This window comes from Streptomyces minutiscleroticus, from assembly GCF_014650875.1.
Taxonomy (GTDB): Bacteria; Actinomycetota; Actinomycetes; order Streptomycetales; family Streptomycetaceae; genus Streptomyces; species Streptomyces minutiscleroticus.
Genome location: NZ_BMVU01000004.1, coordinates 171,004 through 226,998, shown reverse-complemented (window position 1 = coordinate 226,998; position 55,995 = coordinate 171,004). Strand labels below are relative to the sequence as shown.

Here is a 55,995-nt window from a genome sequence, read left to right as displayed (position 1 = left end):
TGTCGGCGGTCCGGGTGTGCTGCGGGGCCCAGGTCATGACGGTGACGGGGCCGTCCCCGGAGCCACCCGGCACACCGGGGACGACCCCGCACCCGGCGGTCAGGGACGCGCACACCGCCATCGCCCCCGCGGCGAGCACGCCCGCTCCGGCGGAGCGCGCGGGGCCGGGGAGGACGGAACGGACGGAACGGGTACGTCGCCTGCCGGTCATGGAACCGCACGATTCCGCCGCGTCGCCAACCGCGGTGTGACCGGGTTCCGACGCTCGGTGACGGGAGGGTGAATCGCGGGGTCCGGTGCGGGGCCTTCGCGGGGGAAACGTACGATCGTGGACCGTGCAAGGTTCGGAGAACTCTTCCCGTCGCGGCCGTCGCTCCTCCACCATGGGCGGCATGCCGCTCAACGACATGCCGTGGTGGCGCTGGCGCAGCAACGTGCGCTCCGCGCTGCACATGCTCTCCGACCCGGTCTTCCAGCGGGAGGTCTGGCTCGCGGGCGTCGACGGCTACGGTGACGTCACCGACGCCGTGTACCGCCTCGTCGAGGACACCTGGCTCGACAACTGGTCCGCCGAGAAGTACGTGGGGACGATCTTCCGCGACTCGCAGGAGGCCGCCCTCGTCGACACCGCGGTGCTGCGGGTGCTGCGGATCATGCACCAGGTGGGCCCGGACGCCCCCGTCTCCGCCTACCTGGACCACCACGGCTGGCCGGAGGCGGTGCGGGCCGCGCGCGACGCGCACCTGCGGATGGCGGCGAGCGACGGCGAGGACCCGGAGGCCCCGCCGCGGACCCTCGGCGAACTGCAGCTGCTGACCCGCCCGGCCTAGGCGGGGTCGCGCCGCCGGACGGGTCCGTCCCGGCGTCCCGGCCGGTCCGCCGATCGGGACGGCCGCCCGCACCGCGGCCGCGTATGCGATTCTGGCGGGATGAACGAGCAGTCCGTCCGCGGGGCAGCGCCCGCCGCCGAGCAGTACGTCCTCACCCTCTCCTGCCCCGACAAGCAGGGCATCGTGCACGCCGTGTCGAGCTACCTCTTCATGACCGGCTGCAACATCGAGGACAGTCAGCAGTTCGGCGACCACGACACGGGACTGTTCTTCATGCGGGTGCACTTCTCCGCGGAGTCCCCGGTGGACGTCGACAAGCTGCGCGCGAGCTTCGCGGCCGTCGGCGACTCCTTCCGGATGGACTGGCAGATCCACCGCGCCGACGAGCGGATGCGGGTCGTGCTCATGGTCAGCAAATTCGGGCACTGCCTGAACGACCTGCTGTTCCGGGCCGGCACCGGCGCGCTGCCGGTGGAGATCGTGGCCGTGGTGTCCAACCACACCGACTTCGCGGAGCTCGTCGCCTCCTACGACATCCCCTTCCACCACATCCCGGTCACCAAGGACAACAAGCCGGAGGCCGAGGCCCGGCTCCTGGAGCTGGTGCGCGGCGAGAACGTGGAGCTGGTCGTGCTCGCCCGCTACATGCAGGTGCTCTCGGACGACCTGTGCAAGCAGCTCAGCGGCCGGATCATCAACATCCACCACTCCTTCCTGCCGAGCTTCAAGGGCGCCAAGCCCTACCACCAGGCGCACGCCCGCGGGGTGAAGCTGATCGGCGCCACCGCCCACTACGTGACGGCGGACCTCGACGAGGGCCCGATCATCGAGCAGGAGGTCGAGCGCGTCGGCCACCAGGTCACGCCGGAGCAGCTGGTCGCCGTCGGCCGGGACGTGGAGTGCCAGGCGCTGGCCCGCGCGGTCAAGTGGCACGCGGAGCGCCGCATCCTGCTCAACGGGCGGCGCACGGTCGTCTTCGACTGAGGAGCGCCCGGCCCGACCGGGGCGCGCCCGGCTCCGTACGGCGCCCCGGGAGTGCCGCCCCGCGCCCGTCCCGTACGGAGGCCGGGGAGCCCGTCGCCCCGTACCCGTCCCGTACGGAGGCCGGGGAGCCGTCGTCCCGCGCCCGGGCGGCCTACATCCTGCTGAGCGACGCCGTCGCCAGCAGGACGTCCCTGATCGCCTGCCGGTCGCCGTCCAGGCCCGCGGGCGCCTCCTCGGGGGCGAGGTGGCCGGCGGCGAGCCGGCAGAACTCCACCCCGTCCAGGGCGATGTGGGCGACCTCGCGCGTCGCGGCGGCGGGCGCGTCCGGCGCGTCCAGCGGCACGAGCCACTCGCCGCCGCCCGAGCCCTCGATCTCCAGCCGCACGCTGCGGCCCGGCGCCGCTGTGCCGGCCGGCGCCCCGAGCCCCGCCCGCCGCCGGGCGGCCAGCGCGCCCGGCAGCATCCGGGCCGCGAGGTCGATCATGCGGTGCAGATGCCGGGGGGCGGGCGGCTCGTACGGGTAGTCGACGGCGGACGCGATGTCCTCGGCGTGCACCCAGCACTCGAAGGCCCGGTCCAGCATCGCGTCGCGCAGCGGCAGCTCGAAGGCGCCGTAGGACACCGGCAGCAGCCCGGCGCCGCCGCCCGCGAAGGACACCGTGCGCACGAGGTCGTGGCTCTGCTCGCGCCAGGGGCCGCGCACGGAGCGGGTCGGCGGCAGCCGCGAGGCGCGCCAGTACGCCTCGGTGCGCTCGGCCGGGCCCGCGTCGGGGGGCGGCTCGCCGGGCGGCACCGCGAGACCGAGGGCCTGCGCGACCAGCCCGTCGACCGCCAGCAGATGGGCGATGACCCCGGCCACGGTGGTGCGGCGGTCCGTGGGTGCCGTGCCGTCGAACCAGCGCAGCCGTACCGGCGCGTGCCACTCGCCGTCGCCGATGTCCTGCAGCAGCGCGTCGAGCCGGGCGGTCTCCGCGTCGTACGCGGTGGCCCACTCGGGCACGGGGATGCGCGGCGGGCGCCGGTCGAGGCAGTTCTCCAGGACCCGGGTGCGCAGGACGGGGTCCAGGTCCAGGCTCTCCGGCGGGTGCAGCAGGCCGACCGCCTCGCGCAGCCGCCGCGCCTCGTCCGCGCACGCGCCGCAGAAGCCGAGGTGCTCCTCGACGGCCGCCGTCTCCTCCGGCGGGCAGGCCGCCAGCGCCCACGCGCCGAGCAGCGTCTTGAGCACCCGGTGCGCCATGACGGGCGGGGCGGGCGGCGGCTCGGGCAGCGGCAGGCCCGTGTCCTCCACGGAGGAGCGCGGCATCGGTATGCGGGGCGGCTCGTGGTGCGGCGGGCCGCCGTTCTCCGGCCCCGGGCCGTTCTCCGGTCCCGGGGGGCCGCCGGACCGGTCGGGGCCCCGCCCCCCGTCCTTCCCGAACCGCCCGCCGCGCGCCCCGTCCCCGCCGCCCTCGTCGTCGTGGCCGTCGTACGCCCCGAAGCGTCCGGCGTCGCTCACCGCGCACCTCCTCCGTGTTCGGGAGGCGTACCGGAGGGACCGACGTCGTGCGCGGTGGACAGCAGCTGGAGGCCCAGGCGCAGCCGGCGGCGGGCCTCGTCCTCGGTGACGCCGAGGTCGGCGGCGGTCTGCCGGTAGTCGCGGCGCTCGAAGTAGGCCAGCTCCAGGGCCGCGCGCAGCGGGGCGGGCATGGAGGTCACGATGTAGTCGGCGCGGGCCGCGACCGAGGCGTGCCGCACCTTGCGCTCCAGTTCCTCCGTCGAACCCGGTCCGCCCTCGGCGAGCGCCGCGGTCTCGGTGCGGCGCAGGCGCTGCACGGCCAGCCGGTGGGTCAGCGTGGCCACCCAGGAGCGCAGCGGCCCCTGTCTCGGGTCGTAGGCCTCGGGGTTCTCCCAGACGCGGGCGAAGACCTCACGGGTGACGGCGTCGGCGGCCCGCTCGTCGTCGAGCACGCGGTGGGCGAGACCGTGCACGAGCGAAGCGAACCGGTCGTAGAACTCACCCAGAGCGGCCGCCTCCCCGCGCGCCAGCCGCTGCTGCATCTTGCGGTCCCAGCGGGGCGGTGCGTCGTGCCTCTCCATACGGCCCCCTCGCCCCTGTCCGTACCCGGCGCCCATCGCCTGTGCACCGGATTCTCGTCCCCGGCTTCCTCCCGAATGTAGTCGGCACCACTGACGGCGCACGCCCCTTTGTGGCAATGCACGCCCCAGGAGGCGGTGCGGATGGTAGTGACCACCGCGCGCTGCGTCCGCCTCTACCCGGTCCGGTCCCGATCAGGCGTGACCGGAACGCACCGCGTCGGACGGAACGAGCCCGTCAGACGTGTGTTCCCGTTCGGGATCCGGTGTTTCATGAGGGAAGCGATCGGGCAGCGGCGCAGAAAGGATGCGTAGGGGGAGCTTCCGTTTCCTGGTCCTCATCGTCGACGAGAGGGATGGTGCGTGGCGTTCACAGTGACCGACGACGAACGGGCGGGGTGGGCCGTCCTGCGGGTCTCCGGCGAGATGGACCTGATGACGTCACCGCTGCTGCGCCAGCGGGTGCACGACGCCGTGGCCGACGGGCGCCGCAGTCTCGTCCTGGACCTGTCGGGCGTCCTCTTCTGCGACTCCAGCGGCGTCGGGGTCCTCGTCGCCACCCGCAGGCTGATCCGTTCCTGCCGGGGGGAACTGCGGCTGATCCTGCCCGCGCAGGGCGCCGTCGACGGCTCGCACGTCAACCGCGTCCTCGCCGCCCTCGGTGTGCGCCGCCTCTTCGAGGTCTACCCGGACGTCGGATCGGCCCTCGACGACGACGTCCGCCCGCTGTCCGCCTGACGTCCGCGCTTCCTCGGGCGAGATCTCTCCGGCCCTCCCGCACGACTCGTCCGCCCGCTCCTCCCGCACGGCTCCGTCTGCCCCGGCCGCCGCCCCCGCATGCCCCGGCGGCGCACGTGATCCGCGTCACGCCGGACGGGCCGATCCCTTGGCCTGCGGCCGTGTCGCCGTCACGGTGTTCCGACGTCCCCGGCACAAGCACTGTTTTGCGCCTCCGGGCGCTCCCCGGCGTCGTACGCTCCGTGCCAAATGCACCCACGTGAAGTAAGGCGGTCCGAAGAAGACATGGTCAGCACCGAGAACGAGCGCAGGATCGCCGCCCGGTTCGCCACCTTCGACCAGGACGGCAACGGCTACATCGACCGCGAGGACTTCAACGCGGCGTCGAAGGCGGTGCTCGCCGAGTTCGGCACCGCGGCCCGCTCCGACAAGGGGCAGGCCCTGTACGCCGGCGCGGAGGCCTTCTGGCAGGGCATGGCGGGCATAGCGGACCGGGACGGCGACCAGCGCATCAGCCGGGGCGAGTTCGTGAACGGGGCGGTCGAGCGGCTGCGGGACAACCCCGGGCGGTTCGCCGAGATCGCCCGCCCCTTCCTGCACGCGGCGCTCGACGTGGCGGACGGCGACGGGGACGGCGCCGCGACCGTCGAGGAGACCGCGCGCGTCCTGAAGGCCCTGGGACTCGACAAGGACGCGGCCGCGGCCGCGGCGGGCACGCTCGACGCGGACGCCGACGGCCGCGTGCGCGAGGAGGAGGCCGTGACCGCCTTCGCCCGTTACTTCACGGTGCCGGAGTAGGCGCAGGGGCGGCGGCTTCCGGCACATGGCCCGAAAAACGTTCCTGCATGCGTGTCCGGGTCCGTTCGCGCACCCTTGCGCGTGCCTCCGGCGTGATCCGCGGGGGAGCGGCCGCGCAACACGCCCGGGCGCGCATGGAGTTCGGGCGGGCCGCCGCGGCCTTCCGGGCGGCCCGGTCCGCCCGTCCCCGCCCGCCGCCGCGCGGGCCGGGGCGTGCCTCCGCGGCCGCTGTGGGCGCCGTGACTCCTGGTACGGCGGTTGCGCGAGTTCCGAACGGACCGAATGTCACGGAACGTGGCATACAGGAATCGCCGAGCGTGATCGCCGGGTGGTGTGCAGGGACGGTTCGTCACGGCATGGAGTCGGTGTCCCGCTCGGGTACCTTGTGGGGAATGCGAGTGGTTGCGAGTGCGAGCCGTCCTGGTGCGGCGCCCGGAGCGGCGCCGGATCGGGCGATGCCCGCCGCTCGCGGGGCAGGAAGCAGCGACGCTCCTGCCTGTTCGACTCCCCGCGGCGAGCGTCGCACAGTATCCCTCATGCGTACTCCTTCGCGCTGGAATATGCCCGAAGCGCTTGTTGAGGTGACTGTACGTCAACCATGCTGTGTCGCAGGGAAATCACGTTCCGTGACCCCTCTTCCGGCCACGAGCGTGGCCCTTGTGAGGCGCGAGGCGATGTGTCCGCCGGTTCGGATGGTGTGAGCGGTGCAGGTGCTTCAAGTGCAGCTGGAGATCCGGCCCGACCCCGCGGAGGTGGGGCGCGCCCGCAAGTGGGCCCGGTCGCGACTCGCCGGCTCGGGGATAGAGGCCGACGAGCCGGTCGCCGAGACCCTCATCCTCCTCGTCTCCGAACTCGTCACCAACGCCGTGGTGCACACCGGCTGCCCGGCCGTGCTGCGGCTGGTGCTGCCGGGCGCCGCAGAGGAGGCGGGCGGGGCGTCGGCCACCGTCCGCCTGGAGGTTGCCGACGCCAGCACGCGCCCGCCGAGCCGGCGCTGTGCCGAGGGCGACGAGACCAGCGGCCGCGGTCTGGCGCTCGTCGACGGCCTCGCCGACCGCTGGGGCTGGAGCACCGAGGGCGCGGGCAAGCGCATCTGGTGCGAGGTGGACCGATGTCCCACCGGGAGCGCGGCGGCGGCGCTGTGCGACCGGCCCCCGGTCTCCTGCGACGCGGCGCCGGCGGCCCGTGAGGGCGCCGTGGCGGTGTACCGCGGCGGCGTGCCCGTCTGCGAAGGGTTCGCGTACGAGGCCGTCTGAGACGGTCCGGACGCGCACGGCCTCCCGGGCGGAGGTGCGGTGGGCCGAGGGTGGCACGGCGAGGGACGGGGCGGTCCCGGGATTCCGGCGGAGAGCGGAACGGCGCGGTCCGGTCCGGGTCCCGGCGGGCGCGATGACGGGCGCGCGGAAAGCGCGGATTTTCTCCCGATGGGGCGGGCGCGGGCCGAATGCGCCGGTCCGTGCTTCCACTGCACGCCCTGACAAAGGGTACCTAAAGGGTGAATGCCCCAACGGGTGTTGACGAAGCGTGTCCGTTTGATCACGCTTGTGTTCAGCGATTCGCCGTGAGGGGACGACGAGGGTTTCGGTGACGGGAGCCCTCGGCGAGTGCGGATCGCGTTCGGCGTCGGCCTCCTCAGGGCCAGGAGGGACGGGGCGGGTACGCCGGAGTCGGATGGCGGCGCGCGGTGCCGTGCTCGGGGCGAGCAGCGGCGCGCCGCCAACCGACCCTCTTCCTCCCCGGAGTCGGCCCCCTTCTTCCGGCCCTCCTCCGGGCCGGTCCTTCTTCGGGTCGCTTTCTCCGTCCGCGGGACGCCTTCGTCCACAGGCTGTGGACGGCGGTGGAGGATCTCCGGGCCGTGTCGGTGCCGTCGCCCGACGCCGTCCCCACGAGCCGCCGCGACGCCTTCTCGGGGCGAGTGCCGTGCTGGGCGGCCGCGGCCGTCGGCGCGCACGCCGAGACCGGCGTGACCCTGACCGCCCTCGGCGCGTGGGACGAGCGACGCCTCACGCGAGCTGACGGCGCGTCAGGCGAAGGTGCCGGCAGCGGCGTTGGCGGAGGGGCCGGCGGAGACGTTGGCCGTGCGGAAGGTGCGGCGGTAGGCGGTGGGGGTGACGCCCAGGGTGGCCTGCAGGTGCTGGCGCATCGACTGGGCGGTGCCGAAACCGCAGTCGCGGGCCACCTGGTCGATCGACAGGCCGGTGGACTCCAGGAGGTGGCGGGCGCGTTCCACGCGCTGCAGCGTGAGCCACTGGCCGGGGCTGACGCCCACCTCCTGGCGGAAGCGGCGGGTGAAGGTGCGGACCGACATGGACTCCTGCGCGGCCATGTCGCGCAGCTGGATCGGCTCGTGCAGCCGGCCGAGCGCCCAGGCGCGGGCGGCGGTCGTGGTGGCGAGCTGCGGCTCGGGCACCGGCCGCTCGATGAACTGCGCCTGGCCGCCGTCGCGGTGCGGGGGCACGACCGTGCGGCGGGCGACCTCGTTGGCGACGGCGGTGCCGTGGTCGCGGCGGACGATGTGGAGGCACAGGTCGATGCCGGCGGCGACGCCGGCGGAGGTCAGCACGTCGCCGTCGTCGACGAAGAGCACGTCCGCGTCGACCCTGACCTTCGGGAAGAGCCGCTGGAAGTGCCCGGCCGAGGCCCAGTGCGTGGTCGCCGGGCGGCCGTCCAGGTGGCCGGCGGCGGCCAGGACGTAGCTGCCGGTGCAGATGGAGACGAGACGGGTGCCGGGGCGGACGCGGGCGAGGGCGGCCGCCAGCTCCTCGGTCAGCACGCCCTCCTCGTGGACCGGCCCGAGCTCGTACGAGGCGGGGACGACGACCGTGTCCGCCTCGGCCAGCGCCTCCGGGCCGTGCGCGACGAGGACGGCGAAGTCGGCGTCCGTGTCCACCGGGCCCGGCGGCCGCACCGAGCAGGTCACGACCTCGTACAGGGGGTGGCCGTCCGGGGTCCTGGCGCGACCGAAGATGCGCTGCGGGATGCCGAGTTCGAAGGGGAGCAGGCCGTCGAGGGCGAGGACGACCACCCGGTGCGGACGCGGCGCGGAGCCCTCGGGGTCCGCAGGGTGCGCGGACTCCGCGGACTCCGCGGGGCGGTCGGGGCTCGTGGGGCGTGCGGCGCTGGAAGCCATGGCCCGATCCTAGCGAAGGCTGTCCTTCGGGCCACTCGTTCGCGGTGATCCCGTGAAAGAAGCTCTATGACGTGACGCAGACAACCGATACCGCCGCCACCACCGTCCAGGGGCCCGGGCCGCGCCGGGTCCGCGGGCCGCGCGTGCACCGCGCGTGGTTCGTCGCCGCCGTCACCTTCGTGACGATCATCGGTGCCGCCGCCTTCCGCTCGCTTCCCGGCCTGCTCATCGACCCGCTGCACGAGGAGTTCGACTGGTCGCGCGGCACGATCGGCGCGGCGGTCTCGGTCAACCTCGCGCTGTACGGCCTGACGGCGCCGTTCGCCGCCGCGCTGATGGACCGCTTCGGCATCCGCCGCGTGGTCGCCGTCGCCCTGGCGGTGATCGCGCTCGGCTCCGGCGCCACGGTGTGGATGACGGCGGCCTGGCAACTGCTGCTGTGCTGGGGGCTGCTGGTGGGCCTCGGCTCCGGCTCGATGGCGCTCGCCTTCGCGGCGACCGTCACCAATCGCTGGTTCACCGAGCGGCGCGGCCTGGTGACGGGCATCCTCACCGCCGCGTCCGCCTCCGGACAGCTGATCTTCCTGCCCCTCCTGTCCTGGATCGTCTCGGAGCACGACTGGCGCCCGGCCGCGGTGACGGTCGCGCTCGCGGCCCTCGCGGTCGTCCCCTTCGTCTGGCTGCTGCTGCGGGACCACCCGGCCGACGTGGGTCTGCGACCGTACGGAGCGAAGGAGTTCGTGCCGAGGCCCGAGCCCGTCCCCGGCGCCGCGAGGCGGGCGGTCACCGTCCTGTTCTCGGCGGCCCGCACCGGCCCCTTCTGGCTGCTGGCCGGCACCTTCGCGATCTGCGGCGCGTCCACGAACGGCCTGGTCCAGACGCACTTCGTGCCCGCCGCGCACGACCACGGGATGCCCGTCACGGCGGCCGCCTCGCTGCTCGCTGTGATCGGCGTCTTCGACGTCGTCGGCACGATCGCCTCGGGCTGGTTCACCGACCGCTTCGAGCCGCGCCGCCTGCTCGCGGTCTACTACGCCCTGCGCGGGGTGTCCCTCCTCTTCCTCCCGCTCCTGCTGGCGCCCTCGGTCCACCTCCCGATGCTCTTCTTCATCGTCTTCTACGGCCTGGACTGGGTCGCCACGGTGCCCCCGACGCTCGCCCTGTGCCGTGAGCGGTACGGCGACGACAGCGCCATCGTCTTCGGCTGGGTCCTGGCCTCCCACCAGGTGGGCGCGGCCCTCGTCGCCTTCCTCGGCGGCGTCGCCCGGGACGCGTTCGGCTCGTACGACGTGGTCTGGTACGCCTCGGGCGCCCTGTGCGCGGCGGCGGCGCTGATGGCACTGGTGATCCGGCGCGGGGCCACGCCGGCCGGGGGAGCGGCGGCGGTCGCCTGAGCGGGGCGCCGCCCCGGCCCCGGGCGCCCGGTCCGTCCGGGCGCCCCACCCGCCATGTCCACGTAAGCCGCGCGTATCTTCACCTCCATGGACCGGGGGAGCGGGGCGCGCGGGCGCGCGGGTACGGGCACGGACAAGGGGGCGCCGTGGCCCGGCCGGGAGACCAACGCGGCCGCGGCCCTGGCCGCGGCGCAGCTCCCGGTGGCGGGCGTTCTCCATTGGGTGACGACTTTCGGCGACGACTCGTACGGCGGTGGTGCCATCGGGTTCGGTGTGGCCTGCATGATCATCGTCGCCCCGCCGCTGCTCATGGCCTGGGGGCTGTTCCAGGCGACCGTGCAGACGGCGCCCGCCGCCCTGCTGGCCCGGTACGCCCTCCGGCGGGCGGGCCGCGGCCCGGAGTGGGCCTGGTACCTGGGGTGCTCCGCGCTGGTCGGGGCGGTCTGGGCGGTTCCGGCCGCGTTCGCGTTCCGCGCCGAGGCGTACCCCTTCCTCGCGCTGATCTTCGCCGGGCTCGGCCTGCTGCCCGCCCTGGGCGCGGCGCGCGCCCGCGTGCGGGCACGGAGGTCGGACCGGGTCCCCGGCGTGTGGGGCGTCTGGTGGTGGACGGCCCTCGGCTCGGGCGGCCTCTGCGTGGCGATCCTCCTCGGTACGGCGGCGGCCTACGGGACCGGGCTCCTGGAGGAGTACGAGCCGCCGGAGCCGTCCACCGAACAGCTCACCGGGGACTGGCGGGGCGAGGAGGGCGCCGTGCTGCGGCTGCGCCCCGGCGGCCGGGCCGAGCTGACCCGCGTGCCCGCCGAGCCGGAGGCCGACGACGACCCGACCGACGCGTGGACCCGGGACTTCACGGTGTGCGAGGGCGCCGGCACGTGGCTCCTGGACACCGAGGGCCGCCACGACCCGTACCTCGACGAGGGACCGGAGGAGCGGGACGGCGTGGTCGTCCGCGTCGCGGGCTGCGGCGAGGAGACGTACTGGACCGTCGGCGGCACCGAGGCCGAGCCCGAGCTGTTCGTCCTCTTCGGGGACCCGGACGCGGGGGACCTGCGCATCCTGCGGAGGCGCTGACCGCCGCCCTCCCCGCCCCTCCCGGTGGGCGGCGCGGGGTCTTCCGTCAGTGGGCCCTGCGCGCGCGGCGTCTCGCGTCGCGCGCGACCGCCCGGGCTATCTTCTCGGCGTCGCGGCCCAGTTCGCGGAGCATGCCGCTGATGGGGTCGGTGAAACCGGTGAACCACAGGCCGGGCGCCGTCCTCGGGGTGCGCGCGCCGCGGACCACGGGGCGGCCCCGGCCGTCCAGGACGCCGAGGTGGCCGATGAGGCCCTCCAGACCGCGGCGGTAGCCGGTCGCCGCGACGACGGCCTCGGGGGCGATGCGCTCGCCGCCCGCGAGGACCACCTTGTCGTCCTCGAAGCCCTCGACCGCGCCGACGACCTCGATCCGGCCCTTGCGCACGGCCTTCACGAAGCCCGTGTCCTGCACCGGGATCGCGCCCTGCCGGACGCGCGAGTACAGGCCGGCCGCCGGACGCGGCAGCCCGTGGGCGGTCAGGTCGGGGACGCTGATCCGGCACACCAGCCGGGCGAGCCGGTCCACCACGAAGACCGGCAGCCGGCGGACGAGGACGGCCGAGTACTGGGCCGCCCAGCCGAGCGTGGAGCGGCGCACGATGTGCGGGGGCGTGCGCACGGCGAGGCGTACCCGCGCGGCCCCGCCCTCGGCCAGGTCGAGGGCGATCTCGGTGCCGGTGTTGCCGACGCCGACGACGAGGACGTCGCGGCCGGCGTAGGGGGCGGCGTCGCGGTACGCGGAGGCGTGCAGCAGCTCGCCGGTGTAGGTGTCGCGGCCGGGCCAGTCCGGCAGGAAGGGCGTGTGGTTGCGGCCGGTCGCGACGACCACCGCGCTGCCGGTGAGCTCGCGGCCGCCGGAGGCGTGCAGCAGCCAGCCGCCGTCGTCGGTGCGCTCGACGCGGGAGACCTCGACGCCGGTCACGATCTCCAGCTGGTGGTGCTCGGCGTACTTCTCCAGGTAGCGCACCACGTCGTCGCGGGCGACCCAGCGCCCGAAGGAGCGCGGCATCGGCAGGCCGGGCAGTGCGGAGAGGCGGCGCGTGGTGTGCAGCCGCAGCCGGGCGTAGTGGTTCCGCCAGGAGGCCCCGACCTGCGCGGACCTCTCCAGTACGACGGCCCGCACCCCGCGGGCGCGCAGGGCGTGCGCCACGGCGAGGCCGCCGGGGCCGCCCCCGACGACGTACACGGGGCGGTCCTGCTGGAGCGGCACGCGGTGCGGCGCGGGGGAAGGGGAGTCGGCCATGTGAGCGAGCGTATTCACCCCCTCCCTTGATGGGTATCGGTCAAGACCGGGTTCGGTTGCGAATTGATCACGCGTGACGGAGAAGGGTGGACGCGGGTCCGGGAGGGTGCCGTCCGTGTCCTCGAACCGGCGTTGTTCAATGGCCGGATGACCGATGCGCACGCTTCCTCCGCCACCCTCCCGTACCCCGCCGGGCCGCACGGGCACGGCCTGCGCCTGCGGGCCTGGGACCCGGAGGACGAGACGGACGTCGACGCCTGGCGGCGCGGGCTGACCGACCCCGACTTCCTGCGCTGGAACACCCCGCTCAAGAAGGTCGAGGACGCGGTGACGGCCCGCGCGTCACTGCGCTCCAAGGCCGAGGCGGCCGCGGCCGGCACCACCGTCACCTTCTGCGTCACGGACGCCGGCACCGGCACCGTGCTCGGGCAGATCGGCATCAACGAGATCGACCACGTCATGCGGGTCGCCCGGGTCGGCTACTGGGTGCTGCCCGAGGCGCGCGGCCGGCAGGTCGCCACCCGGGCCCTCGCCCTCGCGGCCCGCTGGGCGTTCGGGGAACTCGGCCTGCACCGCCTGGAACTGGGGCACGCGCTCGGCCACGAGGCCTCGTGCCGCACAGCCGAGCGCTGCGGCTTCCCCTACGAGGGCACGCTGCGGGACGCGATGCCCGAGGAGGGCACGTTCGAGGCCTTCCGCGACGTCCACCTGCACGCCCGGCTCGCGACGGACCCGGAGCCGGAGCTGGTCCTGCCGGACCCGCCGGCCACGGCGTGAGGGCATCCGACCCGGCGCCGGCGCCCGGGACCGCGGCGGCTCACGGCCACAGCAGCCGCTTGCGCCACGTGCCGCCGTCCCGCAGGTAGACGAGGCGCACGTGGCGGCGGCGGGCGTCGCCCTGGAAGAACTCCACCTCGTCCGGCCGCAGGTGGTACAGCGTCCAGGACGGCACGGGCGCGTCGGGCTCGCGCCGCGCCCGCTCCCACGCGGCCTCCGAGGCCCGCGCCAGCTCCGCCGCCGAACCGAGCTCCTCGCTCTGCCGGCCGGTCAGCGCGGCCGCCAGGGCGCCGGTCGAACGGACCGCCAGATCCGCCCGGCCCTCCTCCGCCGGAGCCTTCCCGACCGGTCCGCGCACCCGCACCTGGCGTCCCTGCGCCGGCCAGTAGAAACCGAGGGCCGCGTACGGGCGGTCGGCCAGCTGGCGGCCCTTCCTGCTGGTGGTGTGCGTCGCGAACGACCAGCCGCGCTCGTCGGCGCCGTGCAGCATCACCGTCCGCACGTCGGGCAGGCCGTCGGCGCCCGCCGTCGCCAGCGACATGGTGTGCGGCTCGGTCTGGCCCGCCGCCGCGGCCCGCGCCAGCCACGCGGCGAAGAGCGGCAGCGGCTCGCCGGGGGTGTCGTCCGGGTCGAAGTCCGGCAGGTCGGTGTCCCAGACGCGCAGCGAGCGCAGCAGCTCGTGAAGATCCGTCGGCATGGGGCGAGTATCACCCGCCCGCCGTGCCTCCGCCCCGCCTGCCGCAGCGCTGCCCCGCCGCGGCCCGCCTGCCGCAGCGTCATGGCTCGCCCGCCGTGCCCGGCCGCCGCACCGCCGCACGGTCGTGCCCGCCTCCCGGCACAAAAAAAGTCAGGCGGCCGTCCACCTGAGTGAACTGCCGCCTGACGGACAGGTCGTGTGCCTCGCGGGCGGGCGCGCGCCGCGCCCTCTACTGCTCCCTATGGCCGTGGTGCCTCTCGTTCCGTTCCTTGTCGTTCCATGTCCTGAGTCCCGCGTCCCGGCTCTCCGGCTTCCGGCTCCCCGTTCCCCCGGGTCCTCCGGTTTCCGGCCGGTGCGGATTCGCCGCCAATTCGCCGTCGCCGTACCGCCGTCGCGCGGACTACTTCGTCGGCTTCTTGCCGGTCACGCCCAGGTGCACCAGCAGTGCCAGGCTCGGCCTGACCTCCCCCTGCTTGACGCCCCAGGACTGGTAGCCCTTCTGGTGCGAGGCCGCCGAGGCGAGCATCGTCACGAGGGAGCCCGCCAGCGCCGCGGAGTTGACGTCCTTGTCCACCTTGCCCTTGGACTGCAGCTGGTTGACGGTCTCGGCGAGCGGGCGGTGCACGTGGTTCAGGATCTTCAGACGGATCTTCGCGAACCGCTTGTCGCCCTCGGCGGCGCCCAGGTCGACCACGCGCAGGATCGCGTCGTTGCGGCGCCAGAAGTCGAGGAAGCCGTCGACCAGTTCCTGCGCGGTCTGCCAGCCGGCCCGGCCGGTCCAGGACCGCCCCTCCAGCAGCCGGCCCAGCTCCGCGCCCTCGGCCGCCATGCGGTCCGCGAGCTCCAGGACGGCGCCCTCCACGTCCGGGAAGTACTGGTAGAAGGTCGCCGGCGACGTCCCCGCCTTACGGGCGACATCGATGACCTTGACGTCCCTGTAGGGTGAGGAACCGAGCATCTCGCTGAGGCAGTCCAGCAACTTCTGCCGGGTCTCCTGCCCTCGTCGACCGGCCACGCGGCCGTCGACGGTACGCACCTGTCCTGTCATGCCGTCAGCTTACCGACGGGTGATCTGGGCGCTATTCGGCCGACTGCAAATGGGGTGCGGGCGCACAACGCGCGCCACGGATCGCGGGACGTTAGCTTGACGGCATGGCCGAATCTGCCGATCCCGCCGGTCACGCCGGTCCCACCGTCTCCGGCGGCCCCGCCGTTCCCGACGGTCCCACCGAGGGCGTCCCCTGCTGGACCGACGTCCAGCTCCCCGACGTCGAGGCGGGCAAGCGCTTCTACGGGCGGCTCTTCGGATGGACCTTCGACGGGCCGGGGTCCGGTTCCGAGTCCGGGTCCGGCGCCGGGGCCGACCCCGGCCCCGCCGCCTATACGCCGGCCCACCTCGGCGGAAAGCTCGTCGCCGCCCTCGCGCCCAAGGGCGACGGGCGCATGCCCACCGCCTGGACGGTCTACCTGGCCTGCGCCGACGCCGCCGGGACCGCCCGCCGCATCCGTGAGCTGGGCGGACAGGTGATCACCGACCCCGTACAGGTGGACGGCCTCGGCACGACCGCGCTCGCCGCCGACCCCGAGGGAGCCGTCTTCGCGCTCTGGCAGCCCGGCGCGCACCGGGGTTTCGGACTGCGGCACGCGCCGGGCTCCTTCTGCCGGGCCGAGGTCTACTCGCGTGACCCCGGGACCGTCGCCCCCTTCTACGGCGCACTGCTCGGCGGCCCCGGCGGCGCGGAGGACGGGGACGTAGGCCGCAGCCCCCTCCGGGCGGTCTTCCCCGCCGAGATGCCGCCCCACTTCCTGGTGCACTTCCAGGTTGACGCCCTCGACGAGACGCTCCGCGCGGTGACCTCGCTCGGTGGCCGGATCCAGTCGCCTCTCCTTGACACCGCGTACGGACGGGTGGCCGTCGTCACCGACAATCAAGGGGCGTCCTTCGCGGTGCTGGAACGCTGAGGAACACCGGGGAGTGCCGGGAACGCCGGGGCGGCAGGGCGTCCTCCGCGGTGCGGGAACGCCGAGCGATGGGGTAAATGCCCGGAAATGTACCGGACACCCCGGTCCGTTCCCGAGTTCGCAACCGGTGCCCGGTCCAGGAAGAATCGGGGTGCGTGCCGCCGTAGCGGCGTGAGGGTGAGACGCTGCGCAGTGGCTGGAAGCGCAGCCGCGTACGGGGAGGTGGCAGGCAAGTGGTGGATCAGCTGACGCAGCACGATCCGCGGCGGATCGGACCGTTCGAGGTACTGGGCAGGCTCGGTGCCGGCGGCATGGGGCTGGTCTATCTGGCGCGCTCGGCGTCGGGCCGGCGCGTGGCGATCAAGACCGTCAGGACCGAGCTCGCCGAGGACCAGCTGTTCCGGGTCCGCTTCACGCGGGAGGTCGAGGCGGCCCGCGCCGTCTCCGGCTTCTACACCGCCGCCGTGGTCGACGCCGACCCGCGCGCCGCCGTGCCCTGGCTGGCCACCGCGTACGTCCCGGCGCCCTCCCTCGAGGAGATAGTGACCGAGTGCGGTCCGCTGCCCGCGCAGGCGGTGCGCTGGCTGGCGGCGGGCGTGGCCGAGGCGCTGCAGTCCATCCACGGCGCCGGGCTCGTGCACCGCGACCTGAAGCCGTCCAACGTGCTGGTCGTCGAGGACGGCCCGCGCGTCATCGACTTCGGCATCGCCTCCGGCGTCTCCAACACGCGGCTGACCATGACCAACGTCGCCGTGGGCACGCCCGCGTACATGTCGCCCGAGCAGGCCAAGGACTCCCGCAGCGTGACCGGCGCGAGCGACGTCTTCTCGCTCGGCTCGATGCTCGTGTTCGCCGCCACCGGGCACGCGCCCTTCCACGGGGCCAACCCCGTCGAGACCGTCTTCATGCTGCTGCGCGAGGGCCCGGACCTGGAGGGCCTGCCCGACGAGCTGCGGCCGCTGATCGAGTCCTGCATGCAGATGGACCCCACGGCCCGCCCCAACCCGGCCGACCTCCAGGCCCAGCTCGCCCCGCACCTCTTCGGCTCGGGCTCGGACGACAGCGGCACCGCGTCGGCCTGGCTGCCCGAGCGGGCCGTCGGCCTCATCGAGTCGCGCCGCGGCGGCCGTACGACCGTGCCGCCGTCCGCCGCCCCCGGCCCGCGCCCCGGCAACAGCGGCGGGGGCGGCCCCGCCGTCCCGCCCCCGCCGCCGTACGATCCGCCGGTGCCGCCCCCGCCCTCCGCGCCGCCCGTGCCGGTGCCGTCCGCCGTGGGCGGCGGCCGGTCCGCGGTCCTGCCGGACACCGGACCGGTGCGGCTCGCCGGGGCGCCGGTGCCGATCGGACCGGGCCCGCGCGTGGCCGACGCCCGCGCCGCCGCCGTGAAGGCGCCCCCTCCCGAGGCCGGGCTCGCCGCCTCCTGGACCCGGCCGCGCCCCGGCGTGAACGGCGCCGACGCCGCGGTCCCGGCCCCGCAGGCCGCCCCGGAGGCCCCCTCCGCCTGGCGGCCCTGGCGCTTCCGCATGTCGAACGACGTCTGGGGGACGCCCGCCGTCGACGGCGACCTCGTCTACGTCACCTCCTTCGAGGTGCACGCCCTGGACGTGGCCACGGGCCGGCGCCGCTTCAAGACGCGCGACGTCGCCTGGTCGATGGACGTCGCCGACGGCCGCATCCACGCCTCCGACGGCCCGACCCTGTTCGCGCTGGACGCCCGCGAGGGCACCGACCTGTGGCGGCTGCCGGCCGACGCGTGGGTGTACTCGCTCAAGGCCGAGCGCGGCACCGTCGTCACCGGTACCCGCGGCGGCGGCGTCCAGGCCTGGGAGGCCGCCAACGGCCGCAAGCTCTGGGAGGTCACCGGCGCGCAGACCGACTTCGAGACGCCCGAGGCGGGCCCGGCCCTGCACGACGGGACCGTGTACGTGTGGCAGGACGCCCGGCTGCGCGCCCTGGACGCGCGCACGGGCGACGAGCGCTGGTCGTACCCGATCGGCGACGCGGCCTCCTGCGGCGGCGTGCCGCTGCGGGTCGCCCCGGCCGACGACGGCTACGTGTACGTGTCCGCCGGCACCCGGGTGATCGCCGTCGACGTGGCGAGCGGGCGCGTCCGCTGGCACTTCGAGGCGCCCGCCGTCTTCCTGTGCCCGCCCACGTACGTGCCGGGCCCCGCCGTGACGGGCGGCGGCGTGTACCTCGCCGACTACCTCGGCACGGTGTACGCGCTGGACGCCACCGACGGCCGCGACCGCTGGCGCATCGCCACCGAGTCCCGCGCCTCGGTCGAACCGGTCCTGGTCTCCGCGGGCCACGTCCACGTCGGCAGCGGCAAGGGCCTCTACACCCTGGACGCCGTCACCGGCACGCCGAAGTGGCGCTTCCAGGCGGGCGGCGACATCGTCGGCGCGCCCGCGGTCGCCGAGGGCCGCATCCACTTCGGCTCCACGGACCACCTGCTGTACACGCTGAAGGCCGACGACGGCCGGCTGCGCTGGAAGCTGGCCACCGGCGGCGAGATCACCGGTGCCCCGGTGGTCCGGGACGGCGTGGTGTACGCGTGCAGCAAGGACCGCTGCGTGTACGCGCTGGACGCGGAGAAGGGGACGGGCACGGCGCGGACGTAGCCCCGCGCCGTGCGGCGCACGCCCGTCGCCGCCGGTCCCGCAGGCCCCGAGGGACCGGGCGCGGGTCCGGAGGGCGGGCCGGGCGCCGGGTCCGGCCGCCCGGGCGTCAGGGCGTGCCGTCCTCCGGGCCGCCCTGCTCGCGGCGGCCCTCGCGCTCGCGCCGCTCCAGTTCCTCCTCGCGGCGGCGCAGGTCGGCCTCCCAGTTCCGCAGGACCGTTTCGTCCTTCTTGTCCTCGACCTCGTCCTCGATCTCGGTCCCGTCCCCGGGCTTCGCCCCGGCTCCGGCCCCGGTCCTGTTCCTGTTCTCCTCGGTGAGCGACTTCAGGAACTCGGGGTTGTCGTCGGGGGCGACGTACCGCACGGGCCCGCGGTCCCGGTCGCGGTGCCGCTCCACGAGGGTCGCCTCACCGCGCGGCCCCTTGCGCACCTTGCCCGCCACCAGCCAGGCGATCGGACCGAGCAGCACGGTGCCGAAGAGCAGCACGATGATGATCCAGACCACCTTGGGCAGGTGCCGGACTTCCTTCTCCGGGGTGGTCAGGCAGTCGATGAAGGCGTAGATCCACAAGGCCAGGACCAGCAGGGACGGCAGAAGCCTGAGCATGGTCGAGCGATCCCCCAGGGTGCGGTGTGGGAGCGGCGGACGCCCCCGGTGACGGGGCCAGGGTAGCGGGTGCCCGATACTGGAACGCATGGCTTACGACGATCTTCGCTCCCTGCTCAGGGCACTGGAGCGCGACGGCGACCTCAAGCGCGTCAAGGCCGAGGTGGACCCGTACCTGGAGGTCGGGGAGATCGTCGACCGGGTCCAGAAGGCGGGCGGACCGGCGCTGCTCTTCGAGAACGTGCGCGGTTCGGCGATGCCGCTGGCGATGAACGTCTTCGGCACGGACCGCCGGATGCTCAAGGCCCTCGGCCTGAAGTCCTACGGCGAGATCACCGAGAAGATCGGCGGACTGCTCAGGCCCGAGCTGCCGCACGGGTTCGTCGGGGTGCGCGAGGCGTTCGGCAAGCTCGGCGCGATGACGCACGTCCCGCCGAGGAAGGTCAAGGAGGGCCCCGTCCAGGAGGTCGTCCTGCGCGGCGACGACGTGGACCTGGACATGCTCCCGGCCCTGTTCACCTGGCCGCAGGACGGCGGCTCCTTCTTCAACCTGGGCCTGACCCACACCAAGGACCCCGAGACCGGCATCCGCAACCTCGGCCTCTACCGCCTCCAGCGCCACGACAAGCGCACCATCGGCATGCACTGGCAGATCCACAAGGACAGCCGGAACCACTACCAGGTGGCGGCCCGGCGCGGCGAGCGGCTGCCCGTCGCCATCGCCTTCGGCTGCCCGCCCGCCGTGACGTACGCGGCGACGGCCCCGCTGCCGGGCGACATCGACGAGTACCTCTTCGCCGGGTTCCTCCAGGGCAAGCGGATCGAGATGGTCGACTGCAGGACGGTCCCGCTCCAGGTCCCGGCGCACGCCGAGGTCGTGATCGAGGGGTGGCTGGAGCCGGGCGAGATGCTCCCCGAGGGCCCCTTCGGCGACCACACCGGCTTCTACACCCCGCAGGAGCCCTTCCCGGCGCTGAAGATCGACTGCATCACCATGCGCAAGCGCCCGCTGCTCCAGTCGATCGTCGTCGGCCGCCCGCCGACGGAGGACGGCCCGCTGGGCCGCGCGACGGAGCGTTTCTTCCTCCCGCTCCTCAAGATCATCGTGCCGGACATCGTGGACTACCACCTCCCCGAGGCCGGCGGCTTCCACAACTGCGCGATCGTCTCGATCGACAAGAAGTACCCCAAGCACGCCCAGAAGGTCATGCACGCGATCTGGGGCGCCCACATGATGTCGCTGACCAAGCTCATCGTGGTGGTGGACGCCGACTGCGACGTCCACGACCTGCACGAGGTCGCGTGGCGGGCGCTCGGCAACACCGACTACTCCCGCGACCTCACCGTCGTCGAGGGCCCGGTCGACCATCTCGACCATGCCTCCTACCAGCAGTTCTGGGGTGGAAAGGCGGGCATCGACGCGACCAGGAAGCTGCCCGAGGAGGGCTACACCCGGGACGGCGGCTGGCCCGAGATGGTGCTGTCGGACCCGGAGACGGCGGCGAAGGTCGACCGCCGTTGGAAGGAGTACGGCCTGTGACCAGCGCCTCCGCCGCCATTCCGCAGCAGCCGGGCCGGACGAAGGCGTTCCTTCGCCTGGTCATGATCGAGCACTCGGTCTTCGCGCTGCCCTTCGCGTACATCGCGGCGCTCACCGCCATGTTCCTGGCGGACAAGAACATCCACTGGTGGGAGCTGCTGCTCGTCACCGTCGCCATGGTCGGGCTGCGCACCTTCGCGATGGCCGCGAACCGGATCATCGACCGCGAGATCGACGCGCGCAACCCGCGCACCGCCCACCGCGAGCTGGTCACCGGCGCGATGTCGGTGAAGCACGCCTGGACCGGCGCGCTCGTCGCGCTCGTCGTCTTCCTGGCCGCCGCCGCGCTGCTCAACCCGCTCTGCCTGGCCCTGGCCCCCGTCGCGGTGATACCGATGGTGGTCTATCCGTACGGCAAGCGGTTCACGAACTTCCCGCAGGCCATCCTCGGTCTCGCCCAGGCCATGGGCCCGGTCGGCGGCTGGCTGGCGATCACCGGCGAGTGGTCCTGGGAGGCCGTGATCCTCGGCCTCGCGGTCGGCGTCTGGATCGGCGGCTTCGACCTGATCTACGCCTGCCAGGACGTGGAGACCGACCGCGAGATCGGCGTGAAGTCCGTCCCGGCCCGCTTCGGCATCCCGGCCGCCATTCGGGGCGCCCGCGTCTGCCACGCCGTCACCACGGCGTTGTTCGTCTGGTTCGCGCTGGCCACCGACGCGGGCGTGTTCTTCTGGCTCGGCCTGCTGATCGTCGCGGGCGCCTTCGTCTACGAGCACTCGATCGTCCGCCCGAACGACCTGTCCCGCCTGAACCGCGCCTTCTTCAGCGTCAACGGCTTCATCGGCATAGCGCTGTTCGTGTGCGCGCTGCTGGACCTGCTGGTGCGGGGACTGACCCCGTAATCGGCAGGTGGCGGCGGTACGGCCGCCCGGACTCAGCCCGCGTCGGCCTCGCCGGCGCGGGCTTTCGCGATCAGGGCCGGAGCCTCGGGGGAGACGAAGGAACCCATGCCGATCTCGGTGTAGACCAGACCTTCCTTCTTCAGGCCCACGTTCACCTTGGCCGCCGTCGCGGTGGCGATGCCGAACTCCTCGACGATCTGCTGGACCGAGGGCACGCGTCCGCGGGGCGGGTAGGTGCCGTCCTCGATGCGGTCGCGGATCACGGCGGCCACCTGCCGCCAGCGCGGGATGTCGGGTTCGAACTCCATCACCGTTCCATAGTGTGCCTGGTATGCCACACTAATCGATCTCTAGTTCACCCTAGAATCCTGTAGAAATCCTCTGCTACGTTGGGCGTAAGAGACCCCGGCGACGGCTGCAACCGCCCCGGGGCACGGCACCAGCTTCGAAGGAGCTGACGCATGGCCGACCTTATCCCTCTCGTACTGCCCTGGGTGACCCTTCACCTGGCTTCACTCGGCGTACTGGTGTCCCTGGCGCGGCTCATGCCGCCCGCGCCGAGGGGCAGGCACCGCAGGGCGGACGGACAGCCCCTGCCCGCCCGTCCCCTCGCCTGCCGGCGCCCCGCGCGCGGGCCCGAAGCGCCGCTCGACGGGAGCGCGTCCCGGCTCGCCCGCCCCTACCTGCCCCGCGAGCTCTACGTGGTCCGGGGGACGGAGGCCGCGTGAGCGCGGAGGGGACCGACGGGCCCGGGGTGCTGCGCCCGCTGCCCTGGCGGGAGCCGGACGGCAGGACCGCGTACGTGATCACGGACCCGGGGCGGCCGGGGCCGGTCCCGCGCCGGGCGGACGTGACGGACGCCGTGCACCTGGAGATGGCGTCCGTCCTGCTCGGACACGTCGGGCGGCTGGCGGACGAGGCGGGCCCGGAGGAGCTGCGCCACATGGTCACGGAACTGACCCGCTCCCTCACCGACACCTTGCGGATCGCCTCCCGGGCGCGGCCGTAGGGCGTGAGGGGGCGTCGCCCGAACGCTCCTGGGGCGTCGCCGCGGTGGGCGGATAGGCTCGGGGTGTGAACCCAGGAGGAAACGAGCGCCGGCCTTGGATCGTGGGGGTGTCCGGCGCGTCGGGCACCCCGTACGCCGCCGCCGTGCTGCGCGGTCTGCTCGCCGCGGGCGAGAGCGTCGACCTGGTGGTCAGCCGTGCCTCGCGGCTGACGCTGCTCGACGAGACGGGCATCGGCTTCCGGGACGCGCACTGGCGGGAGGACCTGCGGGCCTGGCTGAGCCGGGGCGCGGACGGCAAGCCCGGCACCTTCGACATCTCCGGCGCGGACCTCGACCGCGTACGGCACTGGTCCGCCGGCGACCTGGCCGCCGGCCCCTCCTCCGGCTCGTACCCGGCCAGGGGCATGCTGATCGTGCCGGCCTCCACGGCGTGCGTGGCCGGGGTGGCCCTCGGCCTGTCGAAGGACCTGCTCCAGCGCGCGGCGGGCGTGACGCTCAAGGAGCGCCGCCCGCTGGTGGTCTCCGTGCGCGAGACGCCGCTGAGCGGGCAGACGCTGAAGCAGCTGGTGGCCCTCGACGAGGCGGGCGCGGTCGTGCTGCCGGCCTCGCCCGCGTTCTACGCCGGGGCGACGCACATCCAGGACCTCGTGGACTTCGTCGCGGGACGGGTCCTCGACGCGGCCGGGGTGCCGCACGGCCTGTACCGCCGCTGGAAGGGGGAGCTGGGGGAGGCCCGCTCCTGAAGGAGCCGACCCCGTGCTCCCGCACCCCCTCTCGTTTTCTTTCTCTCCGTACGCACACTCGCCGCACCTCTGAACAACGAAAGGCCACGGACCTATGGACGCCGTTGACAGGCAGCTCATCCAGGCCCTGCGCGAGAACGGCAGGGCCTCCTACGCCGAGCTGGGCCGCCTCGTGGGCCTGTCGGGCCCCAGCGTCACCGACCGCATCAACCGGCTGGAGGCTGCCGGGGTGATCACCGGCTACCGCGCCACGGTCGACGCAGCCTCCCTCGGCCTCGGTGTCACGGCCCTGATCGGCATCTCGCTCTCGGACGCCGCCGACCACGAGGACGTGGCCCAGCGCCTGAAGGAGCTGAACGAGATCGAGGACTGCTGGTTCATCGCCGGCGACGACTCCTTCATGCTCAAGGTGCGGGCGGGCGACGTGGACGGCCTGGAGCGGACGATCCGGCGCCTGAGCGGCACCAAGGGCGTCTCCCGGACCCGGACCACGATCGTGCTGTCCACCAAGTGGGAGAACCGCGTCGGCGAGCTGCCCGAGGAGCAGTAGGGGAGCGGCACGGGAGCGGCTGGGACGGGTCGCGGGGCGAACCCGCTGGTGGGGGCCCGGCGGGGACCCGGGGGCCCGACGCCTTTCCCGGACGGGGGAGTACCGTGGCGGGGTAGCTGAGCGAGAGGTGGAGGCATGGACGTCGGGCTCAAGCGCGAGCTGGAGCAGAAGGTGCGGGACGGCGAGCGGCTGTCCCGCGAGGACGGCATCGCGCTGTACGAGTCGGACGACCTGGCGTGGCTGGGCGGTCTGGCGCACGAGGTGCGCACGCGGAAGAACGGCGACGTGGTGCACTTCAACGTCAACCGTCACCTCAACATGACGAACGTGTGCACCGCGTCCTGCGCGTACTGCTCGTTCCAGCGCAAGCCGGGCGAGAAGGACGCGTACACGATGCGCATCGAGGAGGCCGTCCGCCTCGCCAAGGCGATGGAGAACGAGAACCTCACCGAGCTGCACATCGTCAACGGCCTGCACCCGAACCTGCCGTGGCGCTACTACCCGCGCTCGCTGTCGGAGCTGAAGAAGGCGCTGCCGAACGTCTCCCTGAAGGCGTTCACGGCCACCGAGATCCACCACTTCGAGACGATCTCCGGGATGTCGGCCTCCGACATCCTGGACGAGCTGATCGAGGCCGGCCTGGAGTCGCTGACCGGCGGCGGCGCCGAGATCTTCGACTGGGAGGTGCGGCAGCACATCGTCGACCACCGCACCCACTGGGAGGACTGGTCGCGCATCCACCGCCTCGCGCACGAGAAGGGTCTGAAGACCCCGTGCACGATGCTGTACGGGCACATCGAGGAGCCGCGCCACCGCGTGGACCACGTCCTGCGGCTGCGCGAGCTGCAGGACGAGACCGGCGGCTTCCAGGTCTTCATCCCGCTGCGCTACCAGCACGACTTCGTGGACATGAAGGACGGCAAGGTCCGCAACAGGCTCCAGGCGCGGACCACCATGGCGACCGGCGCCGAGGCGCTGAAGACCTTCGCGGTCTCCCGCCTGCTGTTCGACAACGTCCCGCACGTCAAGGTCTTCTGGGTCATGCACGGCGTGCAGACCGCCCAGCTGGCCCTCCAGCACGGCGCCGACGACATGGACGGCTCGGTCGTCGAGTACAAGATCACGCACGACGCGGACAACTACGGCACGCCGAACAAGCTGACCCGCGAGGACCTGCTCGACCTGATCCGCGACGCGGGCTTCCGCCCCGTCGAGCGCAACACGCGCTACGAGATCATCCGCGAGTACGACGGCCCGGACCCGGCCCGCCGGGACGCGCCGCAGCCGATGCGCGTCTGACGCGCGGCGCCGTCCGGCGCGGGGCGCGTCCGGCGTGAGGCCGGGGGCCGGGCGGGTACCCGCCCGGCATGGCCACCACGAAGGCACCTGAGGACGCCTACACCGCGGAGCCCTTCGTCCCCTCGCGCGGCGGCCTGGACGCGCTGCGCGAGGCGGCCGCCGGCTGCCGGGGCTGCCCGCTGCACCGCGACGCCACGCAGACCGTGTTCGGCGAGGGCGACGCCGGCGCCCGTCTCCTCCTCGTGGGCGAGCAGCCCGGCGACCAGGAGGACAAGCAGGGCAGGCCGTTCGTCGGCCCCGCGGGCCGGCTGCTGGACCGGGCCCTGGAGGAGGCGGGCGTCGACCCCGCGCAGGCGTACGTCACCAACGCCGTCAAGCACTTCAAGTTCGGCCGGGCCGGTTCCGGCGGGCGCCGCATCCACAAGTCGCCGACCCAGCGCGAGGCGCGCGCCTGCGCGCCCTGGCTGGCCGCCGAGCTGGCCGCGGTCGAGCCCGAGCTGATCGTGGTGCTCGGCGCCACCGCGGGCAAGGCGCTGCTCGGCCCGTCGTTCCGGGTCACCCGGGAGCGCGGAGCGGTCCTGGAGCGGGAGGTCCACGGCCGCCCGGAGCGGGTCGTCGCGACCGTCCACCCCTCGTCGGTCCTGCGGGCCGACGACCGCGAGGCGGCGTACCAGGGGCTGGTCTCGGACCTGAAGGTGGCGGCGCGGGCCCTGGCCTGAGCCGGCGGGCGCCGGGGAAACGGCGGCCGCGTGCGCCGCGGAGGGGCTGTGCGGCCGGTGTGACCTGTGTGACGTCCGTTCCGTGATACACGGTTGAGGCGGGCGAGTCGTAATGGTTAATCTCGCCTCATGGCCCTTACCTTTGTCCTCGACCCCGCCGTGACCCCCGCCCTGCGCGACGGGATCCTCGACCTGTGGGCCGACGTCACCGACGCCGGTGGCGCGGTCGGCTTCGTCCCGCCCGTGACACCGGACGTGATCCGTCCCGAGCTGGTCAAGCACTTCGCCGCGATGGCCGAGGGCCGCACCCGGCTGCTCGTCGGGTACGACGAGGAGGGCGCCGTCGCCGCGACCGCGTTCTACACCTTCAACACCCACCGGCTGATGACGCACTGGGTGTGGCTCTACACGGTGATGGTGCACCCCCGCCACCAGGGCAGGGGGTACGGGCGCGAGCTGCTGGCGGCCGCCGCCGACGGGGCCCGGACCTTCGACGGCATCGAGGCGATACGGCTCACCTGCCGCGGCGGCCTCGGCCTGGAGCACTTCTACGGCTCCTGCGGGTACAAGGAGGTCGGGCGGGTGCCCGGCGCGATCCGCGTCGCCCCCGGGGACGACCGGGACGACATCACGATGCTGCTGCCGCTCGGCTGAACGGCGCACCCTCCCCCGGCGCCCGCAACCCCCCTGCAAGATCGCGCCCTCGGCGTGCTTCACTGGGGAGTGCCCTTTGGCTGTGTTCGAAACGGAAGAGTGGATTGAGATGCTCCGCTACACGCTGATGCGCCTCGGGATCTTCGTGGGCTGCCTCGTGGTCGTCTGGGGCCTGGTCTACTCGGGCGTCGCCCCGCGCGGGCTCGGCGACTCCAACTTCATGTGGATCGTCCTGCTCGCCCTGGTGATCTCCGCGCCCATCAGCTTCGTCGTGCTGCGCAAGGAGCGCGACCGCGCCTCGGAGCAGGTCGTCGCCCGCGTCGACCGCGCCAAGGCCAACCTGGAGCGCAACCGCACGCAGGAGGACGTCGCGGACGACGCCGCGCGCGCCCAGGGCCAGACCTCCTGACGCAGCCCCCTTTCGTCAACTTCCCTCGCCGGGCGGCCCGTTGGCGCCGCGGGCGGTCCGAGTCCGGCGTCCGGCGCGGCGGGCGGATCGTACGCTTGCCCGTATGGGTGCTGTGAAGAACAAGCGGATGCCGCGCGCGGTGCGGGAACAGCAGATGCTCGACGCCGCCGTGCGGACCTTCGGGCAGCGGGGGTACCGGGCCGCGTCCATGGACGAGATCGCCGATCTGGCGGGGGTCTCGAAGCCGCTCGTCTACCTGTACCTGAACTCCAAGGAAGACCTCTTCACCGCCTGCATCCGGCGCGAGGCGCAGGCGCTGACCGCGGCGGTCCGCGCGGGCGCCCACCCGGGCCTGCCCGCCGACCGGCAGCTGTGGGAGGGCCTGCGGGCCTTCTTCACGCACACCGCACAGAACCCGGACGGCTGGGCCGTCCTGCACCTCCAGGCCCGTACGCACGGCGAGCCGTTCGCCGCCGAGGTCAGGACGATGCGCGCGGAGATCGTCGCCTTCGTCACCCAGCTGATCCTGGTCGCCGCCCGCGAGGCGCACCGCGACCCCTCCCCGGCCGAGCGGGAGGTCGCCGGACTGGCCGAGGCCCTGGTCGGGGCCGCCGAGTCGCTCGCCGCCTGGGCCAACGCCACCCCCGGCGTCTCCGCCAAGCAGGCCGCCGCCACGATGATGAACTTCGCCTGGGCCGGCCTCGGCAACCTCATGGAGGGGCGTTCCTGGGCGGCCCCGAAGTCCTAGCCGGGCCCCGGACCGCCGCACCCCGGACCCGGCCCGCCGCCCCGGCGGGCCGCCGCCGCTCACCCCAGCGGGAGCGCCTCGCCCGTGAGGTGGACGCGGTCCTCCCCGCCGTACAGGGCGAACGCCGTCCCCTGCGCCGCGTACGTCACCGCGCCCGGCAGCGGCACCGGCGCCCTGAAGCGGGCCCGCACCCGGACCGCGTCCGGCGTCCCGTGCTCGGCCAGGCAGCGCGCCACCGTCCACATGCCGTGCGCTATGGCCCGGGGGAAGCCGAAGAGGCGGGCGGTCAGCGCGTGCAGGTGGATGGGGTTGCGGTCGCCGGACGCGGCCCCGTACCGCCGCCCGAGGTCCTCGCCGAGCCGCCACTGTGCGACGGCGGGCAGCGGCTTCGCCTCCTCCCCGGAGGGCTCCGTGCCGGAGGGCTCAGGGGAGGGACCGGGGGACGCCTCCTGCCGCCCGGTCCCGTGCCGCGCCAGGTACGTGCTGCGCGACTCCCACACGAGCGCGCCGCCCGAGCGCGCCTCGGTGACCAGGACCGCCTCGGTGCCCCGGCGGTGCGGCACCAGGCCGTCGGCGTACACCGTCAGCTCGTACGCGCCGGTCGCGGTGAGCGTCCGGTGCCGGGTGATCTCGATCGAGGTGTGCACCAGGCCGAGCAGCGGCAGCGGGAAGCCGCGCCCGCTCATGATCCACACGGCCAGCGGGAAGCCGAGGACGTGCGGGTACGTCACGGGCAGCGCGTCGGCGCCGACCCCGAAGCCGCAGATGCGCTCGTAGGCGGCCAGTCTCGCCAGGTCGATGCGGACGCCGGGCAGGACGAGGCGGGTGCGCGGCGCCTCGGCACCGGGCCGCGGGCGCCTGGCGGGGGAGAGGAGGGCGCCCCGCAGCAGCAGCGGGGCGAGGGCGGGCGCGGAGGAGAGGGTGTGCGTGTCCATGAGGTCTCCGGTGGGGTCGCCGGTGGGTCCGGTGGGGGAGCGGGCGCGCGGGGCCGGTGGAGGGCCTACGCCCCGAGGAGGCTCTGTCCGCACACCCGGACGACCTGGCCGTTGACGGCGCCGGAGCCCGGGCTCGCGAACCAGGCCGTCGTCTCGGCGACGTCGACGGGCAGCCCGCCCTGGCCCAGGGAGTTCATCCGCCGCCCCGCCTCGCGGATGAACAGGGGCACCGCGGCCGTCATCCGCGTCTCGATGAAGCCGGGCGCGACCGCGTTGACCGTCACCCCGTGCTCCGCGAGGGCGCGCGGCGCCAGGGAGCGCACCAGGCCCACCACACCCGCCTTGGACGCCGCGTAGTTGGTCTGCCCCGCGTTGCCCGCGAGGCCGGCGATGGAGGCGGTGGCCACGATCCGGCCGCCCCGGCGCAGCGTCCCGGCGGCCAGCAGCTCGTCCGTCGTGCGCAGCACGCTCGCCAGGTTCACGTCCAGCACCGAACTCCACCGCTCGGCGGACATGTTGACCAGCCTGCGGTCCCGGGTGACGCCCGCGTTGTGGACGAGGACGTCGAGCCCGCCGGGCAGCGCGGAGGCGATCACCGCGCCCGCGTCCGGCGCGGTCATGTCGAGCGCCAGCGCCTCGCCGCCCAGCCGCCCGGCCACCCGCTCCAGGTCCTCGCGGGCGGCCGGCACGTCCAGGCACACCACCCGCGCCCCGTCCCGCGCCAGCGTCCCGGCCACCGCCTCGCCGATGCCGCGCGCGGCCCCCGTGACCAGCGCCGTACGGCCCGCGAGCGGACGCGACCAGTCCTCCGGCGCCGTCACCTCGCCGCCGCCGACCCCGATCACCTGGCCGCTGACGTACGCGGACCGGGGCGAGAGCAGGAAGCGCAGCGTCGACTCGGCGGCCGCGGCCGTCACGACGCGCAGCAGCGTGACGGTCCTGCCCCGGCCGATCTCCTTGCCCAGCGAGCGCGTGAACCCTTCGAGGCCCTGCTGGACCGCCGCCTGGTGGTGGTCGGCGGGGTCGGGCGGCGAGCCGAGCACGACGACCCGGCCGCTGTGCGCGACCGACCGCACCACCGGGTGCAGCGCCGCGTGCACCTCGGCGAGCGCGTCGACGTCGGCGACGCCGGTGGCGTCCAGCACCACGGCCGCGGGCCGCCCGGCCCCGGCCTCCCCCCGTACGGCCGCTGCGGGGTGGACCGCCGTCCGCACGGCGAGCCCGGTGCGCGCCAGGACCTCCGCCAGGCCGTCGCCGAGGACCGACGTGCCCGCGGTCAGGTGCAGGACGTCCCCGTCCAGCGAGGGGCGGCCGGGCGACCAGCGGTGCAGCGCGGCCGGCTGCGGCAGCCCCAGCCGGCGGGTCAGGAACCGGCCGGGTGCGGTGGCGGTGAAGCTCAGGTAGCGGTCGGCCATTGTCCAAACTCCCAGCGCGGTCGTAGATTTACTGCGGAGTAAGGTTACTTAAGGGTCAGGAGCAGGTCGAGATGGGTTCCCGGAAAGAGCCGGCGGCGGAGCCGCTCAAGGCCCGGCGTGTCGCAGTGATCGGGGGCGCGCGCATTCCCTTCGCGCGCTCGGACGGTCCGTACGCGACCGCCTCGAACCAGGACATGCTGACCGCCGCCCTGGACGGGCTCGTGGAGCGCTACGGCCTCGAAGACCCGGGCGCGGTCGACGAGTTCGTCGCCGGCGCCGTCCTCAAGCACAGCCGCGACTTCAACCTCGCCCGGGAGACCGTGCTCGGCTCCCGCCTCGACCACCGCACCCCCGCGTACGACGTCCAGCAGGCCTGCGGCACGGGCCTCCAGGCGGTGATCGCGGCCGCCAACAAGATCGCGCTGGGGCAGACCGGCGCGGCGGTCGCGGGCGGCGCCGACACGGCGAGCGACGCCCCGCTCGGCGTCAACGACGACCTGCGGCGCATCCTGCTGGAGGCACGGCGCGCCAGGTCGGCGGGCGCCCGCCTCAAGGCCCTCGCCCGCGTCCGGCCCCGGCACCTGGTGCCCGACATCCCGCGCAACGCCGAGCCGCGCACCGGCCTGTCCATGGGCGAGCACGCCGCGGTGACCGCCCGCGCGTGGGGCGTGACCCGCGAGGCCCAGGACGAGCTGGCCGCCGCCAGCCACCGGCGGCTGGCGGCCGCGTACGAACGGGGCTTCTTCCAGGACCTCGTGGTGCCCTTCCGGGGCCTGGCCCGCGACCAGAACCTGCGCCCCGGCTCGACGGTGGAGAAGCTCGCCGCGCTCGAGCCGGTGTTCGGCCTCGACGGCCCCGGGCCGACGATGACGGCCGGCAACTCCACGCCGCTCACGGACGGCGCGGCGACCGTCCTGCTCGCCTCCGAGGAGTGGGCGGCCGCACGGGGCCTCGAACCGCAGGCGTTCCTCACCCTGTACGAGACGGCCGCGGTGGATTTCGTGAAGGGTGACGTCGCCGGCGGTGAGGACGGGCTCCTCATGGCCCCCGCGCACGCCGTGCCGCGTATGTTGGGGCGCGCCGGGCTCGGCATCGAGGACTTCGACCTCGTCGAGATCCACGAGGCCTTCGCCTCCCAGGTGCTGGCGACCCTCGCGGCCTGGGAGAAGCAGGGCCTCGCGCCGGTGGACCGGTCCCGCCTGAACGTCGCCGGGTCGTCCCTGGCCACCGGTCACCCCTTCGCGGCGACGGGTGCGAGGATCGTGGCGACCCTGGCCAAGCTCCTCGCGGAACGGGACGCTCCCGGCCGGGGCCTGATCTCCGTCTGCGCGGCCGGCGGGCAGGGGGTGACGGCGGTCCTGGAGCGGGTCTGACCGCCGCCTCCGCCGCTCCCGCGCCCACGGGACCCGGGGCCCTGACCCCACGGGGTCCGGACCCGTCCGTCCGCCACGGCAGTCGACGAAGGAGCCGCCCATGTCCGGCCAGCAGCCCCCTCGGCGTCCGCGCCCGCGCTCGTCGAGCCCGAGATACGGCGGCTGGACGGCGTGGTGCGCGAGGCGGCCGTACCGCCGCTGGCCGCCCCGGTGACGCACGGCTCGCTCGCCGACATCCCCTTCGAGAACGCGCGCGCGGCCCCCGACGAGGTGGTGCTGGGCCGCAAGGGGTCCGACGGGCGGTGGACGGACGTGACGGCGGCGGCCTTCGCCGCCGAGGTGCTGGCCGTCGCCAAGGGCCTGATCGCCGAGGGGCTGGCACCGGGCGACCGCCTCGCGATCATGGCGCGTACCCGGTACGAGTGGACGCGGCGCGTCCTCCGACCGCACGGCCCGCGTCGCCCGGAACCACGGCGAGGCCGTCGAGGCCCGCCGGTGCGGCACCGGACCCGGCCCGTCCCGCTCCCCGCGCGCGGCCCGCGCCCTGTACGGCCCCCTCGTCCACCGCCGCATCCGCGCCGCCCTGGGCGGCCGGGTCCGCCACGTCATCTGCGGCGGCTCCCCGCTGGGCCGCCCCCTCGCCGCCTTCTACGCGGGCGCGGGCATCGAGGTCCACGAGGGGTACGGCCTCACCGAGACGACCGCCGCCGTCACCGTCGTCCCGCCGCAGTGGCCCCGGCTCGGCACGGTCGGCCGGCCGCTGCCCGGCACCCGGATCCGCATCGCCGCCGACGGTGAGGTGCTGGTCTTGGGCGGCCAGGTGCTGCGCGGCTACTGGGACCCGGCGGGCGGCGTGGTCCCGCCGGGCGCGGACGGCTGGCTCGCCACGGGCGACCTCGGCGCCCTGGACGACGACGGCTATCTGACGATCACCGGCCGCAAGAAGGAGATCCTCGTCACCTCGGGCGGCAAGAACGTCGCCCCCGCCCCGCTGGAGAGCTGGCTGCGCGCCCACCCGCTCATCTCCCAGTGCCTGGTCGTGGGCGACCGCCGCCCCTACGTCGGCGCGCTGCTCACCCTGGACGCGGAGGGCGTCGCCCACTGGCGCCGGATGCGCGGCGGTAACGTCGCCCCCGCCGGGCCCCCGGCCGGGGACGAGGAGCTGCGCGAGGTCCTGCAACGGGCGGTCGACGAGGCGAACCGGCTGGTCTCCCGCCCGGAGTCCATCCGCCGCTTCGCGATCCTCCCCGTGGACTTCACGGAGGAGGCCGGCCGTCTCACCCCGTCGATGAAACTGCGCCGGGAAGCGATCATGCGCGACTTCGCCCGGGAGATCGAGGGGCTGTACGCGCGGTAGGCGCTGGTAGGCACGCGGCCGTGCGCAGCACGGGAGGGCACGGTCGTACGGATGATCGAAAAGGGAATTCCAACCGATCGTATGGTGTGCGACCGGTGGAATTCGGTCATGATGCCGCGTGAAACGGTCATCGTGCCGCGTGGAACGGCCACGGGTCATACGCGACAGCCGCAGGCCGCGCGGAATTCGGGAAAAGGCAGGAGCCCCGCTGCGCGAGGGCGCGGGGCTCCTTGGGTACTGCTATCCGTTCCGGATCAAAGCATTGGGCTCGTGGAGCCGAAGGCTCAGACGGGGGTGACGTTCTCCGCCTGCGGGCCCTTCGGACCCTGGGTGACGTCGAAGGTCACCGCCTGGTTCTCCTCGAGGGAGCGGAAGCCGCTCGCGTTGATGGCGGAGTAGTGGACGAAGACGTCGGGGCCGCCGCCTTCCTGGGCGATGAAACCAAAGCCCTTTTCGGCGTTGAACCACTTCACGGTTCCGGTAGCCATAAGCCCTCCTTGGGCCCAAAGGGTTGCCCTGCTCCAGAACCTGCAAGTGTGAAAACAAGTGCATACGTCTGAAAACGACGAGAGCCCGCGGTCACATGCTCCGCAGGCTCTGTACTGCAAGGGAAACCAAACTGCAACTTGCGGCGAGCCTAGCACGAGGGCAGCCGAAAGCAATAGAGGGCAAGATCACTTCACCCGGACGTTTGAACGTCCCGCGATCCGGGATGACGACACGGTGTCGAAACTCTTGACAGAAGAGGTCCCGGTGGTTTTCGGAACCACCCGTGGACCCTGAAGCCTGCACCGTACCTCATGAGGGCTAGCCTCGCGATGTGGACAATTCTCGCACCCGGCCGCGCGTCGGCCACATCCAGTTCCTGAACTGCCTGCCGCTGTACTGGGGGCTCGCGCGCACGGGGACCCTCCTCGACTTCGAGCTCACGAAGGACACCCCGGAGAAGCTCAGCGAGAAGCTCGCGCAGGGCGACCTCGACATCGGTCCCGTCACCCTGATGGAGTTCCTCAGGCACGCGGACGACCTGGTCGCCTTCCCCGACATCGCCGTCGGCTGCGACGGCCCGGTGATGTCCTGCGTCATCGTCTCCAAGGTCCCGCTGGAGCAGCTGGACGGCGCCCGCGTCGCCCTCGGCTCGACCTCGCGGACCTCGGTGCGCCTCGCGCAGCTGCTGCTCGCCGAGCGGATCGGGGTCCGGCCCTCGTACTACACCTGCCCGCCGGACCTCGGCCTGATGATGCAGGAGGCGGACGCCGCCGTCCTCATCGGCGACGCCGCGCTCCGCGCCAGCCTGCACGACGCACCGAAGTACGGCCTGGACGTGCACGACCTGGGCGCCATGTGGAAGGAGTGGACGGGCCTGCCGTTCGTCTTCGCCGTGTGGGCGGCCCGCCGCGACTACCTGGAGCGCGAGCCCGAGGTCGTGCACAAGGTCCACCGGGCGTTCCTGGACTCCCGCGACCTCTCGCTCGAGGAGGTGGGCAAGGTCGCCGAGCAGGCGGCGCGCTGGGAGCCGTTCGACGCGGAGGTGCTGGAGCGGTACTTCACGACGCTCGACTTCCGCTTCGGCGGGCCGCAGCTCGGCGCCGTCGCCGAGTTCGCCCGCAGGGTCGGCCCCACGTCGGGCTTCCCCGCGGACGTGAAGGTGGAGCTGCTGCGGCCGTAGCCGCGCTCGCGGCCACGCGGGTGGCACGGAAGGCGCGGAAGGCGCGGTCGTGACGGCAGCCGTCGCGACCGTCGCGGCAGCCGTCACGACCGCTGCGGCAGTCGCTGCAGCCGTCGCGGCAGCCGTCACGACGGCCGGGCCCGCCGTCGCGACCGTGGCCGCCGCCACCCGCCCCGGCCGCCGGGCGGGCCCGGGGCCCCGCGCTCCGCAGGCACTACGCTGCCTGCGGAGTGCAGCGCGTCCGGGGGAGGCACCGCCATGCAGCCGCTCGAAGCCGGCGAACCGGCCACCATGGGGCCCTACCGGCTGCTCGGCCGGCTCGGCTCGGGCGGCATGGGCCGCGTCTACCTGGGACGCAGCGCGGGCGGCCGGACGGTCGCGGTCAAGATCGTGCACCCGCACTTCGCGCTCGACGACGAGTTCCGTGCCCGCTTCAGACGCGAGGTCGAGGCGGCGCGCCGCGTCGGCGGGGCCTACACGGCGCCGGTCCTGGACGCGGACCCGGAGGCCCCGGTCCCCTGGGTCGCGACCGGCTACGCCGCGGGCCCCACGCTGACCGCCGCGGTCACCGGCTCGGGCCCGCTCCCGGAGCACTCCGTACGCGTCCTGGGCGCCGGTCTCGCCCAGGCGCTGGCGGCGGTGCACGGCCTGGGCCTCGTCCACCGCGACGTCAAACCCTCGAACGTCCTGCTGACCGTCGACGGCCCGCTGCTCATCGACTTCGGCATCGCCCGGGCCACGGACGGCACCGCCTCCCTGACCGCGACCGGCGTGAGCGTCGGCTCGCCCGGCTACATGGCCCCCGAGCAGATCCTCGGCAGGGGCGTCGCCGGGGCCGCCGACGTCTTCTCGCTCGGCGCGGTCCTGGCGTACGCGGCGACGGGCGAGCCCCCGTTCCCCGGGGACTCCTCGGCCGCGCTCCTCTACAAGGTGGTGCACGAGGAGCCCGAACTCGACGGCCTGGACGGCGCGCTGCGCGAGCTGGTCGCGCGGTGCCTGGCCAAGGAGCCCGGCGACCGCCCGGCCCCCGGGGAGATCGCCGCGCGCCTCGTCCCCGAGGGCGCGGCCCGGCTGGTGGCGGCGGGCTGGCTGCCGGGACCGCTGGTCGAGCAGGTCGGCCGCAGCGCCGTGGAACTGCTGAACCTGGAGGCGGCCGGCCCGGTCCCCTCCGGCCCGGTGGGCTTCAGCAGCCCGTCCGTGGACGCGGCCCCCGCCGCCCCGGCCGCGGGCACGGCACCCGCCGGGGTGTTCGGGCCGCCTCCGGTCATGCCCGAGGGTGCCGCGTACGGCGGCACGGGGGATGCGCGGGGCGCGGCGCACGGCGGCGGCACGCAGGGCGGTGCCGCCTACGGCGGCACGGTCCCGCCGCCCCCGCGCCGGCCGGTCCCGCCGAACCCGCCGGAGCCGCACGACCCGGAGACGGCACCGTCCGACGCGCGCCCGGAGCGTCCAGGGCGTCCGGGGCGGGTCTCGGTCAGCGTGGCCGCCGCCTCCACGGCGGCGGAGGGCGGCCGGGGCCGCCGAGTCAGCTGCACCGTGGCACTGGCGGTCGCGGGAGCGCTGGCGGCGGTGACCGTCGGCTCGGCGTTCCTGTTCGACCTGATGCCGGGGCAGGGCGGGAGCGGCGACCAGGACGGCGGGGCGGCGTCCACCCCGGGCGCGAGCGCGACCGCCGGTGCGATCCCGGCCTCCTACCTGGGCACGTGGGAGGGCGACGCGATCGCGCTGGGCGGCACCCTCCCCATGGGCACGTTCCGCGTCACGGTCCGGCAGGGCGACGTGGGCGAGGAGTTCGGCACGTTCCGCCAGACCGACCGGATCGGCGGCCGCTGCGACGCGGCCCTCGTCCTGAAGGAGGCGTCGGGGGAACGGCTCGTCGCCACCAGCGTCGCCGCAGAGGACAGCGCCCCGCAGTGCACGAAGGGCGAGCACGAGGTCCTGCTGACCCCGAAGGGCGACGTCCTGACCTACGAGACGGACAACGCGGAGGCGGGGAACCCGACGGCGCGGATGACGAGGGTCGGGTAGCGGCGGACGGCGACCAGCGGGACCGCGGCCGTTCGCGCGCGAGTCCCGCGACCGGTACGGCGGTACGCGTGGGTCGCGGGACTGATACGGCGGTATGCGCGAGTCGCGTAACCGGCGCGGCGGTATGCGCGAGTTCCGTGGCCGGTACGGCGGTACGCGCGAGCAGTGGCGCCAGGGCGCGTCACCCGGGCCGGGACGGGCCGGGCCGGGTGACGCGGCATGGCCGGTGGCCCGGGGCGGCGGGACGGCCGGTGGCGATGCGGGCGTCCGCCGGATCAGGCCCTGTCCTTCCTCCGGCGCCTTCCATAAGATCCCCGTAGCTCCGGCCCGGCCGGCCTCCGGTTCCGCTCCCGCCCCCACGACACCAGGACATCCGCCATGGCGCGACGTACCCCTTCCGGTCCGGCGGGCAGTCCGCCGGCCGGGCCGCCCGGTGCGCCGGGCGGCCGATGCCGCCGTGCCCCGCGGCCGTTCCCCCGCGGGGCCGCGGGATGAGCGACGCACTGCTGATCGCCGTCGCCGCCCTCTGGGGCGCGGCGGCCGGCGCGCTGCTGCCGCGGGCCGCCTACCGGCTCGCCGTGCCGCCCGAGGAGCCGTGGCGGACGGCGTGCCCCGAGGGGCACGCCGTCACCGGCTGGCTGGGGCGGGCGCGGTGCGTGCCGTGCGGGCGCGCGTACGGGCGGACCCTGCCCGTCGCGCTCGCCGGCGCCGCCGTCTGCGCGGCCCTCGCCGCGGCCACCGGGCCCCGGCCCGAGCTGGGCGCCTGGCTGCTGCTCGCCCCCGCCGGCGTGCTGCTGGCCGTCGTGGACTTCCGCGTGCAGCGGCTGCCGGACGTGCTGACGCTGCCGCTGGCCGCCGCCGCGCTCGTCCTCCTCGGCGCGGCGGCGCTCACGCCCGAGCACACCGGCGACTGGCCCACCGCGCTGCTGGGCGCCCTCGCGCTGGGCGCCGGCTACTTCGTCCTCTTCCTGATCAACCCCGAGGGCATGGGCTTCGGCGACGTGAAGCTCGCGCTCGGGCTGGGGGCGGTCCTGGGGTGGTACGGCTGGGGCACGGTGCTGCTGGGGACCTTCGCCGGGTTCCTGTTCGGGGGGCTGTACGGGATCGGGCTCGTCGTGCTGCGGCGGGCCGGGCGGAAGACGTCGATCCCGTTCGGGCCGTTCCTGATCGCCGGGGCCTTCGTGGGCACCCTGATGGGGGCCGCCGCGGCCTGACACCGTGCCGGGCCGTGCCGGACCGCGCCCGGTCCGGCACCGGGCTCCGCCCGGCCGGTCGCGAGGGCCGCGGAAGCCCGGCGCCGGGGCCGTCCCGGCCGGTCCCCGGAGCCGTCGCGGCCTGGCGTCCGGGGGACGAAAACGCTGGCGTACGCTGGTCTGGACTCCACAACCCTTACGAAAGGGACGCACTGGTGACCGAGAAGGCCGACCTCCCGTCCATCGATGTCACAGCCGTCCTCGACCGTGCGGCCGCGGGCGGGCGGATCACCCCCGAGGAGGCGGTCGTCCTCTACCGGGACGCCCCGCTGCACGCGCTGGGCGCCGCCGCCGACGCCGTGCGCCGCCGTCGCTACGCGGGCACCGAGCACATCGCGACGTACATCATCGAGCGGAACATCAACTACACGAACGTCTGCGTGACGGCGTGCAGGTTCTGCGCCTTCTACGCCGCACCCAAGGACACCGCCAAGGGCTGGACGCGCGACCTGGACGACATCCTGCGCCGCTGCGCGGAGACCGTCGAACTGGGCGGCACGCAGATCATGTTCCAGGGCGGACACCACCCCGACTACGGCGTGGAGTACTACGAGAAGCACTTCGCGGCGATCAAGAAGGAGTTCCCGGAGCTGGTCATCCACAGCCTGGGGGCCTCCGAGGTCGAGCACATGGCCCGCATCTCCGGCGTGAGCGTGGAGGAGGCGATCCGCCGCATCCACGAGGCCGGGCTCGACTCCTTCGCCGGCGCGGGCGCCGAGCTGCTGCCCGAGCGGCCGCGCAAGGCCATCGCCCCGCTGAAGGAGTCCGGCGAGCGCTGGCTGGAGATCATGGAGACCGCGCACCGGCTGGGCGTGGAGTCCACCACCACGATGCTCATGGGCACCGGCGAGACCAACGCCGAGCGGATCGAGCACCTGCGGATGATCCGCGACGTGCAGGACCGCACGGGCGGCTTCCGCGCCTTCATCCCGTACACCTACCAGCCCGAGAACAACCACCTGAAGGGCCGCACCCAGGCCACGCTCTTCGAGTACCTGCGCATGATCGCCATCGCGCGGCTCTTCCTCGACAACGTGGCCCACATCCAGGGCTCGTGGCTGACCACCGGCAAGGAGGTCGGCCAGCTCTCCCTGCACTACGGCGCGGACGACCTCGGCTCGATCATGCTGGAGGAGAACGTCGTCTCCTCGGCCGGCGCCAAGCACCGCTCCAACCGCCTGGAGATCATCGACCTGATCCGCAAGGCCGGGCGGGTGCCCGCGCAGCGGTCCACGACGTACGAGCACCTCGTCGTCCACGACGACCCGGCGAACGACCCCGTCGACGAGCGCGTCGTCTCGCACATCTCGTCCACGGCGATCGACGGCGGCACCGCCCACCCCGAGCTGAAGCTCCTCGCCTCCAACTGAGGTCCGGGTGGCGACGATCCACACCGCCGGCCTCCTCCTGGCGGACCCGGCGGGAGGCGCGCGGCCGTCCCCCGTACCCGGTGGCGCGGTGCTCGTGAACGGCCGGGAGATCGCGGCCGTCGGCCCCTTCGAGGAGCTGGCGGCCGCGCACCCGCGGGCCCGGGTGCGCCGCTGGCCGGGGCTGCTCGCCCCCGGGCTGCTCAACCCGTACGGGCCCGAACTGCTGGAGCGGGCCTACCACCCCGACCCGCGCGAGGCCGGCGAGCTGGGCGGTGAGCCGCTCACCGGCGCGGCCCTCGCGGCGCTGCCCATGACGGACACCCGCTGGGGCGCGAGCGCGCGGCGCGGGGCGCAGCGGATGCTCGCGCACGGCACGGTCGCCGTCGCCGGGCCGCTGCGCGCTCCGGCCGTGGCGGACGCCGTGCGGCGGTCCGGGCTGCGGGTGCTGCCGCGCACGGCGGAGCCGGAGGGCGCGCCCTCGCTCGACCCGCTCGCCGGGTGCGCCGACCCCCTCGCGGTGATGCCGCTGCCGCTCGGAGGGCCGGGCGCGGACGCGACGTTCGCCGTCTTCGACGTGGACGGCCTGCCCGCGCTCGCCGCGGGCGGGGCCGCGACCTGCGTCGCCACGGTGGTGGCGGGACGGCTGGTGCACCGGCGGCGGTGACGGGCGGGCCCCGGCGCGAACCGGGAACGACTCCGGCCGGACCGCGCACGCGGCGGCCCGGCCCGTGGGCACCTCCCCCGACGCGAGGGCTCGATCGGGGGCCTTCGCCGACGCGGTGGATCAGCCCGAGAACGCCTCCGCGAACGCCCCCGCCTCCTGCTCCACCCCGCTGCAGTCCGTCGCCGCGTCGTCGGAGGACGCGTCGTCGTCGCACCGCTGGTCGCGGAACGCGGACCACAGGGAGACCCAGGCGATCCCCTTCTCCTCGGCGAACGCCCGGACCTGCGCGGCGTCCTGAAGCGTGAACGTCTCGCCGTCGACGTCGTTCACGCCGATCATCGAGGTCAGCGCGAGCCCCTTCCAGGCACCCGCAGAGGAGAGCCCGAAGACGTCCCGGAGCTGGTCGTGCGCGGCCTTCGCCGAGGTGACCGCGTAGTCGCCCATGTCACCGTCGTACGAACTGCCGTAGTTCATCGTCATGACGTTGACGGTGGAGACCTGCACGCCGTGGTCGTTGGCGGACTCCAGCAGCGCCAGGCCGTCGTCGTCCAGGCCGGACGGCATGACCGGCAGGGTGAAGGAGACCGACAGGTCCGAACGCTCCTCCTGCAGCGCGGCGATCGCCTCCGAGCGCAGCGCGACCGAGCCGGAGTCGGCCAGCTCGTCGCCCTCGATGTCGAAGTCCGCCAGGTCGGTCCCGGCGGCGTCGAGCGCCGCGGCGTAGGCGTCCGCGAGGCCGTCCGCGCTGTCGCAGGCCGCGGCGAGTTCGTCGCCGGACGCGCCGCCGAAGGAGACGCGCACCGAGGCGCCGGACTCCTTCAGGGCCTCGACGCGCTCCTTCACGTCCGGGTCGTCGACGGCGTACGTCCCGTTCCACTTCGGCGTGCAGTCACCGCCGTCCGCGATCACGAACGCCAGGTTGTAGGCCGCCGGCGAGCCCGCGTCGTCGTTGGCGGAGGCGGTGGTGGCGCTCACGTACGGGGCGTACGAGGTGCTCGGCGCCGCCCCCTGCGCGGTGGTCGCGGAGGGGGCCGGGGACCGCGCGGGCGCGGCGTCCGAGGAGCCGTCCGGGCCGGCGGAGCAGCCCGCGCACGCCAGCGCCGCCAGACAGACGAGCCCGGCGGCCGGCCTCAGGAAACTCCTCATCGCGCATGCACCCGCTCTCGTGATTTCTGTCTCGGCACGGAAACAAAGCGTGTTTCCGGAGTGGGAATGTCTCACATCCGGCTGGGGTCCGTGCGGACAGCAAACCTACAGGAGGTGCACGGGTGCGGGCGGGTGGAAATCCTTAATTCGCCGCCTTGGGCAGGGTGTTCGGTACCTCCTCGGTGACCTGCGGAGATGTCGTGCGGCTGGCATTCTCAAAGGGAAAGGACAGGTCCGGGCGTTTCTCAAAGCCGCCTCACATGAAAGCAGGGGAGGACGCCACATAAAGCCGTCCTAATATCCGGGGAATGCATTCCGAGCCTGCCATCGAAAACCGCGCGGTCGTGCGCGGCCGCCGCCGCAAACGCGGCAACGGGCCTGAAGAAGGCCCCGTCTTCGTCGACAACTCCGGGCGCCGGGCCAGGCTGCTGCGCCGGATCGGCACCCTCGTCGGCATCGTCTGTCTCGGGTACGCGGCCGTGCTGGGCATGGCCTTCATGGGCTTCGGGACCTCCCTCGCCCCCTCCTCGCTCCTGCCGTTCGCCGGCGGCGGTCCGGACGGCGCGCGGAACGCGGTCCCCGGCGACGGCACCCCGCCCGCGCGGCCCACCGGCACCCCGCCGTCGGGCGCGCCCACGGGCGCCGCGCCGTCCACCGCCCCCACCGCCCCGGCGTCCGCCTCCGCGGCCGCCGACGCCGACTGAGCCGGGGGCAGCCGCACTCATGACCACGACGACGTCCCCGCGCGGCCGCCGCCGCGCACCCACCCGGATGGAGCGGGCCGCGGGCCGCGCCGCGGCGCTGCAGCGGCCGCGCGTCATCCTCGCCCTGCTCCTGCTGCTCGCGCTGACCAGCGTGATGCTGCTCGACGGCTATCTGCGTGCCGAGGTCGGCGGCGACGAGCGCGTGCGCACCGGCGCCGGCTCCGGCGACGTCCCCGACGACGTCCTGGAGGGCGGGCCGATCCTGTCCTTCCCGGGCGGCGAGGCGCAGAACGGGTCCGCGCCGGACAGGACCATCGTGCTCACCTTCGACGACGGCCCCGACCCGACCTGGACCCCGCAGGTGCTGAAGGTGCTGGAGGAGCACGACGTGCCGGGCACCTTCTTCCTGGTCGGCTCGATGGTCTCGCGCTACCCGGGCATCGTGAGGAACCTGGTCGACCAGGGCAACGAGGTGGGCATCCACACCTTCACGCACGTCGACCTGTCGTACCAGAGCGACGCCCGGATCACCCGGGAGATCGAGCAGACGCAGCTCGCGCTCGCGGGCGCCGCGGGCATCACGACGACGCTGTTCCGCGCCCCGTACTCCTCGGAGACGGACGCCATCGACAACTACAGCTGGCCCGTCTACCAGAAGCTCGGCGAGCAGGGCTACACCAGCGTCTTCGTCGACACCGACAGCGACGACTGGAAGAGGCCCGGCGTCTCCAAGATCATCAAATGGGCCACGCCGGAGGACGGCGAGGGCGCCGTGGTGCTCTTCCACGACGCGGGCGGCGACCGCGCGCAGACGGTGAAGGCGCTCGGCACCTACATCGAGAGGATGAAGGCGAAGGGCTACACCTTCACCACGGTCAGCGGCGCCCAGCAGGCCGCCGACGGCCGGGCCGCGGGCACGTCCGCCGCGAGCGGTACGGACGGTGCGGACACCGCCGACACCGCCGACGGTACGGACGACGCGGGCACCGGGCAGGCGGACGGCGAGCGGGCGGACACCGGGGCCCCGGCTGGCGCACCGCCCGGCGGTCGGGACGGCCAGGGCGGCGGGGCGGGTTCCGCCGGCTCCGCGCTCCAGGCCGCGCACCGCGAGGCCACCGGCACGACGCTGTACGAGGGCAAGGCGCTGGTCGCGGCCGTCGCCGTGGCCGAGTGGACCGTGCCAGGACTCGCCACGGGCCTCGGGGTCGTCGGCGTCGCCGTCCTGGCCCGCTTCGGGATGATGCTGGTCCTGGCCCGCCGGCACCACCGCAAGCGCAACAAGCGCCGCTTCTCGTGGGGGCCTCCGGTCACCCGCCCGGTGAGCGTGATCGTGCCCGCGTACAACGAGAAGGAGTGCATCGCCAACACCCTCGGTTCCCTGGCGCGCAGCACGCACCCCATCGAGATCATCGTCGTGGACGACGGCTCGACCGACGGCACCGCCGAGATCGCCGAGTCGCTGGGGCTGCCCAACGTCCGCGTCGTCCGGCAGGAGAACGCGGGCAAGCCGGCCGCCCTGAACAACGGCGTGCGCCACGCCGGTCACGACATCGTCGTGATGATGGACGGCGACACCGTCTTCGAGCCGGACACCGTCCGCCACCTCGTGCAGCCCTTCGCGGACCCGGAGGTCGGCGCGGTCGCGGGCAACGCCAAGGTCGGCAACCGGAGGACGGTCATCGGCGCCTGGCAGCACATCGAGTACGTGATGGGCTTCAACCTCGACCGCCGCATGTACGACCTGCTGCGCTGCATGCCCACCATCCCGGGCGCGATCGGCGCGTTCCGCCGGGAGGCCGTGCTGGAGGCCGGCGGCATGAGCGAGGACACGCTCGCCGAGGACACCGACATCACCATCGCGCTGCACCGCGCCGGGTGGCGCGTGGTCTACCAGGAGCACGCCAGGGCCTGGACGGAGGCGCCCGGTTCGCTCAAGCAGCTGTGGAGCCAGCGCTACCGCTGGTCGTACGGCACGATGCAGGCCCTGTGGAAGCACCGCGGGTCGCTGACGGACAAGGGGCCCTCGGGCCGCTTCGGCCGGGTGGGCATGCCGCTGGTGGTGCTGTTCCAGATCGTCACGCCGGTGTTCGCGCCGCTGATCGACGTGTTCACGGTCTACGCGATGGTCTTCGTCGACTTCAGGGCGTCCCTGCTCGCCTGGCTGGCGGTGCTGGCGGTCCAGCTCGTGTGCGCGGCCTACGCGTTCCGGCTCGACCGCGAGCGGTACCGCCACCTGCTGATGATGCCGCTCCAGCAGCTCGCCTACCGGCAGATGATGTACCTCGTCCTCATCCACTCCTGCGTCACCGCGCTGACCGGCGGCCGCCTGCGCTGGCAGAAGCTCAAGCGCACCGGCGAGGTCGGCACCCCGGCCGGGGCGAACTGATGGCCCGGGGCACGGAGCCGCAGCCGTACGAGCCGTACGATCCGCATCCCCCGGTCCCGTCGTACGGCCCGTACGACGGGACCGGGCAGGCGTACGGCCCGTATCCGCAGACGCACGGCACGCACGGCATGCACGGTACGTACGGCGTGTACGAGCCGGAGCCGTACGCCGGGACCACGGTCCCGCCGCCGGTGGCCGGGGCGGAGCCCCGACCGGAACCGGTCCGGGAGGCGCCCCCGGAGCGGGAGCCGGAACCGGAACCGGAGCGGGCGGAGCCGGCGGGGAAGGGCGGCCGGGACCGCTACTTCGACGTGCTGCGCGCCGTCGCACTGGTCCGGGTCGTCACGTACCACACCTTCGGCTGGCCGTGGGCGGGCATGGTGTTCCCCTCCATGGGCGTCATGTTCGCGCTGGCCGGCACCCTGATGGCGAAGTCGCTGGAGCGGCCCGCGGGCAAGGTGATCAGGAGCCGGCTGCGCCGGCTGCTGCCGCCGCTGTGGTTCTGGGGCTTCTTCGTGGTGCTCGCCATGCTGGTCCACGGCTGGGTGCCGGACCGGCGGATCGTGTTCTGGGCGGTGCCGCTCGGCGATCCGCCGGGCAGCGCCTGGGGCGAGCAGGCCTGGGAGATCCTCTGGTACCTGCGGACGTACCTGTGGTTCGTGCTGCTCTCGCCGCTCCTGCTGCGCCTCTTCCGCCTGGCGCCCGGGCCCGTGCTGCTGGCCTCCCTGGCGCCGGCCGTGGTGTTCCGGTACGTGTGGCAGCCGCCGGACGGCCGGCTCGGCAGCGCGCTCACCGACCTCGCCACCTACCTCTTCTGCTGGCTGCTCGGCTTCGCGCACCGCGACGGGCTGCTGCGGCGGTGGCGCCCGGCGGCGGTGGCGCCGCTGTCGCTCGCGGCCCTCGCGTACGGCGCGTGGTACGCGTTCGCGCACCAGGGGGAGTACGGCGGTTACGACCTGGACGACATCCCGCTCGCCCAGGCGTTCTTCTCGGCGGGCTTCGTGACGCTGCTGATGTACGCCAAGGAGCGGTTCGCGGTCGACTTCGCGGGCCTGGCGCGCGTGCGGTGGCTGGACCGGGCCGTGACGGTCTTCAACGCGCGGGCCGTGACGCTCTACCTCTGGCACGAGATCGCGCTGATCCTGGCGGTGCCGCTGATCGACACGTTCTGGGACGTGCCGGCCTTCGAGAGGTACCTGCCGCTGGAGAGCCAGTGGTTCCTGTTCGGCGTCGGCTGGGTGCTGATCGCGGCGGTCGTGCCGCTCGCCGGCTGGGTGGAGGACGTGGCGGCGCGCAGGAAGCCGCGTCTGCTGCCCCGGTGAACCCGTGCCGCGGTACGGGCCGGGCGCCTGCCGGGCGTCCGGCCCGTCCTGCCACAATGGGGACCGTGACCCGCGCATCCCTGGACAAGCAGCCGCACGAAGTCGCCTCGATGTTCGACGACGTGGCGGAACGGTACGACCTCACCAACGACGTGCTGTCCCTCGGCCAGGACCGGTTGTGGCGCAGGGAGGTCGCGAGGGCGGTCGACGCGCGCCCCGCGCAGAAGGTCCTCGACCTCGCCGCCGGCACGGGCACCTCCTCGCTGCCCTTCGCCCGCACCGGCGCCTACGTGGTGCCGTGCGACTTCTCCCTCGGCATGCTCCAGGTCGGCAAGAGGCGGCGGTCCTGGCTGCCGTTCACGGCGGGCGACGCCACGAGGCTGCCGTTCCGCGACGACACCTTCGACGCGGTGACGATCTCCTTCGGCCTGCGCAACGTGCAGGACACCGACACGGCGCTGCGCGAGCTGTACCGCGTCACCCGGCCCGGCGGGCGGATCGTGATCTGCGAGTTCTCGCACCCGACGTGGACGCCGTTCCGCACCGTCTACACCGAGTACCTGATGCGCGCGCTGCCGCCGGTCGCCCGCGCGGTCTCCTCCAACCCCGACGCCTACGTCTACCTCGCCGAGTCCATCCGCTCCTGGCCCGCCCAGCCCGAACTCGCCGAGCGGCTGCGCGGGGCCGGCTGGTCGAAGGTGGCCTGGCGCAACCTCACCGGCGGCATCGTCGCCCTGCACCGGGGCTTCAAGCAGGACTGACGGAGACGCCCCGGGCGGCCGGGGACGCCTCCGACCCCGTTCCGGCCGGGGGACGCCCCCGATCCCCCCGGCACGGGACCGCGCGTCCCGTGCCGGGGAGGGCCGCTAGCCGGCCACCGGGACCGGGTCGTCCGGGTCCTTCGGGCCGTCCGGGCCCTCCGGACCGGACGGCGGGAGCGGGCCCTCCGGGACGGCCGGCGGTTCGTCGAGTTCGCGGAGCACGCCGCCCGGCTCCGGACCGGGCCGCCGCGGCTCGTGCACGCCCGCGCCCCCGTCGCCCTCGCCCTCCCCGAAGTCGAACCACACGGTGACCACGGCGCCGCGCGGCACCTCGACGCCGGACGGCGGGTACTGCCGTACGACGTGGTCGACGACGGTCCCGTGGAAGTCGGGCCGGTCGGGCGCGGAGAGCTGCACCCCGCCCGCCTCCGCCGCCTCGCGTGCGTCCGCGGCCATCAGGCCGACCAGCTTCGGCACCCGTACTTCGGGTGTCTTGGGTGTTATGCGCACAGATGTCACCCCCAGCGGTGCCGGCAGGCCAAGTCCTGACGGGTACCTGCCGGAAGTCGTCGGGTACCCGTACGGCACCGCCCGGAACCGGTGGGGCCGGAAGCAGACCGGCCGGATCCGCCCGGGGAGCGCGCCGCGCCGGCCTCGGAGCGCCGGCCGGCAGCGACGCACCGGCCCCGGAGCGACGACCGGCAGCAGCACGCCGGCCTCAGAGCGCCAGCCGGTAGCAGCGCACCGGCCGCCGCGAGCGCGGTGCGGTCAGCGTCTCGGCCGGCTCCATGCCCAGGCGGCGGGCGACCGCGGCGGAACGCTCGTTGCGCGCGTCGACCATCGCCACCACGTCCTTGACGCCCGCCGCCCGCAGCCGGTCCAGCGCGGTGAGCGCGGCGGCGGTGACGTACCCCTTGCCCCAGTACCCCCGGCCCAGCCGCCAGCCGATCTCGGTCTCGCCCGCCGGACCCCACTCGTGCGGCCACGGCTGCGCGCCCGTGAAGCCGACGACCCGGTCCTCCTCGTCGAGCAGCGTCCACAGGCAGTGGCCCAGTTCGGCGTCGTGCCGGCGCTGGCGCGCGGTCAGCTCCATGTACACCGACAGCTCCGCCGGCCGGCCGCCGAGGAACTCCATGACGTCCGGGTCGGCGAAGACCTCGTGCCAGGCGAAGGCGTCCTCGTGGGTGGGGACACGCAGGCGTACTGCCGGAAGCGCTCGTTTCGTCACGGGGCAGCCCTTCAGCCGGTCGACCAGTACCGCTGCATAGACTGCCCATGTCCAGTGCCCGTCAGCACGCAGATTTCGAGTCTGGGGAGAACCCGCCGTGACGACCGAGCCCCTCTCCGAACACACCGCCGATGTGATCGTCGTCGGGGCCGGACCAGCCGGTTCCACCACCGCGTACCACCTCGCCAAGGCGGGCCTCGACGTCCTGCTCCTGGAGAAGACCGCCTTCCCGCGCGAGAAGGTGTGCGGCGACGGCCTGACCCCGCGCGCCGTCAAGCAGCTCGTCGCCATGGGCATCGACATCTCCGAGGAGGCGGGCTGGCTGCGCAACAAGGGCCTGCGCATCATCGGCGGCGGCGTCCGGCTCCAGCTCGACTGGCCGGATCTCGCCTCTTACCCCGACTACGGACTCGTCCGCAAGCGCGACGACTTCGACGAGCAGCTGGCGCGCCAGGCGCAGAAGGCGGGCGCGCGGCTGTACGAGCGGTGCAACGTGAGCGGCCCGGTCGTCGACGACCGTACGGGCCGCATCACCGGCGTGCACGCCAAGCTGGGTGACGACAAGCGCGAGGTCACCTTCCACGCCCCGCTCGTCGTGGCCGCCGACGGCAACTCCACGCGGCTGTCCCTCGCGATGGGCCTGCACCGCCGTGAGGACCGCCCGATGGGCGTCGCGGTCCGCACGTACTTCACCTCCCCGCGCCACGACGACGACTACCTGGAGTCGTGGCTGGAGCTGTGGGACCGGCGCGGCCCCGGCGAGGACCGCCTGCTGCCCGGCTACGGCTGGGTCTTCGGCATGGGCGACGGCACCTCCAACGTGGGCCTCGGCGTCCTCAACACCTCCGAGTCCTTCAAGGAGCTGGACTGGCGCGAGGTGCTCAAGGCCTGGTGCGCCTCGATGCCCGAGGAGTGGGGCTACACGCCGGAGAACATGACGGGCCCGATCCGCGGCGCCGCCCTGCCGATGGCGTTCAACCGCCAGCCGCACTACACCAAGGGCCTGCTGCTGGTCGGCGACGCGGGCGGCCTGGTGAACCCCTTCAACGGCGAGGGCATCGCGTACGCCATGGAGTCGGGGCAGATCGCCGCCGACGTCATCGTGCAGGCCCACGCCCGCGCGACCCCGGCCCAGCGCGAGCTGGCCCTGCAGGGCTACCCGAAGATCCTCAAGGACACCTACGGCGGGTACTACACGCTGGGCCGCGCCTTCGTGAAGCTCATCGGCAACCCGAAGGTCATGAAGATCGCCGCCCAGCGGGGCCTGACCCACCCGCTGCTGATGAGGTTCACGCTGAAGATGCTCGCCAACCTCACCGACCCGACGGGCGGCGACGCGATGGACCGCATCATCAACGGCCTGAGCAAGGTGGCCCCGAAGGCCTGACCCGGCGGTCCGTGCGCGGGGTCCGTGCGCGCACGGACCCCGCGCACGGCGACGGCAGGAGGGCCGCTCCCCCGGGAAGCGGCCCTCCTGCCGTGTTCTCGTGCCGTGCGCCCGCGACCCGGAGGGGTCAGAGCACGCGCACCGCGCCCGTCGCCGGGTAGCCCGACAGGTCCTGGATCACCACGCCCTTGGAGGGGTTGGCGGCGTCGAGGTACTGGCCGTTCCCGATGTAGACGCCCACGTGGTACGCCGAGCCGGCCGAACCCCAGTAGAGGATGTCGCCGACCTGGAGGTTGGACAGGGAGACCGGGGTGCCGGCCGTCGACTGGGCCCCGGAGACGCGCGGCAGGTCGACGCCGACCTGCCTGAACGCGGCCTGGACGAGGCCCGAGCAGTCCCATGAGTTCGGGCCGGTGCCGCCCATGACGTAGGCGTCGCCCACCTGTGCCTTGAGGAAGGCGATGACCGTCCCGACACTGCCGCCCGCCGGGGCGGCGACGGTGTCGGAGGCCGCCGCCGTGGCGGTGGTGGTGAGCGTGGTCCGCTCGGCGGAGCGGGAGGCGGCCTGCTCGGCGGCCTCGCGCTCGGCCTTGGCCTCCGCCTTCTTCTTGGCCTCGGCCTTCGCCTTCGCCTCCGCGAGGTCCTTCTCGGCCTGCCTGGCCGCCTTGGCGGCGGCCGCGTCGCGCTCGGCCCGGAGCTGGTAGTCGGCCGCGGCCTGCTGGGTGGCGGCCGCCGACTGGGCCACCTGGGCCGAGATGTCGGCCGTCAGGGCCGGCAGTTCGAGGGTCTGCGTCACGGGCTCGGCGTCGGCGGCACTCGCCGAACCGGACGCACCCGCCACTGCCAGGGTGCTGAGAACGCCACCGGCAACTCCTGCCCGCACGGCGAGCTTGGAGTTGCTGCGCCGGGGCTTCCGGTGGCTGCGTATGTGAGCGGTGTGGGACATGAGTACAAGCGGTACCAGGGGGTCCTCCATACCTTCAAGAAACGTGTGGTCCGCCACAGTTGTTCAACCGATGGCCGAAATCCGGGTCCGCAGGACCGGACTGACGCCGTAACGGGCAATGCGGACAGAGTTGATCAAGCCCGTGATCATGGTGTTTCCGCAATACGCCCGAATTGCCCGCGACCTACCACCTGTTGGGCTCGGTGGCCAAGCCCGGTTTCTGTGGCCGAGGGTCCGACGTGACGGAGGTCACGGAACGGTCACCACTGCGGAGGCGTCTCGCGCGCACGGCGCGGAGGGTGCGCGTCGTTCGTGAACGGATGCACGCGGTGTGTTCCGTCCCCACTTGTCCGCCCAACTCCCCCTCGTGCGCGAATGGGCCCATTATCAAGAGATGGCGTCCATCGCCAATTTGCCTGAGCGTGCTGGCTCTTGATAATGCAACGGCTCCGCTCCAGGGCTTTGACGAGCGAAAATGTCACCGGAAGTGATCGCTTGGACGCCAGGCGTACGAAGATCGTCACTCATATGACCGTCGGACCGCGCTGCGGGTGGTGGAGATCACAAAGACGTTCGTGACCCCCGTGTCGCAGATCACAGACCGGCAGGCATAAGATGCGGGGCAGTTGGGCTTGTGACCTGCTTCACATGTGCGCGATCTTCGGCGAGCCGCGCGGAGCGCGTGCGCCTCGTGGGACGGGCGCGAGTCCACTGCAACCGCCAGCAGTCAGTGCCGACTGAAGGGAGCGAGGAGCGGTGAACGCGTACGCGCCCATCCTCGTACTGGGAGCCCTCGGGGCAGGCTTCGCGATCTTCTCCGTGGTGATGGCCACGCTTGTCGGTCCGAAGCGCTACAACCGGGCGAAGCTCGAGGCCTACGAGTGCGGTATCGAGCCGACCCCCACGCCGGCCGGCGGCGGGCGCTTCCCCATCAAGTACTACCTGACGGCGATGCTCTTCATCGTCTTCGACATCGAGATCGTCTTCCTCTACCCCTGGGCCGTCTCCTTCGACGCGCTGGGGGTCTTCGGGCTCGTGGAGATGCTGCTCTTCGTGCTCACCGTCTTCGTCGCGTACGCGTACGTATGGCGGCGCGGCGGCCTGGAATGGGACTGAACCCCGCATAGGGGACAGAGGAGCCACTGAGCATGGGACTGGAAGAAAAACTGCCGAGCGGTTTCCTGCTGACCACCGTCGAGCAGGCCGCGGGGTGGGTGCGCAAGTCGTCCGTCTTTCCCGCCACCTTCGGCCTGGCCTGCTGCGCCATCGAGATGATGACGACCGGCGCGGGCCGCTACGACCTGGCGCGCTTCGGCATGGAGGTCTTCCGCGGGTCGCCGCGGCAGGCGGACCTCATGATCGTCGCCGGGCGGGTCAGCCAGAAGATGGCGCCGGTGCTGCGGCAGGTCTACGACCAGATGCCGAACCCCAAGTGGGTCATCTCCATGGGGGTTTGCGCGTCGTCGGGCGGCATGTTCAACAACTACGCGATCGTGCAGGGCGTCGACCACGTCGTCCCCGTGGACATCTACCTGCCCGGCTGTCCGCCGCGGCCCGAGATGCTGATGGACGCGATCCTCAAGCTGCACCAAAAGATCCAGACCTCGAAGCTCGGCGTCAACGCCGAGGAAGCGGCCCGCGAGGCGGAGGAGGCGGCGCTCAAGGCGCTGCCCACCATCGAGATGAAGGGCCTGCTGCGGTGAGCGACGGACACGGCAACGGCACGAACCCCGAGAAGGACCTCGGCGCCTCGAACCTCCCGGGGCAGCGCGGCGAGGGGGGCGAGGAGATCCGCGTCCAGCGCGGCATGTTCGGCGCGAACAACGGCGGCGACACCTCCGGCTACGGCGGCCTGGTCCGCTCCATCCGGCTCCCGGGGGCGTCGAACCGACCCTACGGCGGCTGGTTCGACGAGGTCGCCGACGAACTGGAGGGCGCCCTGGAGGAGCAGGGCCTGCTCCCCGGGAACGCCATCGAGAAGACGGTCGTCGACCGCGGCGAGCTCACCTTCCACATCGAGCGCGAGCACCTGGTGCGCGTCGCCCGCACCCTGCGCGACGACCCGGCGCTCCGCTTCGAGCTGTGCACCGGCGTCTCCGGCGTGCACTACCCGGGCGACAAGGGCCGCGAGCTGCACGCCGTCTACCACCTGCGCTCGATCACCCACAACCGGCTGATCCGCCTGGAGGTCGGTGCCCCCGACGGCGATCCGCACATCCCGTCCCTGGTCTCCGTGTACCCGACCAACGACTGGCACGAGCGCGAGACGTACGACTTCTTCGGCATCGTCTTCGACGGCCACCCGGCACTGACGCGGATCATGATGCCGGACGACTGGCAGGGCCACCCGCAGCGCAAGGACTACCCCCTCGGCGGCATCCCCGTCGAGTACAAGGGCGCCCAGATCCCGGCCCCGGATCAGCGGAGGTCGTACTCATGAGCGTCCTTCCCCCGCCCGGCCACCGCCCCCCAACGACTCCCCACGGGAGGCTGTCATGACGTCCGCGACCGCCCGCGAGACCACCGAGGGGACCGTCTACACGGTCACCGGAGGCGACTGGGACGAGGTCGTCCAGTCCGCGGCCAGGGCCGACGACGAGCGCATCGTCGTCAACATGGGCCCGCAGCACCCGTCCACGCACGGCGTGCTCCGTCTGATCCTGGAGATCGAGGGCGAGACCGTCACCGAGGCCCGCTGCGGCATCGGCTACCTGCACACCGGCATCGAGAAGAACCTCGAGTTCCGCACGTGGACCCAGGGCACCACCTTCGTGACGCGGATGGACTACCTGACGTCGTTCTTCAACGAGACGGCGTACTGCCTCGCGGTCGAGAAGCTCCTCGGCATCGAGGACCAGGTACCCGACCGGGCGTCGATCATCCGCGTCCTGCTGATGGAGCTGAACCGGCTCTCCTCCCACCTGGTGTGCATCGCCACCGGCGGCATGGAGCTGGGCGCGACCACCATCATGATCTACGGCTTCCGTGATCGTGAACTCATTCTCGACATCTACGAGCTGGTCACCGGGCTGCGGATGAACCACGCGTACATCCGGCCCGGCGGACTCGCCCAGGACCTGCCGCCCGGCGCGGTGGACCGCATCCGCGAGTTCGTGAAGAAGATGAAGAAGAACCTCGGCGAGTACGACAAGCTCGCCACCGGGAACCCCATCTTCAAGGGCCGCATGCAGGGCATCGGCCACCTCGACCTGGCCGGCTGCATGGCCCTCGGCGTCACCGGCCCGATCCTGCGCTCGGCCGGGCTCCCGCACGACCTGCGTAAGGCCCAGCCGTACTGCGGCTACGAGACGTACGACTTCGACGTCCCGACCGCCGACACCTGCGACGCGTACGGGCGCTTCCTCATCCGCCTGGAGGAGATGCGCCAGTCGCTGCGGATCGTCGAGCAGTGCCTGGACCGGCTGCGCCCCGGACCGGTCATGGTCGAGGACAAGAAGATCGCCTGGCCCGCCCAGCTGGCCCTCGGCCCGGACGGACTCGGCAACTCGCTCGACCACATCAAGAAGATCATGGGCACCTCCATGGAGGCCCTGATCCACCACTTCAAGCTCGTGACCGAGGGCTTCCGGGTCCCGCCGGGCCAGGCGTACACCGCCGTGGAGTCGCCCAAGGGCGAACTCGGGGTGCACGCCGTGTCCGACGGCGGCACCCGCCCCTTCCGGGTCCACTTCCGCGACCCGTCCTTCACCAACCTGCAGGCCATGGCGGCGATGTGCGAGGGCGGCCAGGTCGCCGACGTCATCGTCGCCGTCGCGTCCATCGACCCCGTGATGGGAGGCGTCGACCGGTGACCACCAGTTCCTCGGAGCAGGGCGTCAGCCTGGGCATGCCGCAACTGCCCGCGCCCGGCTACCCGGACGACGTCCGCGCCCGGCTCGAACGGGACGCGCGCGAGATCATCGCCCGCTATCCCGACTCCCGCTCCGCGCTGCTGCCGATGCTGCACCTGGTGCAGTCGGAGGAGGGCCACGTCACGCGCACCGGCATGCGGTTCTGCGCCGACGTGCTCGGCCTGACCACGGCCGAGGTGACCGCGGTCGCCACCTTCTACACCATGTACCGGCGCGGTCCCAGCGGCGACTACCAGGTCGGCGTCTGCACCAACACGCTGTGCGCGGTGATGGGCGGCGACGCGATCTTCTCCGCGCTCCAGGAGCACCTCGGCGTCGGCAACGGCGGGACCACCGACGACGGCAAGGTCACCCTGGAGCACATCGAGTGCAACGCGGCCTGCGACTACGCGCCCGTCGTGATGGTCAACTGGGAGTTCTTCGACAACCAGACCGTCGAGAGCGCGAAGCGGCTGGTCGACGACCTGCGCGCGGGCGCCCCCGTCGAGCCCACGCGCGGCGCCCCCCTGTGCACCTTCAAGGAGACCGCCCGCATCCTGGCCGGCTTCCCCGACGAGCGGCCCGGGGCCGTCGAGGCGAGCGGCAGCGCGGGCCCGGCCTCGCTGATCGGCCTGCGGCTGGCCAAGGGGGAGACGCCCGCCCCCCGCGTGGTCCACCCGCGCGACGCGGCGGCCACCGGCGAGCCGCCGCGCGGCGCCCCGCACGACCCGTCGCCGACCGAGCACCTCAGCTCGCACGACGCACCGCAGGACACGGCGGCCTCAGACCCCGCGCACCCCGCGAAGCCGACCGCCGAGGAGGGGGAGTGATGAGCGTGTCCACCGAGTACGGAGGCGCCTCCCGGCCCGGCGAGGACGGAGGAGGGGCGAGCCCGGAGAAGCTGCTCGCGCCGGTGCTGTCGTCCTTCTGGGACCAGGAGGGGTCCTGGACGCTGGACGTCTACCGCCGCCACGACGGCTACGAGGGGCTGCGCAAGGCCCTCGCCATGTCGCCCGACGACGTCATCGCCTACGTCAAGGACGCCGGACTGCGCGGCCGCGGCGGCGCCGGCTTCCCGACGGGCATGAAGTGGCAGTTCATCCCCCAGGGGGACGGCAAGCCCCACTATCTCGTCGTCAACGCCGACGAGTCGGAGCCGGGGACCTGCAAGGACATCCCGCTCCTCTTCGCGAACCCGCACAGCCTCATCGAGGGCATCGTGATCGCCTGTTACGCGATCCGTTCGCAGCACGCGTTCGTCTATCTGCGCGGTGAGGTCGTCCCCGTGCTGCGCAGACTGCACGAGGCCGTGCGGGAGGCCTACGAGGCGGGCTTCCTCGGCAAGGACATCCTGGGCAGCGGGATCGACCTCGACGTCACCGTGCACGCGGGCGCGGGCGCGTACATCTGCGGTGAGGAGACCGCGCTGCTCGACTCGCTCGAGGGCCGCCGCGGCCAGCCGCGACTCCGTCCCCCCTTCCCGGCCGTCGCGGGTCTGTACGCGTGCCCCACCGTCGTGAACAACGTCGAGTCGATCGCGTCGGTTCCCGCCATCCTCAACCGGGGCAAGGAGTGGTTCCGTTCGATGGGCAGCGAGAAGTCCCCGGGCTTCACGCTGTACTCGCTGAGCGGCCACGTCGCCAACCCGGGCCAGTACGAGGCGCCGCTCGGCATCACGCTGCGCCAGCTGCTCGACATGAGCGGCGGGATCCGGCCCGGCCACCGGCTGAAGTTCTGGACGCCGGGCGGGTCCTCGACGCCGATGTTCACCGAGGAGCACCTCGACGTGCCGCTCGACTACGAGGGCGTCGGCGCCGCCGGCTCCATGCTCGGCACCAAGGCCCTGCAGTGCTTCGACGAGACCACCTGCGTGGTGCGCGCCGTCACGCGCTGGACGGAGTTCTACGCCCACGAGTCCTGCGGCAAGTGCACGCCCTGCCGCGAGGGCACGTACTGGCTGGTGCAGCTGCTGCGCGACATCGAGGCCGGCAAGGGCGCCATGAGCGACCTCGACAAGCTGAACGACATCGCCGACAACATCAACGGCAAGTCGTTCTGCGCCCTCGGCGACGGCGCCGCCTCGCCGATCTTCTCCTCGCTCAAGTACTTCCGCGAGGAGTACGAGCAGCACATCACGGGCGGCGGCTGCCCGTTCGACCCGGCCAGGTCGACCGCCTGGGCGGACCGGCACACGGAGGTGAACGCATGACGGTGACCACGAGCGCTCCCTCCGGGGGCGGCGAGGCGGCGGTCCCGCCGGAGGACCTCGTCTCGCTGACCATCGACGGCATCGGGATCAGCGTGCCCAAGGGCACCCTGGTGATCCGGGCCGCCGAGCAGCTCGGCATCGAGATCCCCCGGTTCTGCGACCATCCGCTGCTCGCCCCGGCGGGCGCCTGCCGGCAGTGCATCGTGGAGGTCGAGGGCCAGCGCAAGCCCATGGCGTCCTGCACGATCACGTGCACGGACGGGATGGTCGTCAAGACGCACCTCACCTCGCCCGTCGCGGAGAAGGCCCAGCACGGGGTGATGGAGCTGCTGCTCATCAACCACCCGCTGGACTGCCCCGTCTGCGACAAGGGCGGCGAGTGCCCGCTGCAGAACCAGGCGATGTCGCACGGCAACGCCGAGTCCCGCTTCGAGGGGAGGAAGCGGACCTACGAGAAGCCGGTGCCGATCTCCACGCAGGTGCTGCTCGACCG

General features: G+C 73.5%; 54 protein-coding genes and 2 pseudogenes (2 of these 56 cut by a window edge). 40 read left to right on the top strand and 16 right to left on the bottom strand.

The genetic code is table 11. From position 1 onward, the window contains the following. Positions 1-211: pseudogene (locus tag IE271_RS08205) on the bottom strand (ABC transporter substrate-binding protein) (its annotated part extends 479 nt beyond the left edge of the window); the annotation flags it as partial. Positions 212-383: 172 nt separating this feature from the next. Here IE271_RS08205 and IE271_RS08200 point away from each other — a divergent pair. Continuing rightward, complete coding sequence (locus IE271_RS08200) at positions 384-830, top strand: SCO4402 family protein (RefSeq protein WP_190189617.1); 447 nt, start codon at positions 384-386, stop codon at positions 828-830. Positions 831-929: 99 nt separating this feature from the next. Next, positions 930-1,814 carry a formyltetrahydrofolate deformylase gene (gene purU, locus IE271_RS08195; RefSeq protein ID WP_190189513.1) on the top strand — a complete coding sequence of 295 codons (885 nt, stop codon included), beginning with the start codon at positions 930-932 and terminating at the stop codon, positions 1,812-1,814. Positions 1,815-1,965: 151 nt separating this feature from the next. On the opposite strand, the gene IE271_RS08190 is transcribed toward purU, so the two are convergent. Together IE271_RS08190 and IE271_RS08185 are read right to left on the bottom strand one after the other, a co-directional pair. After that, complete coding sequence (locus IE271_RS08190) at positions 1,966-3,309, bottom strand: zf-HC2 domain-containing protein (protein ID WP_229919192.1); 1,344 nt, start codon at positions 3,307-3,309, stop codon at positions 1,966-1,968. Next, positions 3,306-3,890: an RNA polymerase sigma factor gene (locus IE271_RS08185; RefSeq protein WP_190189512.1), complete on the bottom strand. Its 585-nt coding sequence runs from the start codon at positions 3,888-3,890 to the stop codon at positions 3,306-3,308. The genes IE271_RS08190 and IE271_RS08185 overlap by 4 nt, the downstream gene beginning before the upstream one ends. A 360-nt stretch (positions 3,891-4,250) precedes the next feature. On the opposite strand from IE271_RS08185, the gene IE271_RS08180 reads away from it, so the two are divergent. From IE271_RS08180 to IE271_RS08170, 3 genes are all read left to right on the top strand, one after another. Beyond that, the gene (locus tag IE271_RS08180) at positions 4,251-4,625 is read left to right on the top strand and encodes an STAS domain-containing protein (RefSeq protein WP_190189511.1); all 375 of its coding nucleotides are present in this window, start codon (positions 4,251-4,253) and stop codon (positions 4,623-4,625) included. A gap of 285 nt (positions 4,626-4,910) precedes the next feature. Then, complete coding sequence (locus tag IE271_RS08175) at positions 4,911-5,423, top strand: EF-hand domain-containing protein (protein ID WP_190189510.1); 513 nt, start codon at positions 4,911-4,913, stop codon at positions 5,421-5,423. Positions 5,424-6,127: 704 nt separating this feature from the next. After that, positions 6,128-6,679 carry an ATP-binding protein gene (locus IE271_RS08170; protein ID WP_373308732.1) on the top strand — a complete coding sequence of 184 codons (552 nt, stop codon included), beginning with the start codon at positions 6,128-6,130 and terminating at the stop codon, positions 6,677-6,679. Positions 6,680-7,446: 767 nt separating this feature from the next. Here IE271_RS08170 and IE271_RS08165 read toward each other — a convergent pair. Further along, a complete protein-coding gene (locus IE271_RS08165) occupies positions 7,447-8,553 on the bottom strand; it encodes a GlxA family transcriptional regulator (protein ID WP_190189509.1) in 1,107 nt (368 codons plus the stop codon). A gap of 71 nt (positions 8,554-8,624) precedes the next feature. On the opposite strand from IE271_RS08165, the gene IE271_RS08160 reads away from it, so the two are divergent. Further along, a complete protein-coding gene (locus IE271_RS08160; protein ID WP_190189508.1) occupies positions 8,625-9,947 on the top strand; it encodes an MFS transporter in 1,323 nt (440 codons plus the stop codon). A gap of 87 nt (positions 9,948-10,034) precedes the next feature. Further along, entirely contained in the window at positions 10,035-11,018 is a 984-nt protein-coding gene (locus IE271_RS08155; RefSeq protein WP_229919191.1) for a hypothetical protein, read from the top strand. Between the two features lie 46 nt (positions 11,019-11,064). Here the strand turns inward: IE271_RS08155 and IE271_RS08150 are convergent, their stop codons facing one another. Further along, positions 11,065-12,261 carry a flavin-containing monooxygenase gene (locus IE271_RS08150; RefSeq protein WP_190189507.1) on the bottom strand — a complete coding sequence of 399 codons (1,197 nt, stop codon included), beginning with the start codon at positions 12,259-12,261 and terminating at the stop codon, positions 11,065-11,067. Positions 12,262-12,408: 147 nt separating this feature from the next. Between IE271_RS08150 and IE271_RS08145 the strand changes: the two genes are divergently transcribed. Beyond that, positions 12,409-13,038 carry a GNAT family N-acetyltransferase gene (locus IE271_RS08145; RefSeq protein ID WP_190189506.1) on the top strand — a complete coding sequence of 210 codons (630 nt, stop codon included), beginning with the start codon at positions 12,409-12,411 and terminating at the stop codon, positions 13,036-13,038. A gap of 40 nt (positions 13,039-13,078) precedes the next feature. Here IE271_RS08145 and IE271_RS08140 read toward each other — a convergent pair whose 3' ends face one another. Then, positions 13,079-13,735: a pyridoxine/pyridoxamine 5'-phosphate oxidase gene (locus IE271_RS08140; protein WP_190189505.1), complete on the bottom strand. Its 657-nt coding sequence runs from the start codon at positions 13,733-13,735 to the stop codon at positions 13,079-13,081. A gap of 400 nt (positions 13,736-14,135) precedes the next feature. After that, complete coding sequence (locus IE271_RS08135) at positions 14,136-14,771, bottom strand: TetR family transcriptional regulator (protein ID WP_190189613.1); 636 nt, start codon at positions 14,769-14,771, stop codon at positions 14,136-14,138. A gap of 116 nt (positions 14,772-14,887) precedes the next feature. Between IE271_RS08135 and kbpA the strand changes: the two genes are divergently transcribed. After that, positions 14,888-15,697 (top strand): AfsK-binding protein KbpA, encoded by an 810-nt coding sequence (gene kbpA / locus IE271_RS08130; RefSeq protein ID WP_190189504.1) that lies wholly within the window; start codon positions 14,888-14,890, stop codon positions 15,695-15,697. Positions 15,698-15,930: 233 nt separating this feature from the next. Next, on the top strand, positions 15,931-18,321 hold the full coding sequence (gene afsK / locus IE271_RS08125; RefSeq protein ID WP_190189503.1) for a protein serine/threonine kinase AfsK: 2,391 nt from the start codon (positions 15,931-15,933) through the stop codon (positions 18,319-18,321). Positions 18,322-18,427: 106 nt separating this feature from the next. On the opposite strand, the gene IE271_RS08120 is transcribed toward afsK, so the two are convergent. Next, a complete protein-coding gene (locus tag IE271_RS08120) occupies positions 18,428-18,925 on the bottom strand; it encodes a PLD nuclease N-terminal domain-containing protein (protein ID WP_190189502.1) in 498 nt (165 codons plus the stop codon). An 88-nt stretch (positions 18,926-19,013) separates the two neighbouring features. Here IE271_RS08120 and IE271_RS08115 point away from each other — a divergent pair, with 88 nt between their 5' ends. Both IE271_RS08115 and mqnP read left to right on the top strand, forming a co-directional pair. Continuing rightward, positions 19,014-20,465, top strand: coding sequence for a menaquinone biosynthesis decarboxylase (locus IE271_RS08115; protein ID WP_190189501.1), 1,452 nt, complete (start codon positions 19,014-19,016; stop codon positions 20,463-20,465). After that, on the top strand, positions 20,462-21,367 hold the full coding sequence (gene mqnP / locus IE271_RS08110; RefSeq protein ID WP_190189500.1) for a menaquinone biosynthesis prenyltransferase MqnP: 906 nt from the start codon (positions 20,462-20,464) through the stop codon (positions 21,365-21,367). The genes IE271_RS08115 and mqnP overlap by 4 nt, the downstream gene beginning before the upstream one ends. A gap of 32 nt (positions 21,368-21,399) precedes the next feature. Here the strand turns inward: mqnP and IE271_RS08105 are convergent, their stop codons facing one another. Next, positions 21,400-21,675, bottom strand: a complete 276-nt coding sequence (locus IE271_RS08105) for a GntR family transcriptional regulator (protein ID WP_190189499.1) — start codon at positions 21,673-21,675, stop codon at positions 21,400-21,402. A gap of 153 nt (positions 21,676-21,828) precedes the next feature. On the opposite strand from IE271_RS08105, the gene IE271_RS08100 reads away from it, so the two are divergent. The 9 genes from IE271_RS08100 (at position 21,829) to IE271_RS08060 (ending at position 27,498) form a co-directional block, all read left to right on the top strand. Then, positions 21,829-22,095, top strand: coding sequence for a hypothetical protein (locus IE271_RS08100; protein ID WP_190189498.1), 267 nt, complete (start codon positions 21,829-21,831; stop codon positions 22,093-22,095). Then, positions 22,092-22,376 carry a hypothetical protein gene (locus tag IE271_RS08095; RefSeq protein ID WP_190189497.1) on the top strand — a complete coding sequence of 95 codons (285 nt, stop codon included), beginning with the start codon at positions 22,092-22,094 and terminating at the stop codon, positions 22,374-22,376. The genes IE271_RS08100 and IE271_RS08095 overlap by 4 nt, the downstream gene beginning before the upstream one ends. Positions 22,377-22,441: 65 nt before the next feature. Next, on the top strand, positions 22,442-23,119 hold the full coding sequence (locus IE271_RS08090) for a UbiX family flavin prenyltransferase (protein WP_190189496.1): 678 nt from the start codon (positions 22,442-22,444) through the stop codon (positions 23,117-23,119). A 94-nt stretch (positions 23,120-23,213) separates the two neighbouring features. Continuing rightward, positions 23,214-23,669, top strand: coding sequence for an Lrp/AsnC family transcriptional regulator (locus tag IE271_RS08085; protein ID WP_190189495.1), 456 nt, complete (start codon positions 23,214-23,216; stop codon positions 23,667-23,669). A 135-nt stretch (positions 23,670-23,804) separates the two neighbouring features. Further along, on the top strand, positions 23,805-24,968 hold the full coding sequence (gene mqnE, locus IE271_RS08080) for an aminofutalosine synthase MqnE (RefSeq protein ID WP_190189494.1): 1,164 nt from the start codon (positions 23,805-23,807) through the stop codon (positions 24,966-24,968). A 68-nt stretch (positions 24,969-25,036) separates the two neighbouring features. Further along, positions 25,037-25,687: a UdgX family uracil-DNA binding protein gene (locus IE271_RS08075; RefSeq protein WP_190189493.1), complete on the top strand. Its 651-nt coding sequence runs from the start codon at positions 25,037-25,039 to the stop codon at positions 25,685-25,687. A gap of 129 nt (positions 25,688-25,816) precedes the next feature. Continuing rightward, a complete protein-coding gene (locus IE271_RS08070; protein ID WP_190189492.1) occupies positions 25,817-26,341 on the top strand; it encodes a GNAT family N-acetyltransferase in 525 nt (174 codons plus the stop codon). A 109-nt stretch (positions 26,342-26,450) separates the two neighbouring features. Beyond that, a complete protein-coding gene (locus tag IE271_RS08065; RefSeq protein ID WP_190189612.1) occupies positions 26,451-26,750 on the top strand; it encodes a DUF4229 domain-containing protein in 300 nt (99 codons plus the stop codon). Positions 26,751-26,853: 103 nt separating this feature from the next. Beyond that, positions 26,854-27,498: a TetR/AcrR family transcriptional regulator gene (locus IE271_RS08060; RefSeq protein ID WP_190189491.1), complete on the top strand. Its 645-nt coding sequence runs from the start codon at positions 26,854-26,856 to the stop codon at positions 27,496-27,498. A 59-nt stretch (positions 27,499-27,557) separates the two neighbouring features. Here the strand turns inward: IE271_RS08060 and IE271_RS08055 are convergent, their stop codons facing one another. Next, entirely contained in the window at positions 27,558-28,433 is an 876-nt protein-coding gene (locus IE271_RS08055) for a MaoC/PaaZ C-terminal domain-containing protein (protein ID WP_190189490.1), read from the bottom strand. Positions 28,434-28,498: 65 nt separating this feature from the next. Beyond that, a complete protein-coding gene (locus IE271_RS08050; RefSeq protein ID WP_190189489.1) occupies positions 28,499-29,848 on the bottom strand; it encodes a 3-oxoacyl-ACP reductase in 1,350 nt (449 codons plus the stop codon). 71 nt (positions 29,849-29,919) lie between these two features. Between IE271_RS08050 and IE271_RS08045 the strand changes: the two genes are divergently transcribed. Beyond that, on the top strand, positions 29,920-31,221 hold the full coding sequence (locus IE271_RS08045) for an acetyl-CoA C-acetyltransferase (RefSeq protein ID WP_190189488.1): 1,302 nt from the start codon (positions 29,920-29,922) through the stop codon (positions 31,219-31,221). Positions 31,222-31,374: 153 nt separating this feature from the next. Continuing rightward, positions 31,375-32,578, top strand: a pseudogene (locus IE271_RS08040) (AMP-dependent synthetase/ligase). Between the two features lie 284 nt (positions 32,579-32,862). Here IE271_RS08040 and IE271_RS08035 read toward each other — a convergent pair. After that, positions 32,863-33,066 (bottom strand): cold-shock protein, encoded by a 204-nt coding sequence (locus IE271_RS08035; RefSeq protein WP_033319512.1) that lies wholly within the window; start codon positions 33,064-33,066, stop codon positions 32,863-32,865. Between the two features lie 332 nt (positions 33,067-33,398). Here IE271_RS08035 and IE271_RS08030 point away from each other — a divergent pair, with 332 nt between their 5' ends. The 5 genes from IE271_RS08030 to IE271_RS08010 all read left to right on the top strand — a co-directional run bounded on the left by IE271_RS08030 (position 33,399) and on the right by IE271_RS08010 (position 39,562). Further along, positions 33,399-34,247 (top strand): menaquinone biosynthetic enzyme MqnA/MqnD family protein, encoded by an 849-nt coding sequence (locus IE271_RS08030; protein WP_190189487.1) that lies wholly within the window; start codon positions 33,399-33,401, stop codon positions 34,245-34,247. 258 nt (positions 34,248-34,505) lie between these two features. Further along, complete coding sequence (locus IE271_RS08025) at positions 34,506-36,275, top strand: serine/threonine-protein kinase (protein ID WP_190189486.1); 1,770 nt, start codon at positions 34,506-34,508, stop codon at positions 36,273-36,275. 491 nt (positions 36,276-36,766) lie between these two features. Continuing rightward, entirely contained in the window at positions 36,767-37,489 is a 723-nt protein-coding gene (locus IE271_RS08020; RefSeq protein WP_190189485.1) for a prepilin peptidase, read from the top strand. A gap of 194 nt (positions 37,490-37,683) precedes the next feature. Continuing rightward, complete coding sequence (gene mqnC, locus IE271_RS08015) at positions 37,684-38,898, top strand: cyclic dehypoxanthinyl futalosine synthase (RefSeq protein ID WP_190189484.1); 1,215 nt, start codon at positions 37,684-37,686, stop codon at positions 38,896-38,898. 7 nt (positions 38,899-38,905) lie between these two features. After that, on the top strand, positions 38,906-39,562 hold the full coding sequence (locus IE271_RS08010) for an imidazolonepropionase-like domain-containing protein (protein ID WP_190189483.1): 657 nt from the start codon (positions 38,906-38,908) through the stop codon (positions 39,560-39,562). A 120-nt stretch (positions 39,563-39,682) separates the two neighbouring features. Here IE271_RS08010 and IE271_RS08005 read toward each other — a convergent pair whose 3' ends face one another. Beyond that, entirely contained in the window at positions 39,683-40,708 is a 1,026-nt protein-coding gene (locus IE271_RS08005; protein WP_190189482.1) for a chitinase, read from the bottom strand. A 308-nt stretch (positions 40,709-41,016) separates the two neighbouring features. On the opposite strand from IE271_RS08005, the gene IE271_RS08000 reads away from it, so the two are divergent. The 4 genes from IE271_RS08000 (at position 41,017) to IE271_RS07985 (ending at position 45,881) form a co-directional block, all read left to right on the top strand. After that, the gene (locus IE271_RS08000) at positions 41,017-41,412 is read left to right on the top strand and encodes a hypothetical protein (RefSeq protein ID WP_190189481.1); all 396 of its coding nucleotides are present in this window, start codon (positions 41,017-41,019) and stop codon (positions 41,410-41,412) included. Positions 41,413-41,431: 19 nt separating this feature from the next. Beyond that, complete coding sequence (locus IE271_RS07995) at positions 41,432-43,798, top strand: bifunctional polysaccharide deacetylase/glycosyltransferase family 2 protein (protein WP_190189480.1); 2,367 nt, start codon at positions 41,432-41,434, stop codon at positions 43,796-43,798. Beyond that, the gene (locus IE271_RS07990; protein ID WP_229919190.1) at positions 43,798-45,120 is read left to right on the top strand and encodes an acyltransferase family protein; all 1,323 of its coding nucleotides are present in this window, start codon (positions 43,798-43,800) and stop codon (positions 45,118-45,120) included. Before IE271_RS07995 ends, IE271_RS07990 begins: the two co-directional genes overlap by 1 nt. Before the next feature lie 65 nt (positions 45,121-45,185). Beyond that, positions 45,186-45,881, top strand: a complete 696-nt coding sequence (locus IE271_RS07985) for a demethylmenaquinone methyltransferase (protein WP_190189479.1) — start codon at positions 45,186-45,188, stop codon at positions 45,879-45,881. Between the two features lie 105 nt (positions 45,882-45,986). Here IE271_RS07985 and IE271_RS07980 read toward each other — a convergent pair whose 3' ends face one another. Both IE271_RS07980 and IE271_RS07975 read right to left on the bottom strand, forming a co-directional pair. Then, complete coding sequence (locus tag IE271_RS07980; protein WP_190189478.1) at positions 45,987-46,391, bottom strand: PASTA domain-containing protein; 405 nt, start codon at positions 46,389-46,391, stop codon at positions 45,987-45,989. A 208-nt stretch (positions 46,392-46,599) separates the two neighbouring features. After that, entirely contained in the window at positions 46,600-47,136 is a 537-nt protein-coding gene (locus IE271_RS07975) for a GNAT family N-acetyltransferase (RefSeq protein WP_190189610.1), read from the bottom strand. Positions 47,137-47,206: 70 nt separating this feature from the next. On the opposite strand from IE271_RS07975, the gene IE271_RS07970 reads away from it, so the two are divergent. Continuing rightward, positions 47,207-48,496: a geranylgeranyl reductase family protein gene (locus IE271_RS07970; RefSeq protein WP_190189477.1), complete on the top strand. Its 1,290-nt coding sequence runs from the start codon at positions 47,207-47,209 to the stop codon at positions 48,494-48,496. 127 nt (positions 48,497-48,623) lie between these two features. Here the strand turns inward: IE271_RS07970 and IE271_RS07965 are convergent, their stop codons facing one another. Continuing rightward, a complete protein-coding gene (locus IE271_RS07965; RefSeq protein ID WP_190189476.1) occupies positions 48,624-49,472 on the bottom strand; it encodes a C40 family peptidase in 849 nt (282 codons plus the stop codon). A 726-nt stretch (positions 49,473-50,198) separates the two neighbouring features. Here IE271_RS07965 and IE271_RS07960 point away from each other — a divergent pair. The 7 genes in view from IE271_RS07960 to IE271_RS07930 are tightly spaced (at most 55 nt apart) and all read left to right on the top strand, a layout consistent with a single transcriptional unit that may run on beyond the window. Continuing rightward, positions 50,199-50,558, top strand: a complete 360-nt coding sequence (locus tag IE271_RS07960) for an NADH-quinone oxidoreductase subunit A (RefSeq protein WP_030572782.1) — start codon at positions 50,199-50,201, stop codon at positions 50,556-50,558. A gap of 32 nt (positions 50,559-50,590) precedes the next feature. After that, the gene (locus tag IE271_RS07955; RefSeq protein WP_016640165.1) at positions 50,591-51,145 is read left to right on the top strand and encodes a NuoB/complex I 20 kDa subunit family protein; all 555 of its coding nucleotides are present in this window, start codon (positions 50,591-50,593) and stop codon (positions 51,143-51,145) included. Then, positions 51,142-51,882: an NADH-quinone oxidoreductase subunit C gene (locus IE271_RS07950; protein ID WP_190189475.1), complete on the top strand. Its 741-nt coding sequence runs from the start codon at positions 51,142-51,144 to the stop codon at positions 51,880-51,882. The genes IE271_RS07955 and IE271_RS07950 overlap by 4 nt, the downstream gene beginning before the upstream one ends. A 55-nt stretch (positions 51,883-51,937) precedes the next feature. Continuing rightward, a complete protein-coding gene (locus IE271_RS07945) occupies positions 51,938-53,254 on the top strand; it encodes an NADH-quinone oxidoreductase subunit D (protein ID WP_190189474.1) in 1,317 nt (438 codons plus the stop codon). Continuing rightward, on the top strand, positions 53,251-54,123 hold the full coding sequence (gene nuoE / locus IE271_RS07940) for an NADH-quinone oxidoreductase subunit NuoE (protein ID WP_190189473.1): 873 nt from the start codon (positions 53,251-53,253) through the stop codon (positions 54,121-54,123). The genes IE271_RS07945 and nuoE overlap by 4 nt, the downstream gene beginning before the upstream one ends. Then, a complete protein-coding gene (nuoF, locus tag IE271_RS07935) occupies positions 54,123-55,502 on the top strand; it encodes an NADH-quinone oxidoreductase subunit NuoF (RefSeq protein ID WP_190189472.1) in 1,380 nt (459 codons plus the stop codon). The genes nuoE and nuoF overlap by 1 nt, the downstream gene beginning before the upstream one ends. After that, a protein-coding gene (locus IE271_RS07930; protein ID WP_190189471.1) for an NADH-quinone oxidoreductase subunit G crosses the window boundary here: on the top strand, positions 55,499-55,995 show its beginning. 2,017 nt of this gene lie beyond the right edge of the window; the window shows 497 of its 2,514 coding nt (coding positions 1-497); the start codon lies at positions 55,499-55,501; its stop codon lies off the right edge, out of view. Before nuoF ends, IE271_RS07930 begins: the two co-directional genes overlap by 4 nt.

Excerpts from the sequence above, each read along its gene's own strand:
- IE271_RS08200 (WP_190189617.1), top strand. The coding sequence starts at position 384 with ATGGGCGGCATGCCGCTCAACGACATGCCGTGGTGGCGCTGGCGCAGC.
- purU (WP_190189513.1), top strand. The coding sequence starts at position 930 with ATGAACGAGCAGTCCGTCCGCGGGGCAGCGCCCGCCGCCGAGCAGTAC.
- IE271_RS08185 (WP_190189512.1), bottom strand. The coding sequence starts at position 3,890 with ATGGAGAGGCACGACGCACCGCCCCGCTGGGACCGCAAGATGCAGCAG.
- IE271_RS08175 (WP_190189510.1), top strand. The coding sequence starts at position 4,911 with ATGGTCAGCACCGAGAACGAGCGCAGGATCGCCGCCCGGTTCGCCACC.
- IE271_RS08165 (WP_190189509.1), bottom strand. The coding sequence starts at position 8,553 with ATGGCTTCCAGCGCCGCACGCCCCACGAGCCCCGACCGCCCCGCGGAG.
- IE271_RS08155 (WP_229919191.1), top strand. The coding sequence starts at position 10,035 with ATGGACCGGGGGAGCGGGGCGCGCGGGCGCGCGGGTACGGGCACGGAC.
- IE271_RS08150 (WP_190189507.1), bottom strand. The coding sequence starts at position 12,261 with ATGGCCGACTCCCCTTCCCCCGCGCCGCACCGCGTGCCGCTCCAGCAG.
- IE271_RS08145 (WP_190189506.1), top strand. The coding sequence starts at position 12,409 with ATGACCGATGCGCACGCTTCCTCCGCCACCCTCCCGTACCCCGCCGGG.
- IE271_RS08140 (WP_190189505.1), bottom strand. The coding sequence starts at position 13,735 with ATGCCGACGGATCTTCACGAGCTGCTGCGCTCGCTGCGCGTCTGGGAC.
- kbpA (WP_190189504.1), top strand. The coding sequence starts at position 14,888 with ATGGCCGAATCTGCCGATCCCGCCGGTCACGCCGGTCCCACCGTCTCC.
- IE271_RS08120 (WP_190189502.1), bottom strand. The coding sequence starts at position 18,925 with ATGCTCAGGCTTCTGCCGTCCCTGCTGGTCCTGGCCTTGTGGATCTAC.
- IE271_RS08115 (WP_190189501.1), top strand. The coding sequence starts at position 19,014 with ATGGCTTACGACGATCTTCGCTCCCTGCTCAGGGCACTGGAGCGCGAC.
- IE271_RS08105 (WP_190189499.1), bottom strand. The coding sequence starts at position 21,675 with ATGGAGTTCGAACCCGACATCCCGCGCTGGCGGCAGGTGGCCGCCGTG.
- IE271_RS08100 (WP_190189498.1), top strand. The coding sequence starts at position 21,829 with ATGGCCGACCTTATCCCTCTCGTACTGCCCTGGGTGACCCTTCACCTG.
- IE271_RS08085 (WP_190189495.1), top strand. The coding sequence starts at position 23,214 with ATGGACGCCGTTGACAGGCAGCTCATCCAGGCCCTGCGCGAGAACGGC.
- mqnE (WP_190189494.1), top strand. The coding sequence starts at position 23,805 with ATGGACGTCGGGCTCAAGCGCGAGCTGGAGCAGAAGGTGCGGGACGGC.
- IE271_RS08075 (WP_190189493.1), top strand. The coding sequence starts at position 25,037 with ATGGCCACCACGAAGGCACCTGAGGACGCCTACACCGCGGAGCCCTTC.
- IE271_RS08070 (WP_190189492.1), top strand. The coding sequence starts at position 25,817 with ATGGCCCTTACCTTTGTCCTCGACCCCGCCGTGACCCCCGCCCTGCGC.
- IE271_RS08065 (WP_190189612.1), top strand. The coding sequence starts at position 26,451 with ATGCTCCGCTACACGCTGATGCGCCTCGGGATCTTCGTGGGCTGCCTC.
- IE271_RS08060 (WP_190189491.1), top strand. The coding sequence starts at position 26,854 with ATGGGTGCTGTGAAGAACAAGCGGATGCCGCGCGCGGTGCGGGAACAG.
- IE271_RS08055 (WP_190189490.1), bottom strand. The coding sequence starts at position 28,433 with ATGGACACGCACACCCTCTCCTCCGCGCCCGCCCTCGCCCCGCTGCTG.
- IE271_RS08050 (WP_190189489.1), bottom strand. The coding sequence starts at position 29,848 with ATGGCCGACCGCTACCTGAGCTTCACCGCCACCGCACCCGGCCGGTTC.
- IE271_RS08045 (WP_190189488.1), top strand. The coding sequence starts at position 29,920 with ATGGGTTCCCGGAAAGAGCCGGCGGCGGAGCCGCTCAAGGCCCGGCGT.
- IE271_RS08035 (WP_033319512.1), bottom strand. The coding sequence starts at position 33,066 with ATGGCTACCGGAACCGTGAAGTGGTTCAACGCCGAAAAGGGCTTTGGT.
- IE271_RS08025 (WP_190189486.1), top strand. The coding sequence starts at position 34,506 with ATGCAGCCGCTCGAAGCCGGCGAACCGGCCACCATGGGGCCCTACCGG.
- IE271_RS08020 (WP_190189485.1), top strand. The coding sequence starts at position 36,767 with ATGAGCGACGCACTGCTGATCGCCGTCGCCGCCCTCTGGGGCGCGGCG.
- IE271_RS08005 (WP_190189482.1), bottom strand. The coding sequence starts at position 40,708 with ATGAGGAGTTTCCTGAGGCCGGCCGCCGGGCTCGTCTGTCTGGCGGCG.
- IE271_RS08000 (WP_190189481.1), top strand. The coding sequence starts at position 41,017 with ATGCATTCCGAGCCTGCCATCGAAAACCGCGCGGTCGTGCGCGGCCGC.
- IE271_RS07995 (WP_190189480.1), top strand. The coding sequence starts at position 41,432 with ATGACCACGACGACGTCCCCGCGCGGCCGCCGCCGCGCACCCACCCGG.
- IE271_RS07990 (WP_229919190.1), top strand. The coding sequence starts at position 43,798 with ATGGCCCGGGGCACGGAGCCGCAGCCGTACGAGCCGTACGATCCGCAT.
- IE271_RS07965 (WP_190189476.1), bottom strand. The coding sequence starts at position 49,472 with ATGGAGGACCCCCTGGTACCGCTTGTACTCATGTCCCACACCGCTCAC.
- IE271_RS07955 (WP_016640165.1), top strand. The coding sequence starts at position 50,591 with ATGGGACTGGAAGAAAAACTGCCGAGCGGTTTCCTGCTGACCACCGTC.
- IE271_RS07945 (WP_190189474.1), top strand. The coding sequence starts at position 51,938 with ATGACGTCCGCGACCGCCCGCGAGACCACCGAGGGGACCGTCTACACG.
- nuoF (WP_190189472.1), top strand. The coding sequence starts at position 54,123 with ATGAGCGTGTCCACCGAGTACGGAGGCGCCTCCCGGCCCGGCGAGGAC.